This is a genomic window from Rhodococcus sp. 14-2470-1b, assembly GCF_002259415.1.
GTDB lineage: Bacteria > Actinomycetota > Actinomycetes > Mycobacteriales > Mycobacteriaceae > Rhodococcoides.
Genome location: NZ_NPFY01000013.1, coordinates 1 through 57403, shown reverse-complemented (window position 1 = coordinate 57403; position 57403 = coordinate 1). Strand labels below are relative to the sequence as shown.

Sequence of the window (57403 nt, the reverse complement as noted above, 5' to 3'; positions counted from 1 at the left end):
TCGCTGCGGCGTCCTCGGTCGGCGAGTTCTTAGGCTTGGCCCTGGATACCGCAGTAGCCCTTGGACGTCGAGACTTTCAGTGGCGAGAATTCGTGGACCAGAGCTGGTTCATCGCTCGGGTGTCACTACTGCCCACGATCCTGATGTCCATCCCGTTCACGGTCCTGGTCGTGTTCACCCTCAACTCGTTGCTCTCCGAACTCGGGGCAAGTGACCTCAGCGGTGCGGGAGCCGGATTGGGCGCGGTGACCCAGATCGGACCCCTGGTGACCGTCCTGGTCGTCGCGGGCGCTGCGGCAACCGCGATCGCCGCCGACCTCGGTTCACGCACCATCCGTGAGGAAGTCGCGGCGATGGAAGTTCTCGGTATCGACCCCGTTCATCGGCTCGTGGTCCCCCGCGTCGTTGCCTGCACTCTGATCGCAACACTGCTGAACGGTGCCGTCTGCACCATCGGCCTCGTCGGCGGCTTCTTCTTCTCCGTGTACCTGCAGGACGTCACGCCTGGTGCATACGTATCCGGCATAACCCTGCTCGTCGGTCTACCGGAACTGGTTCTGTCCGAGATCAAGGCAGCCCTGTTCGGATTGTTGGCAGCACTGATCGCCTGCTACCGCGGGTTGTCGGTCGTCGGCGGACCGAAAAGCGTCGGCGAGGCGGTCAACGAAACCGTCGTGTTCTCCTTCGTCGCACTGTTTCTCGTCAATCTCGCGCTGACATCCGTCGGCCTCGCTCTGAGTGACCGGTGACAAGCGATGGGCTTCGATATGTCGATCCGAGTGAGTAACCGTGTGCGCGGTGTCGTTCGCGGCATCGACGACGTCGGCGACTTGGCACTCTTCTTCGGACGCGCCCTCGCGTCGACGGGTAAGGCCGCGCGCGACTACCGCGCCGAGACACTCCGTGTACTTGCCGAGATCAGTCTCGGCACAGGGGCTCTCGCGGCAGTCGGAGGAAGCATCGTCGTGCTGGGGTTCCTCACCCTGTTCGCCGGTGCCACCGTTGCCGTCCAGGGATTCGATTCACTGGGAAACATCGGAGTCGACGCGCTCACCGGATTCCTCGCCGCGTACGTCAACGTGCGAGTCGTGGCTCCGATCACGGCAGGCGTCGGCCTCGCCGCGACGATCGGCGCAGGTACCACCGCCCAGTTGGGCGCGATGCGTATCAGCGAAGAGATCGACGCGCTCGAAGTCATGGCCATCAAATCGGTGCCGTACCTGGTCGGAACCCGCGTGCTCGCCGGCATGATCGCAGTCCTGCCCCTGTACTCCCTGTCTCTCATCACCTCGTTTCTGGCGAGCCGCATAGCCACCGTGGTCGTTCTCGGCCAATCTGGTGGCGTCTACGACCACTACTTCTCCACGTTCCTCGTCCCCTCGGACGTGCTGTGGTCCTTCCTGCAAGTGTTCATGATGGCCACCGCGGTGATGCTGATTCACACCTACTACGGCTACACCGCATCGGGTGGGCCGGCGGGAGTAGGGACCGCAACCGGTCGCGCTGTTCGACTCTCGCTCATCACCGTCGTCATGGTCACGTTGATGATTTCACTTGCCCTCTACGGCAATTCCCGATCAGTGCACCTGGCGGGATGAGATGTCCGACGTGAACAGCACCGGATCCGGCGCAACCCGCCTGGCGGCTGTGGTTCTGGCGGCCACGGTCGCCGTCGCAGTCGCCGCCACCTACCTCGCCTTCACCGGCGCCGCGCAGGACGCCGTCGATCCACCTACGCGGGTGACACTGAGATCCGACCGTAGCGGTCTCGTCATGCAAGCAGGTGCCCTGGTGAAGATGCACGGGGTGGAAGTGGGGACCGTCGACGTCGTCGATCGGGACGCAGGCGGTGCCGTCGTCCAGCTGCGATTGAACAGCGATGCAGCACAATCGATACCCGAGAACGTGGAAGCGAACATCGCCGCCACCACCATCTTCGGTTCGAAGTTCGTCACACTCACCGAACCGGCCGATCCGTCGACGACGCCGATCGCCTCCGGCGCTGTCATCGACTCGTCCTCGGTGACAGTGGAGGTCAACACCGTTTTCGAATCGCTCACCCAGGTTCTGTCGGCAGTGGAACCGGACAAGCTCAACGCCACCCTCACGACGTTGGCCACGGCACTCGGTGGGCGCGGCAGCGACCTGGGACGGAGCCTGGACGACACGAACGCACTCCTCGCTGCCGTCGAACCTCGGATTCCGACCCTGCAACGCGATATCGACTCCGGATCGACCGTGAGCGACACCGCCGCAGACGCGGCACCGGATGTACTGACCGATCTGAGTAACCTGACGACCACCGGGCGCACTCTCGTCGACGAAGCCAATGCTCTCGACACCGTGCTGCTCGGTGTCATCGGGATGGCCGATGTGGGCAACGGAGTCCTGACGGACAATGCCGGAGGAATCTCGAGCACCGTGCACGAGCTGAAGCCGACAACCGAACTGCTGGAAGAATATTCACCCCAGTTCACCTGCTTCCTGCAGGGTGCGGACCGCGCCCGGGTGGGGGCAGAGGAGGTGTCCGGCGGAAACGGACGCACCATGCTGCTCAACAGCACCGTATTGTTCGGAATCCCGCCCTACAGGCCCGAGTCGGATCTCCCCCGCGTTGCCGCGTCGGGCGGCCCGCGATGCGGCGCACTGCCCATCGTGCCCGACGACGCCGTGCCGACCCCGTACGTGGTTGCCGATACCGGATCGAACCCGTTCCGTGCGGGCAACACGGGCCCGGTTGTGTCGCCGGGTTCGATACTGGATTTTCTGCCCGGCGGACTCGCTGCACCGGGTGGCACCCGATGAACCGCACATCGAGCACGATCAAGCTGGTCGTCTTCGTGGTGGTGATGACTGCAGTCCTCGCGTGCCTGGTCGTGGTGTTCGGACAGGTCCGGTTCGAGTCGACCACTTCCTTCCGCGCCGTCTTCACCAGCGCGTCGGGTCTGCGCAGCGGTGACTTCGTACGGGTGGCAGGGGTGGAAGTCGGAAAGGTCTCGGAAGTAGACATCGTGGACAACCACCACGCGGAGGTCGGCATCGACGTGGGGCCCGGTTACGTGGTCACCTCGTCGACCACTGCCACCGTCCGGTACCAGAATCTCGTCGGCGACCGCTATCTCGAACTGGCCGACGGCGCCGGTGAGGCCGAACCTCTGAGCGACAACTCGACGATCCCCCTCGAAAGGACCTCACCCGCCCTGGATCTGGACCAACTCGTCGGAAGCTTCGAGCCCCTGTTCGAGTCCGTCGATCCATCCAAGGTCAACGACCTGACCGCCGAACTCGTCGCTGCTCTCCAGGGACAGGGCGGTTCGATCGCATCCCTGCTCGCCCACACCGCCACGTTGACCACCACACTCGCCGATCGAGACGAGGTGATCGGGCGGGTGATCACCAACCTGGACACCACGCTGACAACGTTGACCGACCAGAAGGATGTCGTGTCGACCGCACTCGATCGGGCACAGAACTTGGCAACCGGCCTCGCTGCCGACAGCGCGGCATGGGGTACCGCCCTGACGGAGATCGATTCGTCTGCGACAACCGTGGCCGACTTGCTGACCGTGGCCAGACCGCCCTTGCAGTCGACACTCCACGAACTCGATCGAACTGCTGTGCAACTGGATTCGCAGAAGGACAGCATCGGGAGCATCGTCTCGCGCCTCCCCGACACCTACGCCGCGCTCAGCCGACTCGGTGCCTACGGCAACTTCTTCAACTACTACCTCTGCGGCATCAAGCTGAAGATCGACACTCCCGACGGCGGCGGCCTCACCACGCCGCTGATCGGACAGGAGACGGGAAGGTGCGCACCACGATGAATCAGCGTGTACGCGAGCGCAACACCGTGCGGCTCGGCATAGTCGGCACCGTCCTCGCGGTACTGGTGACAGTGGTGGCGACGAACGTGTCATCCTTACCGATTCTGTCGGCGAGCGCTGCCTACAGCGGCGTGTTCCGAGACACCGGCGGACTCGTGACCGGAGCCGATGTCGAAGTGGCAGGAATCGTCGTCGGCGAGGTCACCGATATCGAGATCGATGCGGACACAGTGGTCATCGCATTCACCGTAGGCGGCGGGGTCGAACTCCACGACGATGCGCGCCTGGCCATACCGACACAGACTGTGCTGGGCACGAAGAATCTGAGTGTCGATCCCGGCACCGGTGGACGGCTGACCCCAGGCTCTCGGATCGGACTGGATCACACATCCAGTCCTTACCAGTTGACCGATGCGCTGGGTGACCTGACCGACGACGTCACCGAACTCGACACCGACGGACTGACCGACGCCATGCGCGTGAGCACCGAGGTGCTCGAGCAGACCCCCGCGGATCTCGCTGCGGCAGTCGACGGAGTGGGCCGACTCTCCCAGAGCATCGCCTCGCGCGACGACTCTCTGCGGTCCTTGCTGTCAGCGGCGGAACAGGTCACCGGAGTACTCGCCACCCGGAGTGAACAGATCGGCATCCTCGTCACCGACGCGAACACCATTCTGAGCGAACTCGACCGTCGACGAGCCGTCGTGGATCGATTGTTCGACAGCGTCACCGAGCTCGCCCGGCATCTCAGTGGGCTGGTCGCGGACAACGAGGCGCAACTGGGATCGACTCTGGCATCACTGGATTCGGTACTCGAGGTGTTGGAGCAGAACAGAGCCGATATCGGCACGGCCATCGAGAATCTGGGCCCGTACATCACTCAACTCGGCGAGGCGGTGTCGAGCGGACCGTTCTTCAATTCGTACATTCAGAACCTGATCCCTGGCCAGATCATTTCACCGTTCATCCGTGCCGCCCTCGGACTCGGCCCCGCCCCCGGTGAATCTGCCAGTGTCAACCCACTGTCCGCCATCGACGGAGCACCTCGATGACGGCCAGGCGATGGCAACTCGCGGCCATCGGGATCGGCCTGGCGATTCTGGCCGCGGTGTCCTACACCGTCGTCCCTGCACTGAACACCACGACCATCGTCGCCCAGTTCCCCGGTACCACTGGACTGTACGTCGGCGACGACGTGAAAGTCATGGGTGTCGACGTCGGAACCGTCGGCTCGATCGAGCCACGAGGTGACCACTCCGACGTCGAGTTACAGATCGACTCGTCCTACTCGGTACCGACCGACGCCCTGGCGGTCATCGTCTCGCACAGTCTGGTCGCCAGCCGCTTCGTACAGCTCACTCCGCCCTACACCGGGGGCTCGACGATGGTCGATGGGCAGCACATCCCGATGTCGCGCACCGCGGTACCGGTCGAGTGGGACCAGATCAAAGCTCAACTGTCTCGATTGGCGGACGCGGTGGGAACCGCTGCGCCCGACGGCCGAGCACCTCTCGGAGCCCTCGTCGACGCCGCCGATGCCAACCTCAGGGGGCAGGGGCAGAACCTCGGAGCGACCGTCGCTCAACTCTCGGACGCGTTGAAGACGTTGTCCGACGGTCGAACCGACTTGTTCGCCGTCGTGCGCAACCTGCAGGTGTTCGTGTCCGGACTGTCCGCAAGCGGGCAACAGATCGTGAACTTCAACGACTCGATGGCATCGATCACCGCTGTCCTGGACGACAACTCCGAGCAGATCGGCACCGCGTTGACGTCTCTGGACGTCGCCGTCGGCGATGTGCAGAGGTTCGTCGCCGACAATCGCGACGGTCTGGACGACACACTCCGCAGCCTGCAGACCGTCGTGGGCGAACTCGCCTCGCAGCGTGACGGAATCGCCCAGATCCTCCATGTGGCCCCGACCGCGTTGTCGAATCTGAACAACATCTACCAGCCTGCACACAACGCGATAGTTTCCGCGCTCGCGCCCAACAACTTCGCGAATCCGATGGACTTCATCTGCTCGGCCATCGCCGCAGCCGAGGATGTCGGTGCTCAGGAAGGAGCGAACCTGTGCGTGCAGTACCTCGGTCCCCTGCTGAAGACGCTGGCGTTCGACTATCTTCCTCTGTCCACCAACCCGATTCACGGCGTCGGCGCACTGCCGGATCAGCTGGTCTACAGCGAACCCGACCTGGAACCGGCCACCCCCGCGCCGACGCCGGCACCGTCGCTGACGGATCTGTTACTTCCCGGAGGTGATCGATGACGACACGACGAATCGGGACTCGGCCGGCAGTGGTGCTCGCACTCGCGCTGCTGACGTCCGGCTGCGGCTGGCAGGGCCTCAATTCACTGCCGCTCCCCGGCACCGCAGGAGAAGGGGAGGGAGCGTATTCGGTGACCATCGAGATGCCGGACGTGTCCACCGTCGATCGCAATTCACGAGTGCTCGCGTCCGATGTCACCGTGGGCCGCGTCGCGGACATCGAGCTCGACGACGGCCACGCCGTCGTCACCGTTCACCTGGACCAGAGCGTCGACCTGCCGGCGAACGCCGTCGCAGCGGTCGGTCAGACCAGCCTTCTCGGATCGACGCACATCGAACTGTTGCCACCCGTTGCCGAAGCACCGACCGGCCGGCTCGCCGACGGCGATGTCATCCCACTGGATCGCGCCGGTGCGTATCCCACCACCGAGCAGACCCTGTCGTCGCTGTCGCTCGTACTGAACGGCGGTGGACTCCCCCAACTCGGCGACATCGTGAACGAACTGGATGCCGCGATCGGCGGACGACCGGAATCGGTGCGGTCCGTGATCGATCGGCTGAACGCTCTCCTCGGCGGGCTCGTCGAACAGCAGGCGAACATCGAGCGGACGATCGACAACCTCGATCGATTCGCCGTCGACGTCGCCGATCAGAACCAGGTGCTCGCCGACGCCGTGACCACACTCGGCCCCGCGCTGACCGTACTGTCGAACAGCCGGCAGGACTTGACCGCCGCACTCACCTCGTTGGGCCGTTTGGGTACCACGGCCGAGAAGATCGTCGACGACACCGGAGGCGATCTGGTGGCCGAGCTGCAGGAGTTGCGTCCTGTGCTTGCCTCACTGGCAGATTCCGGGACGTCCCTGACGGATGCCTTCCGTTACCTGCTCACCTACCCGTTCCCGATCGACACTTATCAGAACGCGGTACGCGGTGACTACGCCAACGGCGAGGTGACTCTGGATCTTCGGCTCGACACTCTCGACAACGCCTTGTTTCTCGGCACACCGCTCGAAGGCGCACTCGGATCGTTCGCACCCACTCCGTCGCCGACGATTCCGTCGACCACCGACCTTCTCATCCCACCGGCAGGCAACCCATGACGTCGAAGACAACGCTCCATCGCAAGCTCTGGATCATCCTGGCCGTCGGCATCGTCTCCACCGCAACCACGGGAATCTATTTCGCCCGTGTGCCGGAGCAGGTCGGTATCGGCCGCTACCGAGTCGCTGTCGAGCTCGCCGACGGCGCAGGCCTCTACACCGGTGCGAACGTCACCTATCGCGGTTCCGAGATAGGACGGGTCGTCGAGCTCACAACCCTCGGTACCGGCGCGCGAGCGGTGGTGTCCCTGGAATCCGATGTCGATGTTCCCGCAGACACGACGGCCGAGGTGCACTCGATGTCCGCGATCGGAGAGCAATACATCGACATGGTGCCGAGCTCCGACGAGGGCCCGTACCTGTCCGAGGGCGCGGTGATCGCGAAGGGCCGAACCTCCGTTCCCGAACCGGTAGGCCCCACGATCGATCTCCTGCAGTCGGCGCTGGCATCCATCGGCTCGGACAACCTACGCAGCGTGCTCGACGAAAGCGCTGCCGCACTGGGAAACAACGGCGCGAACGTATCCCAGCTACTCGATTCGCTTCGAACTCTCACCGCCGACGCGAACGCCGACACATCGTCGATCATCGCGCTCGTCGACGAAGCCGACCCCGTCCTGGCAGCGACCGCCGCGAGCAGCGAGTCGATCAAGGCCTGGGCAGCGTCACTGACCGGAGTCACGGGGACGCTTCGCGACCACGATGCGTCGGTGCGCGCCCTCGTGGACAAGGGCACGCCGATGGCAACGGAGGTGACCGCCCTGTTTCAACAGTTGCAGCCGACTCTGCCTCTTCTCCTGGAGGACCTGACGACCGTGGAACAGGTTGCGGCGGTGTACAACCCTTCGATCGAGCAGATTCTGGTGCTGTACCCGCCGCTCATCGCAGCGACCCAGGGAACGGGGATGCTGAATTCCCAGTCGGGAGAGCCCGGCCAGAACACCTTCTTCGCCGCCCAGGTGAACGACCCGCCTCCGTGCACCACCGGATTCCTGCCTGCGTCCGAACGCCGATCACCCACCGAGGTGGATACGATTCCGACCCCGAAGGGCCTGTACTGCAGGATCGATCCAGCCGACCCCACCGCGGTCCGCGGCGCGCGAAACCTCCCGTGCATGGAGTTCCCGGGACGACGCGCAGCCACGGTGGAACTGTGTCGAGACCCGGTGGCGTCCACCGGAGACTACGACCCGACCGACGGTTCCTACATCGCCGGGGACGGACGCCGGTATGTCGACGGTGGACTCGACGCCCTGCCCGAGACACTGGACGGGCTGCTCGTCCCGGACGGAGAATGACCGCCCGTCAGATCGGATCCAACTTCGAGATCAACCATCGGCCGTCGACCTGATCGAGTTCGATCCGAAGGCTGCTCGACGCCGCCTTCGGATCGGGGGCGTCGGTCGAGGTGATGTTCTGGTTCACGAAGACCAGTGCAACGGCGGAATCCTCCGACGAGGACACGATCGAACTCGCCGAGACCGTTGCGCTGGAGATGATTCCGCGTTCCTTGGCCGCAGGAGCGATCGATTCTGCACCGAACGCACTGTAATAACTCAGGAAATCTCCGGTGAGGAACGACGCTGCATGCTCGATATCGGCGTCCACCGAATCCGCCCTGTAGGACAGCACGGCGACCGCACCGTCGTCGGCCGCGTCACCGATCGCCGAGCGTGACTGGGACAGTTGCTCGTCCGTACGGGTCTGCGCGTACAGGAAGGCGGTCGACGCTCCCGCACCGACGAGCACCAGCGACAGGCCCACTGCGAATGCTCGACGACCGATCATGGCACGAACTCCACATCGGAGACCAGAATCGTCCCGTCCTCGTTGTCGAGCGTGATTCGAAGCCGCCACACTCGCGGTTCTTCCTGCGCCCCGGAAGAATTGGTGACGCTGGAGGTCGCCGCCACGAGGACACTCGCGGCACTGTCGTCGGAGTTCTCGATACCCGCTTCGGTGATCGATCCCGTCGCCCGGACGTCGGCCTGCTCTACCACCGAGACGAAATCGTCCGAGCGTTCGGCGAACTGGTCACGAAACGCTCCCGTCGACCGCTCGAGTACCCGCGCGACGTCGTCGTCGACAGTGGCTGCCGAGATGGTCGTCAAGTCGAGCACACTCTGTCGTGCGGTTTGCAGATAGCGCTGCTCGAGGTCGTGCGCGGACTCGAACGTGCGATGCTGGTGAAGCAGCACTCCCGCCGTTGCGCCGAGCGCCACCACGGCGAGCACCGCAGCCCCCACCGCCCCGCGACGCACCTGCCTCGCCGGCTTCGACGAGGCAGATTCGAGCTCGCTCGGTTCCCGTTCCGGACTGTCCTCGTCCTCCTCGGATGCACTGTCCAGCAGAGTTTCTCGCTGACTCACGTCGTCACCTTCCCGGTCCGCAGAAATTCGACCGTACTACACAGTATGGATACTCCGCAGCCGAATGCCCGAGAAAAAGCGCCCTTGTCCATACCTCGAAGTATGGTACGTTTCTGTGACTCGGATCGCATTCGTCCTAGGAGGCGGACCCAGACGTGATCGTCGACAATTTCCAGAGAATTCAGTACGAACCAGCTCGGGACGGCCGAGTGGAGATGCACTCAGGTCTATCGCGGCATTACCCCACCCTGCATGCCAATTTCGTTGCGCCGCACAGCCACGATCTCGGCGTAGGGATCCTGCTCGCACATCCCACCTCTGACTTCCTGTCACACTTTCTTCTTCGTGGCTTCGCCGAGGCCGGCATGCCCATCATGGGGCTCAACACGCGATACACCTCCAACGAGCCGGCACTACTGATGGAACGCGCCATCGCCGACCTCGGATCCGGCGTCCGGTGGATGAAGAACGAACTCGGATTCGACAAGGTGATCCTTCTCGGCTTCAGCGGCGGTGGTTCGCTGTCCACCTACTACCAAGAGCAGGCGGAGACGCAGACCGTCGAGGTCGACGGTCCCCCTCTCGTCCCGGCAGATGGCCTGATGCTCGTCGGGGCCCATTCCGGACGTGCGAGGGTCCTCAGGCACTGGATCGACGCCTCGGTCACCGACGAATCGGATCCGTTCTCCACCGACCCCGCACTCGACCTGTACGACCCTTCTCGCACTGTCCCCCTGGATCGGGACTGGGTCGAGCAGTATCGCGCGGCTCAGCTCGAGCGCATCAGAAGGATCGACGACTGGGCGATTCGTGAGCTCGACACACTGTCCGCACGAGGCGCTTCGGATCACGCGTTCGTGGTGCACCGCACCGTCGCCGATCCTCGGTTCGTCGACCTGACGCTCGATCCCAGCGACAGGGAGCTGGGAAGCATGTACGGAGATCCACAACGTGCCAACACCGCCGCAGGCGGACTTGCCCGATTCGTGTCGGTGCGGAGTTGGCTCAGCACATGGAGTTCGGATCACACCGGGGCGGACGCGTTGAAGAATCTACCGAGGATCCACGCACCGACCCTCATCGTCTCGCTGCTCGGCGACCAAGCTGCCTTCGCCGACGATGCTCGAGCGATGCACGATGCCAGTCCTGATTCCACCTTGGTCGAACTGCCCGAACTCAATCACTATCTCGTCGATCAGCCGCACGGAATCGGCACCGTCACCGGCGAGTGCGGCGCCTGGATGGAGAAGAACATATGACGCTCACCCAGAACGCGATGCGAGTTCCGACTGCCTTCACGTATTGGGAACACCGCCGCAACCCTCGAATCGCTCGACTCGAGGCGGCCGCGCGCCACGTGTTCGGGACGTCGATCTTTCCGAGTGACGATGTTGCCGCCGAGTTCTGCGACAGCCTGTTTCGCGGAGACACGGTCGCCGAGAACTTCGTCGACGACGTGTTCGCAGCCGATCCGAAGGGTGGGCGAGCACTACTCGAACGCGCTCTGACGGAAGGTATCGACGCGCTCGACGACGTGCCGGCCAGCATGCGGGTGCTCTTCGACGAGTTCGAGACGCTGCCGGACTGGGTGCGGCCCGATCTCGTCGAGCAGGGCGCTGCCATCTGGCGCCGCTGGGGAACGATGTTGTTCGCCGTCGCAGGCGGAATCACCCTGGAGATGTACACCGAAGCCGCCGTCGCGACACCGCTGTCTCTCGCCGGCGGGTACGCGGGCGACAACGCCCTGCGGCGCTTTCTGGAAACGTGCCAGTTCTGGGTCGATACCTCGGAGCCAGGAGCGTTGCTGCGCATCGGCTCGACCGGCCGCGCCACCGCGATGAAGGTACGGGTGATGCACGTTGCTGTCCGACGGCGCATCGACGGCCACCCGGAGTGGGACACCGAGAAATGGGGGTACCCGATCAGCCAGGGATATCAGATGTTGACGTTACTGGGTGGCAGTACCGTGCCTGCGTTGGCGCTCCGACTGGTAGGACTGCAGACCACACCGACCGAGATTCGCGCGCTGCTGCACTTCCAGAAGTTCATGGGCCATCTGCTGGGTGTCGACGTGCGCAACTTCCCGACGACCATCGCGGACTCCCTCCGCATGACTGTCATGGTCTCGGCAGCACGAAGCTACGACGCGGGGGTGCACGGCAAGGAACTCATCGAGTCCTTTCCTGCCAGCTTCGCACCCAGACCGCACCAGAAAGGACTGGCCCGCATGCGCGCTCGATACAACTACGGAATCTACGGCGCCTACACCACACTGTTCATGGGCCCGGCGACGCGTGCGAAGTACGACATGCCCTCTACGTTTCCGTGGATTCTGATCGTGATCGCCCGGTTCCCCCTCATCACTGTCCTCGAGCTCGTCCGGCGGACTGTTCCGAGGGCCGGACGTCGGATGGAGCGCATCGCCGATCGACATCGGCGCAGTTGGCTCCGCGCCCAGATGGACGGCCGGGAGGCCGAGTTCGACGCACAGGGAGCGTTGCGACGATGACCGAGAACCTGGAATACAGCACTGGATTCGGAAACGAACATCAGTCCGAGGCAATCCCCGGCGCTTTACCCTGGGGGCAGAATTCTCCGCAGCGAGCACCCTACGGCCTCTACGCCGAGCAACTCTCCGGTACGGCGTTCACCGAACCGCGGGAGCTCAACAGGCGCACGTGGGTGTACCGAATCCACCCGTCCGCGCGTCATCCGAGATTCGAGCGCATCGACAACGGCCTCTTCCGTTCGGCTCCGCTCGCCGACGGGATACTCGATGTCAATCGATTGCGGTGGAATCCGCTCGGCACTCCGTGGCCCGACGCTGATTTCCTCGACGGTGTCCACACCATCGCCGCGAACGGCAATGTTCTGGAGCGCAACGGTATCGCGGTACACATGTATCACGCGACGAGGTCGATGACCGACAGGTACTTCGCCGACCTCGACGGTGAGCTACTCGTGGTTCCGCAGTCGGGTGGCCTCCGGCTGCACACCGAACTCGGGCTCCTCGACGTCGCACCCGGCGAGATCGCCGTGATCGCCCGCGCGGTGAAGTTTCGGGTGTCGTTGCACGATGATTCCGCCGCCGGATACATCTGCGAGAACTACGGCGCCTATTTCGCGTTACCCGAACTCGGCCCGATCGGGTCGAACGGACTTGCCCACGCACGGGACTTCTCGTACCCCGTTGCTGCCTACGAAGATCGCACTGACGAGGTGCAGGTGATCCAGAAGTTCGGTGGGCAGCTCTGGGCAGCAGAATACGATCACTCACCCTTGGATGTGGTGGCGTGGCACGGTACGCACAGCGCGTACAAGTACGACACGAACCGTTTCAACACGATGGGCACCGTCGGGTGGGACCATCCCGACCCGTCCATCTTCACCGTGCTCACCTCTCCATCGGAGCGACCCGGCCAAGCCAATGTCGACTTCGCTATTTTCCCGCCACGGTGGAACGTTGCCGAGCATTCGTTCCGACCACCCCACTTCCACCGCAACATCATGACCGAGTTCATGGGCCTTGTTCGCGGACAACATGATTCCAAGGCGGAAGGATTCATCCCCGGCGGGGCGAGTCTGCACAACATGTGGGGCGCCCACGGTCCCGATCTCGAGACCTTCGACACCGCATCGAGTGCAGATTTGGTGCCGCAGAAGTTAGAGAACTCGTTGGCGTTCATGTTCGAGACACGACTCCCGTTGATCACGACGGACTTCGCCTACAACGCGAAACACCGACAGCCGGACTACGACTCCTCGTGGAGCGGCTTGCAACGACATTTCGATTCGCAGGATTCCGCAGCCACAGGAGAGTCACGATGACCACGGCCGACATCACACGACCCGTATTCGATCTACCGGAGCCGCTGCTTCGCATCGGTGGAGCCCGTGTCGGGGCCGCCGACGGTGCGACGTACACCTCGACCGATCCTGCTACCGGCGAGGTGGTCGCAGAGATCGCCGCGGCCGGCCAGGAGGACGTCGACGCGGCCGTTCGCTCTGCGCGCCATCAATTCGAGCACGGCGAGTGGTCCCGAACCAGTGGCCCCGAACGAGGAAAAGCCCTCACCCGGTTGGCAGCACTGATCGAAGCCGATGCCGAGACTCTCGCGGCACTCGAAGCCGTCGAGATGGGCAAGCTGTACCGCGACTCCGTCGGCGGCGACATTCCCTGTGCGGCCGAAGCGTTCCGGCACTTCGCCGGGTGGGCCGACAAGATCTCCGGTTCGGCGATGTCCTTGCCGAACTTCGGCCCGCAGCAACGATTCGGCTACACGGTACGGCAACCTCTCGGTGTCGTCGCGGCGATCACCCCGTGGAACAACCCGGCTCTCATCGCAGCCTGGAAGCTTGCCCCCGCCCTCGCCGCAGGGAACACCGCCGTCGTCAAGCCTGCCGAGGACGCGTCGCTGTCGACGCTGCGACTGGCCGAGCTCGCCTCCGAAGCCGGTATTCCCGACGGGGTGCTCAACGTGGTCACCGGCCTCGGTCCGGTTGCGGGGGCTGCCCTGGCAGGCCATGGCGGCGTCGACAAGGTCTCCTTCACCGGAAGTCCCACTGTCGGCCAGTCGATTCGGAGCTTTGCGGGCGAGAGCTTCCGCAAACTCGTTCTCGAGCTCGGCGGAAAAGCACCGCAGTTGATCTTCGAGGACGCGGATCTGGAGGCTGCGATGCCCTGGATCTCGATGGGGAATTTTTACCACCAGGGACAGGTATGTGCCGCTGGGACGCGAGTCCTGGCGCACGAGTCGGTCATCGACCAGGTCGTCGACGGACTCGTTGCCGCGGCCGAGAGCGCTGTCGTCGGAGATCCGTTCGACGACAGGTCCACGATGGGGACCATCGTCAACGCGAAGCAACTCGACCGCATCGACGGCTACATCGATTCCGGAATATCCGAGGGCGCACAGTTGATCTGCGGCGGCAAACGTGAGCGCGGCGCCGGTTTCTACGCGCAACCCACGGTGTTCCGCGGTACCAACGACCTCACCATCGCCCGCGACGAGATCTTCGGACCCGTCGCCACGGTGATCGGATTCCGCACCACCGAGGAAGCCGTTCGAATCGCCAACGACACGCGCTACGGACTCAATGCGATGGTGTACTCGCAGAACATCTCTCGCGTCCACTCCGTCGTCGAGAAGCTTCGTGTGGGCACGGTGTGGGTCAACGGGTGGGGAGTTCCCGACCCAGCGCTGCCCTGGGGAGGCCGCGCAGGAAGCGGTATCGGACGTGAACTGGGCCGATCCGGACTCGACGGGGACACCGAGGAAAAGACCGTCCACATCGGCTTCGACAGCATGTGATGCCGAACTTCACCGCACGAAACGGAGATCCACAGATGACAGCTCCCGAGATCGTCGAAACCTGGAACGGGCCGGGCAGAGCCGACGCCGCCCTCACCACAGTTCAACCGCGGCACAACGGCGCGCACCCGGTGCCGGGCAGTCGCACAGGTTTCGAACACTGGTACTTCGACGCGCACCTCGACGACGGACACACCATCATCGGCTTCCTCAACCTCCGGCGGCCCGAGGAACCGGCATTGGTGGCCAAACCCAGTGTCGAGATCTTGATCTACGCGCCCGACGGAACCCGCCGTCAGATCTTCACGCGATACTCCAAGAAACACGCCTCGGCATCGATCGCTCGATGCGATGTGAGAGTGGGACCCAATCACGCCTGGGCCGAGTTCCCGCAGGAAGGTCTTCCGATTCATCATCTGTCGCTCTCGGAAGAGGACGTGACGTTCGACCTACGGTTCCACAACGAGCTGCCCAGCTGGATGCCGGGCGAAGGCGAGACCCTGTTCGGGGGGACCGATGTATTCGGTTGGGTAGTCGCTGCTCCCCGTGCACGTGTCGAGGGGTCGATCACGATCGGAGCAGAGACGAAGACCGTCACCGGACGGGGGTACGCCGACCACAATTGGGGTGCAGGCGACATGAAGAGCGTCATCGACCGGTGGCACTGGGGGCGCCTGTACGACGACGACTACTCCTTGCTCTACGCACTGGTCAAAACGAAGGAGCGACTCGGAGCGCACGAGAGCCGACCGCTGATGCTGGCGTACAAGGGCGAGGTGATTCTCAGCTCCGGCGAAGCGGAAGTCTCGGAAGGGCCGATGAAGTACAACGCCGTCGCCAATCGCGCATACCCGGAGTGGCTTCGGATCGAGATCCCCGGCGTGGTGAAGCTGATACTGACCGTCGGTACGGTAGTTCATGCACACGATCTGCTGAGCGACGTACCCGTGGCCGGCCACAAAGCTGTCCGGCCGCTGCTGTATCGACTCGTCGGACACCCCGGATACTTCCGGTTCGATTCGACCTTCGAGCTCACCGTCACCCGGAACGGTAGAACCGAAGTCCGGACGGGGAGGACATTGCACGAACTCGTGGCGCTCAACTGACCGATTCACATCACGTTGGACCGGCCGCTAAATCACCGGAGATCGAATCGATGATGTCCGGCAGGGACATCGGCCGTCCGAGGTGGTAGCCCTGAGCCAACTCGGCTCCGGATGCCACCGCGACAGCCGACAACCTCGCATCCCCTACCCCCTCGATGACTGCAGTGGTCTCGAGGGCGTGTGCGAGCCCTACCGCTGCTTCGAGTATGCGTTCCCCCCGCGAGTCCTCGGCCGCGCGTTCGGTCAGCGATCGGTCGATCTTGATGATCCCCGGTTTGAGTTGGCCGAGCAACTCCAAATTGGAGTAGCCGGTACCGAAGTCGTCGATACTGATCGTTGCGCCCAGTCTCTGTAGAAGAGTGAGAACACCGAACGCTCGGTCACCGGGTGTGAGGGTGATCTGCTCGGTGACTTCGATGACGATCTTCTCGAACCCCGCTGCCGGGCGCCATCCTAGGAGTCTGTCCATCAGGTCGCGCTCACGTAGTTCAGTGGCTGACATGTTGACCGCCACGCGTGGATGGTCGGTTCCGAACCGTTCGTGCAGTGTACCGACGTCCTCGATGAGGCAGTCCAGTACGAGATGGCCGAGGGCGCGGAGTTGGCCGGTGTCGGCCGCGATATCGATGAATTCGCCCGCACTGACCAGCTCACCGTCTCGCCTCCACCGAACGAGAGCCTCGATCATCGCTATGTCACCGGTCGCGATCGAACGAATTGGTTGGTAATGCAGCTCGAAATCGCGGGATCTCACCGCCGCTGAGAGCTGGTGGCGCACAGTTGCACGCGCGTCGGCATCGCGGTCCATCTCAGTAGTGAAGTAGACGTGTTGGTCGCGGCCGTTCTGCTTTGCCGAATACATTGCGACGTCTGCGTTGTGGAGCAACTCGTCAGCTGTGTTGCCGTCGGTCGGTTGTACGGCTATTCCGATGGACGCCGACACGAAGGCGTGGGACTCGTCGACGACGATCGGCTCGCGTACGACATTCAATATTCGGTGAACCAGACTGTCGAGAGCATCCAGATCGTCTGCGCGACTGACCAGTATTGCGAACTCGTCACCTCCGAACCTTCCGATCAGGTTGTCCTTGCGCACTGCGCCTTTCAGACGATGGGCGACGACACCGAGAACCAGATCACCGTTCCGATGGCCCAACCTGTCGTTGACTTCCTTGAAGCCGTCGAGGTCGATCCACAGCACCGCGGACGGGTCGTTGCTCGCAGCGACCACATCGGTGGCACGGGCACGAAAGAACGTGCGCGTGAGCAGGCCGGTCTGCTGATCGAACTGCTCATGCGCGGCCAGCTCTGCACTCAGACGGCGCAACCGCGAACTGTCCTGTACGACGACAACGGATCGACCCACCCCGGCACCGTCGACGAACTCGACAGAAGCCGGAACAGTGTGTCCGTCAGCGCGAACCAGCGCGCGATTCGTCGGTGCCCGGCTGTCGTTGTCGTGCCGAATCGACGGTATGAGACTGGACAGGATGCGTCCTTCGATCGCGTCGGCGGTGTATCCGGTCATGGCTTCGATCACGGGGCTAACCCGCTCGATCCGCCCCCGACCGTCGACCAGGAGCAGACCCAGGGACGAGTTGAGAAACAGCGACTCGATGAGCTTGGCTTGGCCGTCGATACGCACCGCGAGCTCTTTCTGCTCCGAAATATCGAATGCGCTGCCCACTCGCACCGGCGGCGACCCGTCGGGTGGTTGCATGTAGGTGGCCGACTCGTCGATCCATCGGATCGTGCCGTCCGGTCGGATGATTCGGTACTGAATTTGCCAACTCTGGTCCGTCGACGCGGAGACCGCAGCTACACGCTCGCGATCGTCGGGGTGCACTGCAGCCAGGAGAAGCGACGGGTCGGCCAGGACACGGGTGCGGTCCAGACCGTACAGCGCCTCTACTCGGCGGGTCAGGAGGGTCAACACTCCGGACGTGTCGCGTTGCCAGACGAGTTCTCGAATGGACTCGGTCACTATTTCGAGGTTGGTCAAGGCCCGTTCGCGCGCCCGCCGCTCGGCTGTGATGTCGCTGACGTCGATGACCACGACGATGACGCCGAGGATCTCGCTGTTGTCTCCGCGATAGGGCTGCGTCTGCATCAGCAAGTCACGCTGGTCGCTTTCGAGCTCGATGAGTATCGAATCCCCGCCCAATGTTCTCTGCAGCGCGTCGTCGAGTCCGGGAACGGTGATGGCCGTCGGGACCGCACTGAGAGTCCGACCGATGTCCGACGGTATGAGCGAGAACAGACGTACCGCCAGGGGCGTGAACCGAGTGACGCGGAGGTCTCTGTCGAGCAGGACCAGTCCATTCGTGAGGGAACTCTGAATATTCTCCAGATCGATGTTCGCACGCGTCAATTCGGTTCCGCGCGTTGTGAGCTCTTGGTTCAGCGTCGTCAGTTCTTCGTTGGTCGCTTCGAGTTCTTCGTTGGACGCCTGCACTTCCTCGGACGACGCCTGCAGTTCCTCCGACGATGCCTGCAGTTCCTCGTTCAGGGCTTGCAGTTCCTCGTTGGCTGTGCTGAGGTCCTCGACTGTCGCCTGGAGTGCGTCGTAGACGGTCTCGAGTTCGTCGCTGAAATCTACTGCAGTACCGACTGTTTCCGGATCCAGGCCGACGTGAAGGACCGGTTCGGAGTCGAAGGCAACAATCGCGCCATCGCCGCTGCCGTCGGCAAGGGAGGAGCCGATCCGGGTGACCGATATCCGGGTAGTTGCCTCGTCGGATCGAATCGTTCGGGTCGTCGCTTTCGGGGCACTGTGCTGAACTTGGCTGAGCATGGCACGAACCGTCGCGCGGTATTGCTCCTTCAGAAGGTCGACGACACTGCCACTGTGTACGCCTTCGCTTATCGTGCACCACTTCCCGACATCACCGACCACCTCGATGAGGATCGACCTGTCGTCGACGATAAGCGCCGCGGGCACCACGGATCTGACGATGTCGCGGTAGAACTCTCGATCGGCGACGGAAGTGTGCGTCGAAACATCCACCTGCTCAGCTTGTTTCGGTGAACGGGTGAGCGGAAAGACTCCGCGGAGTGGAAGCCCGAGCACACGGAGATGCTGGCGCCTGCGATACAGGCGGCGATCGGGATCGACGACCGTGAACGCCTCATCGGTACGTGGAACGCGTTCGCTCTGACCGAGCAGCAGCAACCCTTTCGGATTCAGGGCGAACTGGCACAGATGTAGAACTTGCTCCTGCAGTCGCGGTTGAAAGTAGATCAGCGTGTTGCGCAGGGAGATCAGATCGAGGTTGGGAAACGGCGGGTCGAACGCCACATTGTGACGAGCGAACACGATGCTTTCACGCAGCGCGGGAAGCATTTCCACTGTGCCGTCGACTATGCGCGTCCACTGGCGGCGATAATTCTCAGGAATCTCATCGGCCTCGCTCGATGGGTACTTACCGGCTCGCGCGACATTCAAGGCGTGCTCGTCGAGGTCCGTGGCGAAGATCTTCACACGACTGGACAGTTCGTCGGCTTCGACACCGAGTACGTCCGCAGCCAGCATTGCTATTGTGTAGGACTCTTGACCACTTGCGCAGCCGGGCACCCAAATTCGGACCTGATCGGATCCCGATGCTTCGACGGCTGTGCGTAGATGCTCGCGGATACCGTCCCAGACATCCCGGTCACGAAAGAACGCCGTCACGGTCACGAGAAGCGCCCTCGACAGTGCCGATGCCTCGGTGGGAGCATCACGCAGAAGCGTGGCATACGAGCTCGCGCTTCCGATGTTCAGAAGTCTTTGTCGCCGGGCGATTTGACGTTCCAGTGTCGAGGTCTTGTATCCCGAGAAGTCGAGTCCGGTCTCTGCGTGCAATGCCTCGAGAATGTCGTCGAGGTGCGCCGGACCGAGATGGACGGTATCGGCGAGGTCATCTGTGAGTGAACCGCCGTAGTCCATCAGTGTGTTGTTGTCGAGGTAGCGCTTCAGTTCACGGGGGATGTCCTGCGCCGGTGCCTCGATATCCACCGATCCAGTTGCAAATGTGGCCGCCGGCATCGGCTCGAAGGCCGCTGTTGCCAGTTCTTGTACCGCAACGAGACCGCCGGCTGACTCGACGGCCTCGACTCCCGACGCTCCGTCGTTTCCGGTACCGGACAGGACGACGGCGACAGACCTGTCCTCGAACGCCCGCGCCGCGGAGATGAACAGACGATCGATACTGGGCCACGGCCGAATGTTCGCACTGGGGGCTTCGATTGCGATGCGATGACCATCGACCAAGATGTCGTGGCCCGGTGGCGCGATGAAAACGGTGTCCGCGCGAAGTGGAGCCCCGTCGACAGCTTCGACGACCTGCAGGTCTGTCGTACGATCGAGAATGTGGGCAAGCTCGCTGGCCTCTGTCGGCGCCATGTGTTGGGCTACCACTACGCACCAGCCAAGGCCCACCTCGACTACTCCGAGCATCGACGTCAGAGCGTCGAGCCCACCAGCTGAACTACCGACAACGATCACCCGCAATGTCGGCACGGTTTCATCCGAATCCTCGCGCACAAGGCTCCCCTTCGAACGACCCACCCGACGGCCTAGAAGGGCCTCGAGCACCTCACTCTGCCATACTGGCGCACCGCGCAGTGTGTCGCACGGACAATGACCGGGGCAACATTCGAGGCGAGTTTTCCAACAGTGTTCGAACGCCGCCGCGTTCGACCTACTTCGTGAGCACTGCGTCCAGAACGTCCCTCGCCCGTGACCGCAGCCACGCGTGCGGCGGGTCGCTGTCGTTGCGTCGGTGCCACAGAATGTGGACGGGACTGCCTGGCAACTCGAACGGGAGACTTCTGGCGACGATCCCGAACCGCCGCATTGGGGCGGCGCACATGCCTTCCGCTACTACGGCAACGAGATCCGAGTCCGATACAAGTTCCAACGCCGAGGAGCTCGTCGGAACAACCGCGCACACGCGTCGATCGAGGCCTATTCCCCCCAGGACCTCGTCGACGCGGTCTCGATCACGCCCTCTCCTCGACACGATGACATGTCGAGCGGAGGCGAACGACGCCGCCGTGACAACGTCCGACGCGAGTGGATTCCCGGGCCGCATCGCAGCTACCACCCTGTCTGTTCCCACGAATGTCGACGAGATGTCCGGAGCAGAAGCGCTGGTGGCTCCGATATCGAGATCGACACGCCCACGCTGCACATCGAGGTCGTCGTTCGCGGCCTCTGCCACGAACCGTACGGAAACCTGAGGCATTGCATCGGCCACCATATCGAGCAAACGCGGCGCGAGCGTGCCGAGAAGCGCATCGTGACACCGGACGACGAACGTCCTGTCGACTCGAGCGAGGTCCACCTCGCGCCGGGGAGTCAGTAGAGCACTCGCGCGGCGTACGAGATCACCGGCCTCGTCTCTTATCTCCAGAGCACGGGGGGTCGGCGCCATCGTTCGGCCCGATCTCACGAGAATGTCGTCACCCGTCGCACGTCTGATTCGCCCCAGGGCACGACTCATTGCCGGGGCTGAGAGCCGCATCCGATCGGCCGCACCCTGGACGCTGTTCTCTTCGAGCAAAGCATCCAGGGCCAGTAGCAAGTTCAGATCCACATGCACGAGAGTAAACTAATAGATTCCAATATTGCACTGGAGTTAACTGTTCCCGGAGCCTAACTTGGCGACATGGACATCTCCAGCACACTTCTCTCTCAGGTCGAGGAGGTCGCACACGCCGCAGGCGAGACGCTCCTGACCTTGTTCGATCCCGACAGCCGCCCCACCGACCGGACCCAATTGTTCGACGCCATGCGCCGGAACGAGGACGCGGTCTCCGGCCTACGGGACGAACTCGCCTCGCTTCGACCGAATGCCCAGTGGCTGCCGGACACTCTGTCGTCCACCTCGCTACCGGACGGCGAGTGGTGGGTTGTCGACGCGGTGGAAGGAAACGTCAATCACGTCCACGGATCCGGCGAGTGGTGCGTGACGGTCACACTCGTCGTCGACGGCGCTCCCACACTCACGGTGGTTCGGCAACCGATCGGAGACAGGACCTACACCGCGGTCACCGGCGGCGGCGCGTACCTGGGCACTACCGAACTTCACGTGGCTCGCAAGCGCGACCTCGCCGACGCCGTTGCTCTCACCGGTCAGGCAGAGCACGGACAGACTGACACTCACCAGGCGATATCTCGGTCGGTCGAGGCACTGCTGGGCCAGAGCTTGTTGGTGCGCGCAACCGTGCCGTCGACCTTCCCACTTCTGTCCGTGGCGGCGGGCCACGCCGACATCTTCTGGCAATATCGCCCCACGCTCCCCGGCGTGGCAGCCGGACTACTTCTCGCCACCGAAGCCGGCGGAATCGCAACGCGAATCGACGGGACCCCGTGGCACCCGGGAAGCGCCGACATTCTCGTGTCCAATAGATCGCTCGCGCAACAGGCTTCGGCCACCCTCTCCTCCATCTGATCGATCGAAAAGGTAGCAAGTCATGCACATCACCATCCTCGGCGCGTCGGGCGCTACCGGACACCAGCTGACCGGGCAAGCACTCGAACGCGGACATACCGTTGTCGCCATAGCGCGCGATCCCGGCCGAATCGCCCTTCCTGACGCCCCGCACCTGACGAAGGTGTCGGCCGACGTGTTCGACGCCGAATCCATCGAGCGTGTCATCGACCCCGGCACCATCGTGATCTCAGGTCTCGGGGTCACCACAGGTGGTGTCGGAACCCTCGACGCAGGCGCGCGAAGCATCATCGCCGCCCGACCATCCCGAATCATCTGGCTCGGCGCCTTCGGAACGGGTACCTCAGGCGAGGCCGCCGGCGTGTTCACCCGCTGGCTACTGCGTCGCGTCATGGGAAAAGAACTGCCCGACAAAGTAAGTGCAGACGCTGCGGTCCTCGGTGCGGGAGGAACCGTCTTCCATGCTGGACCGCTGACCGACAAACTGCGTGCAGACACATGGAAGACAGTTGCGCTCGAAGATGCCCCCCGAAGGATCTTCCCCGCGACAATCAGCCGCGCAACCGTTGCCGCGGCGATGCTCGACGAAGCCGAGAGCTGCGTCTTCCCCGGAGTGACAGTGATCCCTGTGCGCGGGTGAAACCCTGCGGGAGCCTTCGACACTTTCAGCCGCACCGCAGGCTGCGTCGAGTGACTGTCGAGTCGGGCCGGAAACGAAAATGCCCCGAACTGCATCGCTGCAGCTCGGGGCATTTTCTTCTGTGCGCCCGAAGGGATTCGAACCCCTAACCTCTTGATCCGTAGTCAAGTGCTCTATCCGTTGAGCTACGGGCGCGTGCTATTCAATTGGTCTTGCTGGCCGGTAGAACTCTACCAACCGTGGCGGAGGCGAGAGGATTTGAACCTCCGGACCCGGTGAAGGGTCAAGTCATTAGCAGTGACTCCCATTCGGCCGCTCTGGCACGCCTCCTAGGCTGCCGGCCCTCTCGGACCGCCGAGGAAGAAGATTACACATGCCTACACGGTTAACGCAAAACGGCTGGTCAGCGAAGGAATGAGTCGAACCAGTCGAAGATTCGGGTCTGCGCTTCGACGAGGGCAGCCGCCGTCGGATCCCCGTCCTCGGCGCTGCCGGGTGACGGCGGGGCATCAGCTCGGTGACCGAGTCCGCCGTAACTGACCACATTGGTTGCCACGGACGCTTTCGTCGCCGCCTCCCGAAGGCTCTCGATGTGCTCGGGTGGGGTCTTGGGGTCGTTCTCGCCGTACAGGCCGAGCCACGGCGCCTGAAGCGACGGCGCGGCTTCGACGAGCGCGACGGCGTCGTCGTTCAACGGCTCGAGAATCCCGGCTGCGGCGACGCTGACAGCTGCACCGATGGGACGATTGGTGGCGACGATCAGCGCGGCGGTCCCAGCGTCGTCGAACCCGATGACGCCGACGCAGTCCGGATAGACGCCTCGAGTGGTGAGCCAGTCGAACGTGGCGTCGAAGTCGGCGAAGAGGTTCTCGCCGAAGACCTCGTCGCCGTCGGTGTCGGCGTCGCGATGGAAAAGGTCAGGAGCGACGGCCAACCAACCCTCCAGCGCGAGGGCGCGCAACAGATCCAGCAGCGACGCCGGGATCTCGCGGGACTCGTGCAGGACGACGATGCCGCCGCGCACACTGCCGTCGGGCTCGATGGCGGTGAGGGGGACTTTCTGCTGCACCGCAGGTGGTTGCTCGGTGTCGGCTTCCACCACACCGGGGTCGACATCGATTCGGAGCACTGCCACATCCGTGAAGATTCCCGACATGAACCCAAACTAGTGCGCTCGTGCGGTGCTCGCATCAATACCGGCGGACACACAGAAAAAGCACATGAACGCCAGGCGCATAATGTGAGCCGTGACCGCTCGCATACGCACCGACCTCGACGCCATCCCCGCCTATGTACCCGGCCGCAACTTTCCCGGGGCGATCAAGCTGGCCAGCAACGAGACCACCCAGGGGCCGCTGCCGAGCGTTCAGGCGAAGATTCTCGAAGCCGCGGCAGGCGTCAACCGCTACCCGGACATCCTCGCCACCGAATTGGTCGCAGCCCTCGCCTCGGAATTGAAAGTCGCACCCGAGAACGTCGCGGCAGGCAACGGCTCCGTCGCACTCTGCCAGGAGGTCGTCCAAATCACCTGTGGACCGGGTGACGAAGTGGTGTTCGCGTGGCGCTCGTTCGAGGCGTATCCGATCATCACCCGTGTCGCCGGAGCAACCCCCGTGCAGGTACCGCTCGACGCGAACCACGTCCACGACCTGGACGCGATGCTCGCGGCGATCACCGACCGCACCCGTGTGGTGTTCGTCTGCAACCCCAACAACCCGAGCGGCACGGTGGTCCGTCGTTCGAAGCTCGAGCACTTCCTCGACGCCGTCCCTGCGCATGTACTCGTCGTGCTCGACGAGGCCTACTTCGAGTACGCCCGCGAGAACCCCGAAGGCGATTACACCGACGGAGTCGAGTTGGCCCGTGGTCGTCGTAACGTGCTGGTCCTGCGTACCTTCTCCAAGGCGTACGGACTCGCCGGGTTGCGCGTGGGCTATGCCGTCGGCGATCCGTCGATCATCACCGCCCTCGGCAAGGTGCGCATCGCATTCGCCGTCAACTCCATTGCACAGCAAGCCGCATTGGCATCGCTGGCGTCCAAGGACGAGCTTCTTGCCCGCACCGATGCGCTGGTGGCGGAACGTGAGCGCGTACGAAACGCGCTGATCGGATACGGCTACGACGTAGCACATTCCGACGCGAACTTCGTGTTCCTTCCGCTCGGCGACCGCTCCGGCGCCTTCGCGGAAGGGTCGGCCGAGGCCGGAGTCCTGTTGCGTGCCTACGGAAACGACGGCGTGCGGATCACCATCGGTGACCCGCACGAGAACGACGCATTTTTGAACTACGCGGCGACCGCGGCCCTCTAGAGGCCCAGAGCCCGCTCGAGCGTCGGCCAGGACTCGCGTAGATCGTCCTGCCAGTACACCCACTGATGAATGCCGTAGGGGCGATAGACGACGGTCGCGTCGATGTCGAGTGAGCGCAGCCGCGTATCGAACAGAGTGGTGCAGTAGAGCGCAGCAGCCTCGAGCGGGCCACCCTGCGCTGCCACCTCGAGTCCGCTTCCACCGGGGCCGAGCTCGTACGGACCGGGCAGTCCGGTACCGACGGAGATGTAGACATCCTTGCCGCGCAACGCTTCTGCATTACGCGATGGATCGTGCTCGACCCAGCGGAGGTCGGCGTTCTCGCCCCACATGTTGGTTGCGTTGCCGCCGTTCATCGCGACCGTTGCGCGCACTGCGTCCTTCAAGTTGTTCTGCGAGTTGTCGTAGCACCCGCTCAGCCCCGCGACGCCGGTGTAGAGATCCGGGTGACGGGTGATGAGATCCATCGCGGCCTGTGCGCCCATGGACACACCGGCGATAGCGTTGGTGCCGTTGCCGGAGAACCGCGCGTCGATCAGCGGTGGGAGCTCCTGCGTCAGGAACGTCTCCCACATGTTCACACCGAGGATGGGGTCCGGAACGTTCCAGTCGGTGTAGTAGCTACTCGAACCACCCACCGGCAGAACAACGTTGGCGTTCTTGTTGGCGAAGAAGTCGACGATGTCGGTCTTCTGCGTCCACGTGCTCTCCGCGTAGTTGGATTCCTTGCCTGCGCTGACGCCGTCGAGCACGTACAGCGTGGGGCGGGAGACAGCTTGCGCGGCGGGAAGCAGAACCTGAACCTGGACGATCTTGCCCATTGCAGGCGAGTCCACGAAAACCGCTGCACGACGATCGGTCAACATCTCGACCTTGTCGATACGCGCAGATGTGGCGGGCGAAGACTGCGAGAACGGTGCCGGGGCCCCCTCCGAGCTACCGGTCCCGGGGAGCGGTTGGGCAGACACCACACCGGACCCGAATATCGACAGCGCGATACCGGTTCCGAGCGCTGCCAGAACACGACGGTGCATTACTGATCCATCCTCCCCCGTCACCCCGTCTCCGGCGCAACACGAACAACATCTGTTCCACAAGGTAACTCACCGGTAGGCAGCCGTGCCGCGAGCTGTGGTTCCGCTCACAATAGTCGTAAGGAGGGTCGTACAAAAGTTCTACGAGTTGTTTGGGACTCGTCCCAAAGGCCGCATGAGCAGGGCCGCAACGAGAAAACACAGTGCACCGACGAGCGTCCCCAGATTCGCCATCGACGCGTTCGCCGGATCCCCGGTCGCAGGCCTGATGAATGCCCCCACCGCCGAGAATCCGAACGCGATCGAACCAATCATGTTCAACCACGTGCTCCGCCAGTTACGAGCATGCGGATCCCACAATTTGTCCGTTTCGGTGGTCGCTACGACAGCGAGCGCGCTCGCAACGAGAAAAGCCGCCGAGCCGAACACATCGGGACGCCACACCCACTTGTCCGCCTGGGCCGCCGTCAACCCGGCCACCAGGGCGACACCTGTGCTCACGTTGAACAGAACGGTACCCACGAACTGCACCGCAGCCGCCCACCAGTCGAAGTGCTCTACCCTCGCCGACTCCGAACCGGGTACCGGGCGCCCACTGAGCCTCAACGCGATGAAACCCGACGCGGTGAAGAACAACGAACCCACGAAGTAGGTGACGTTGTCGACGTCGACGCCTACCCAATGCGCATAACCAGGCACCGCGGCCATCCCGAACAGCAGCGAACCGACGACGAACCCCCACGACTCCCGCCGCAGCCCCTGCACATTCACCGGCCGATTGTCGCGGGCTCCGCCCAGGCCGTCCTCACCCGTCGGGGATGGTTATCCGCGACCCGTCTCGCCTTGCAGTTTGTCGATCATTTCCGACGCCTGGGCTTTGGTCAGATCGGCCGGCACGTCCTCGCCTGCTTCCTGCGCCAGCGTGTTCAAGTAGCTTTCCTGCGGACCGGTGATCGGCTCGTCGCCGGTCACCCACTGGTCGGGATCCTTCTCGGGGTTCTGGTTGACCTGCTCGTTTTCGCTCATACGTTCGTATACGCACGAGCGTCGGATTCCAAACTCATTCGCGCAGATGATTGACCGTTTGATCACACCTGCTCGACGATTGAAACCCCCTCAGCTCAGGAGCCACACCTATGACCAGCAAGACCTCCATGCTCGCCCGTCTCGGATTGGGCGGTATCGCCCTCGCTGCCACGATGGCCATCAGTCCATCCGTTGCAAGCGCCGATCCCGTCGCAGACTTCCTCTGCAACTCCGGTTCGTCGCAGTTCTGCCCCGCGTTCGTGCAGCCGGCTCCCGCACCACGTGTCGCGCCTCAGGCAGCACCCCGGCCACAGTCCACGTTCCAGTACAAGAACTGCACCGAGGCTCGCGACGCAGGGGCCGCCCCCGTCTACCGCGACGAATACGGCTACGGCCCACACCTCGACCGCGACAACGACGGCATCGGCTGCGAGTAATTCCTCGAGTTCGCACTTGTGCAGCTTTCGGGCTGCGTTTTGCCTGCACAAGTGCGAACTCGGTACCGTCGGTCGGTGAGACGACGGCAGCAACCCCCGTTGCCGAAAAGGCACGGCCTGGATCCAGCCCGGGTGCGAATGCCGGAAGACGGCCGGTGGGTCACCGTGCGTGAATTTCTCGTCGCGACCGAACCACGGATGTCACCGGACCGCATCGACGAGATGTTCGACGCCGACGCCATCGTCGACATGCAAGGTCCTGTCAGCCGCGACACCGCGTACGCCCCGGGCGGGGCCGTCTGGTTCCATCGCGATCTCCCCGTCGAAACCGTGGTCCCGTTCGACATCCCCATCGTCTACCGCGACGACACGATCCTGGTGATCGACAAACCCCACTTCCTGCCGACCATCCCGCGCGGCGGACACATTCTGCAGACAGCATTGGTGCGCCTACGCCAGGAATTGGCTCTGCCGCATCTGATTCCGGCGCACCGACTGGATCGAGTCACTGCAGGTCTCGTGCTGTTCGTGATCGATCCGACCGTACGCGGCGCTTACCAGACCCTGTTCCAGGACCGAAAAGTACGCAAGGTCTACGAGGCCGTGGCCGGTTACGATCCTGCACTCCACTTTCCGCGCGAAGTATCGAGTCGCATCGTCAAGGAAAAATACGACTTCGCCGCCCGAGAAGTCGCGGGCGAGCCGAATGCGCACACCACCGTCGAACTCCTTGACCACCGAAATACGCTGGGACACTATCGACTTCACCCGACAACAGGACGTACCCATCAGCTACGCCTCCACATGAACTCGATGGGGACCCCCATCGTCGGCGACGATCTTTATCCGCATCCCACCGACCGAGCCGTCGACGACTTCACGGAGCCCTTGCAACTCTTGGCCTCGACGATGGAATTCACCGACCCGCTGACCGGCAGATCCAGACAGTTTCAGACTTCCCGACGCCTGGATCACGCCCTGACATGACGAACGAAACGACGACGGCCCCGGTGAGCACCGGGGCCGTCGTCGTGCTGCGGAAGCGGAGGGATTTGAACTCTTCTGCGCCCTGCTGGTCGATGCGCTTTACCCGGTCCCACCAGGCATTTGACGCCTCGTACAACCCACCTGAATCGACCTTAATCGTGGCCATGTGTGGCCAAATTGTGGCCAGACGAGTTTCACGGCTTGCCGCCGTAGCGCATCATCTGCCGAGTCTGTAGCGCGTTCATCTGGCGCATGACCTCTCTGGTGTCGTGGCCGGTGATCGTCACGTTGTTGATCGAGAAGTCCGGTCCTGACCCTCCGATGCCTTCGGCTGGCATGGCTTCGAGCAACCCGGTGACGTTCGCCAGGGCTTCGTGGGCGCCGGTCTTGTTGTTGATGAGGTTGATGCCGGGTGCCACGACGCCGCCCTGATCGAACACTGGGATGCTCGCGGGTCGACGTAGTGCCTTGACCCAGTCCTCCAGCCAGTTGCCATGCCCCGGGGTCACTGGGAGCTGGTTAGCGATGTCTTCCTTCGGGAAGGCGTCCGGAGCGGCCGGGATGAGCGGTGTCGTCAGGAAGCGGGACTCGCCGAGGCCGAACGGGATCTGTTCGAGCATCGCATCGACGGCAACGCTGCTGAGATCCGAGCCGAGTTTCTTGAGTCGGTCGCTGACGGAGAACAGCTCGGGCTGGGTCGCCGCTGCGGTCTCGGGGATCGTGCTCGACGTCGTGGTGCTGTCCGTAATCGTCGAGTCGAGTGCTGTCGTCGCCGGGTCGGTGGCCTCGACTGGCGCTGCCGGTGGTGTGGGCTGTGGATTGAGCAGAGCGTTCGGCAGGTGGAACTTGTACGGGAATTGGCTGTCTGCAGCTCCTGCTGCCCCGCTGTCGATGGCGGACGCGCCGAGCGACCCTCCCGACTCGGCGTTGTGCCCTTCGAGAGTCGCTGCCATGTGCTCGTCGGAGACGCCGACCTGGAACAGAGTGCCCGCAGGTCCGAGGCCCGGTTCGAGACCGGCCAACGATCCAGCAATGAGCGAGTAGGTCGTATAGGGGCGCTTGGTCGATCCGACGATGCCCATCGCGATCTGTTGCAGCCATCCGACGAATCCCGAGCAGTCGAAGTTCGTCGGGCCTGTTCCGCCCCAGAGGTAGCGGTTGCCGGTGACGCCCCGTCCTGCCTCGATGGCGTTCTGGATTCCTCCGTCCGCGAAAGCGCGCACTGGCTGGTTCGGGTCGACGAGGATCAGTCCGCGGCGCCGAGCCCACTCCGCACCGATACTGACGTGCTGAGGTTGGTCGGTGTCGGGGATGAAGAACTCATCGTTGACCGGTCGGTCGCCGACGACGCGCCACGTATTCGGTGGCACGACCTGAGCCCTTCGGCTGGACATGGGCGAAAGCCCACCGCCAGCGAAGAATTCGAGCAGGTTGCCGTTCGCGTTGAAGACCGGAGCGACCGGACCCTGCATCGGCATGTCGCCGCCGAGTGCCCGGAAGTCTCGCTCTGCCTGCGCCGTTCGGACGGTATCGATCGTCACCGTCATCTTGCGCGGTGTGTTGATCAGTTGATCGATGACGGTCTGTCCGGCCGTCGTGTCGGCGTAGACCTCGACATTGCCGTCAGGTAGATCGCGCACCTTCACGCCCAGCGCTTCGAGTCGCTTCTTCGCCTCCTCGTCGAGGGTGTCGACGGTGATCGACTTGTCGTCCGGAACAAGGTCGACCTTGTTCTTCAGGATGTCCATCGCGAGCTGAGTCTCGACATCGCCCGGTGCCTCGATGAGCGTCGAGACGACGCTGGGGATCCCGATGTACTTGTCGGCGAGACGCTGCGCTTCGTCTCCGACGATGCCGAGAGTGCCGATCTGCTCGACGAACTTCTGCCTCGACTGTTCGACAACTGCCGTTGCCGCGGCCTGTGAGCCCTCCAGGTCACCGTTCGCGACTGCTGCGTCTCTCGCTGCCCGCGCGGCGTCGAGCGTGGCGTCTCGCTGAGCTACGGTCACGTCGAGCAGTCGTCGGCCCGCCTCGGTGGCGACGTCGATGGTGTTGGTGTCCAGATTGACGGTGGGTGCCGCTTCGCCTTCCTTCGGCTTGACCGCCTCGGCCGTGCTGTCGAAAGCCTCGTTGAGCGAGGCGTTCGCTTCCTCGAGATCGAGCGGGTTTCCGTTGAGAGCGTCGAGTGCGGCCTTGAGCGCTGACGTTCGATCCTCGGCGGTGGCCGCGGAATCGTTGTACTTGTCCATCGCCTCGGTGAACGCGTTCGCTGTTTCCGCGCCCTTCGTCTGGGCTGCAGCCGCGTCCTCGGTGACCTGACGACTATCGGCGAGCTGACCGTTCGTCGTCGTAACCGACTCGCCGAGATCGATGGCGCCGATGCCCGCCTGATCGAGGCTCGTCTTCAGTCGATCGAGGGACGCCGCCTTCTCCGTCTCGTTCGCGCCCGCCGCCGACATTCGCGTGTTGTACGAGTCGATCTTGCCTTCGACTTCGCTGTATTTGTCGCTGTTGCCGCCTAATGCTGCAGTCAAGTCATCGAGCGAAACTCCCGCTGCTGCATAGGTTTCCGCGTTCGATTTGTAGACGTTCGACGCCTCGGTCGACTTCCGTATGTTCTCCTCGATGACCGGGTTGACCTTCGCGAGAGCGTCGGCGTCGTCGAGGTGTGCGTTGACGAGATCGGCCGCTGCGATGCCGTAGTTCTTCGCGCTGTCGATCATCCTGTTGTCGGCGAGGATCTTCGCCTGGGCCGCGATCGTGTTCTGAGTGACCGCTCCGGTTTGCGCATCCAGAGTGTCGGAAATTGCTTGTATCGCAGCCTCGTTCGCCTCGGCTGCAGCCTTCGCCTCCTGATTCTTCTTGACCCAGAAGAACAGCGCCGCACCGGCAGCGAGGACAGCGATGCCGAACGGGCCACCGAGAGCGCCCACGATGCCGCTGCCAGCGATCTGCATGGCGCGACCTGACGCCGCCGCAAGACCGGCCGTCGTCGCGAAGCGAGACGCCTGAGTCGACGCGTTGGTGAACGCCGTTCCGATGCGGCCGATGTTGCCGCCCTGCTGGCCGAGGACCTGCATGGTGGCAGTCAGACGGCCGACGTCGGCCTGCGAGCGGCCTGCTGCGGTCCGCATGTACGTCGTCGCGGTATTGAACGCACCCACTCGCGCTGCAGCAGAGCCGACGCTGCTGCTCATCTGGGCCATCAGGGGCGGGATGAACTTCCACGCCACGAACGCCCCGGCGATCAGCAGAACCTCGTCCGAGTGCTCAGCGAGTCCGTTGAACGCGGCAGCGGTTGCAGTGCCGATAGCAGCCAGCGGAGGCAACACCTGCGCCGTGACGGCCTCACCGAAGGTACCGAGGGCGTGCTTGGCCAGCTCGATCTTGCCCTCGGTGGTCTGCGCGTACGCCTCCGCAGATCCACCGAACTGAGACTCCAGCTCGCCGAGAACGATCTTCTGAGCCGACAGGATGTCGTTCGTCTCGACGAAGCCTTCGATCTGCTTCTTCTGCTCGGCCGAGAACGTGATGCCGACGCGGGCAAGAGCCGAGATGCCCTTGATCGGATCGTTGAGGGCCTTACCGAGCTGCAGCGATGCGGCCTTCATGTCGGTGCCGGTGGCCCGAGACAGGTCGGTCATGACGCCGACCGTCTGGTTGAAGATGTCGTTGCCGTCGCCGACTTCGTTGCGGATGTTCTTGAACGTCAACAGGAAGTTCGCGCCCTGCTGGATCGTCTCGGCCTCGGTCGCCGTCAGATTCTCGAGTTCGCCAGCAAGCCCCTCGACCTCTTCGGCAGAGACCTTTGCCGCGTTGCCCGTCGAGCGAATGACGGTCTCGGTCTGAGTGTTGATCCGCTCGATCCGCTGTAGCGACTTGATCGACTCGTTCGCGAACGCGACGATGGCCGCGCCCGCGACGAGCCCCGAAGCAGCACCGATGAGCTTGCCCGCAGCGCCCGAGAAGGCATTGCCGTAGCGCTGGCCTTGCTCGCGTCCGGAGCGCTCGAGACCCGGTCCAACCTGACGGTTGAACTCGGGAACGAGCCGCGAGGTCTCTGGAACGATCGACACATACGCGACAGCGAGTTCGGTTGCCACTGTTGCCCTTTCAGCGAGCGTTCGCAGCGGACCCTGAAAGTGGGGGGGTGACTCACTCCGGCTCGGCTGCTGGGACGAGCCGGAGTGAGTCAAGGGTCGGCAGCCCCAGTGCCCGAGGAGGCGACCAGCTGGGGCTGTCGAGGATTACGGCGCCTGAGTAGCGATCTTGACCGTGCCGAGCGGCTGCTGAACCTCCAGCTCGAACCGACCCTCGCAACGAGCGCGGAGCTGGTTCTTGGCGAAGTCGTCGGCGTAGTTCTCCGACCACTTCACCTCGACGCCCTGCGTGTCGGTGACGACCCGGAGCGTCGACGTGTCGAGCAGGACACCGGCCTTCGCGGCGAGCGCCGTCGAGAGTGACACCGGGACGCCCCAGAGCTTCTGCGCTGCACGGTCCACCGGCAGGCCGCGGTAGTCGACCGCGTCGTCGGTCGCTGCGGTCAGTTCCAGGGCCTCCCAGTCGGTGGGTGAGAGCACGAACACCGAGGGCGACTTACCGATCACTTCGAGCTTGGTGATGGCCCGCCGCGCCGTCGTCAGCAGGTTCGAGGCGAAGGCCTGCGACTGCACACCTGAGGTGCTGTTCAGGCCCAATATTGCACGGTCGGTCGTGCTGCCTGAGAGCAGTTGCCCATCACCGTTGAGCACCTGGTTCTCGACCGCGATACGCAGTCCGAAGAGCAGCTCGTTCTCGATCCACGCCGACAGCGCGTTCACGTCTTCGAGCAGGTACTTGTCGATCGGCTCGGACATGTGCGCGATGACGTGCAGTGCGGCGTTTGCCGAGTCCCAGGTGTACACCGAGGTCGGCTTGGTTGCGCCCACGGCGACAGGTGCGGCGTTGTTCGTCCGCACCGTTTGCTTGAGGTATTTCCACGACGGCGAGGACTCGACGCCGCTCGGGATGACTTCGAGGAACGTCTGCAGAGCGCGCGGTAGCTCGATCGGGCTCTGTGGCAGGAGAGGAATCGCGGTCAGGCTGGTGCCTGCAGGCGCGACCGCCTTGCGGCCGTTCTCCTCGCGGAGCATGGTTCCAGCGATACTGCGGGCGAGACTCTTCACCGATGTGCCTGCGATGCCGAGGAACTTCGATGCTCCGGTGTGGTCGTCGGTGCCGGGTGCGCCGCCGACCGCCTTCGCGAGAGACTCGGCCTCGTCGACCACGAGCTGGTCCGCCTTCGCGGCCTTGAGCTTTTCCAGCAGCTCGCGGCCCGCGGCCATCTCGATGTCGAACTGCTTGCGCTCATCCGAGTCCATGTCTCGGTCCTCGGCCGTGGCCTTTTCGGCGATGTCGCGGGCCCTCTTGATGGCGCTGGTCGCAGAGTCCTGAAGCTGCTTGATTCGGTACATGGGATGCCTCCGAGGCATGGTGAGGGTGCGTCGAGGCACCACGAAAGTAGGGGAGGTCGGAAGCCACGGTGACGGACGGGTTGACGCGGATCTCAGCTGCCTTGAACCCGAAGGGAACCTCGGCGCGGATCACACTTGACCGCTGGTCGAACCTTGCGCTTCTTCGTGAGTCTCGATCCTCGATGACTTGGCCCGCTAGGGCTCCTCGTCACTTGTCTCGACTTCGAAAGCGACCATACCCGAACTTTCAGTGCCAGATCCGCTCGTCCCAATCGTCGGCGTTTTCGGCCGGCACTTCGACCATCTGCGGGCGCTCCGGAGGCCAGCCCCGCTCGCGAGTGATCGGGACCGACTTCATGGGAACAGCGGGCTCGTCCGGCTCGTCGATCTCCGGTTCGTCGCTCACGGCTGGAATCCGATCTGCTCGCCGAGAATGACGCGATCCATCAACTGCCGGGTGGCGTCCTCACCGATCGACTGCACGAGCGTCTCGCCCAGGCCCTCGGCGAGCGCGGCGATCAGCAGATCGACCTCGTGAGCTTCGTTCGCCTCCATCAGCGATCGGTTGAGCTGGCCGAGGTCGTTGGTCAGGAACGCGAGTACGGCTCGTGCGGCCCTCGATCGGTCGATGGGTCTCACTGCTCGGTGTTCGGTCATGTGTTCGCTCCTCTGTTCGAGTGGTTGTACATGTACAGGGCCACAATGTGGCATTCCGCAGGTCAAGGCTGGTCATGTGTCCACATGCGGACGCGCACATGTGGACACTGAGCCTCGGTGAGATTTTCAAACCTGCCACGGAGGTCGTCTGGGGTGAGGAGGCTCCAGCGATGCCGACGCCCTACCGCCTGCTGCAGTCGTTGACGTCGGCTGTCTGGCGCAGGTGCGGCCGACACTGCAGGCACGGGACTGGACGACCGTCGAGGTCATCACCGAGCCAGCCGTTGCGGCATCGCGGGTCGTGCCACCGAGGCGCCTCGGGCGCGTCGATTTGGTCTCCGGTTCGATCCAACATTCGAGTGCTTCCTTTCGCCGTTGCAGCGGGCCCGGAAGTGAGGTGGCTGATTGACGCAACCACACGGGATCTTCTTTACGGGGTCCATTTCCAGGGTTACCTACGGGATGGGGTGACACTGGTGTCAGGTGGACCCGGCTCATTTGTCACCTGGACTTGCGGAGATGTCACCTAGACATTGCTCAGATGTCACCTGGACATTCGATGCGCTGCCTTGTCCAGGTGACACCAGTGTCAGTTGGACTTCCGAAGTCTGAGTGACACTGGTGTCAGGTGGAACGCTCGAATATGGATGGCTGTACGGGTCCAGCCACATCACATCGAGGACGTTCTCGGGGACGTTCAGTCGGTACTCGTCAGCGTGACTGCGCCACCTGTTGCCCTGCTTCTCTCGCACGATCCAGCCGTTGTCTCGGAGCCACTTCATTCCACGCATCACGGTCCGCTCGGTGACTTCCATTTCTCGCGCAAGCCTCGCCACACTCGGGTGAATGTTCTTCCCTGTCTTCGACGAGCCGAACGTAGCGAGGGTGAGCGCGAGGAACTTGGCGCTGCCAGGCATTCGAGTGCGCTTGACGCAGCTCTCCCACTCGAATCGGAATGGTGGTGGTGACTCCCTGGTCATTGCTTCTCGGCTACCTCACCGAGCACCGTCGCAACAGCGTCCACCAGGTCTACCGCTTCGCTGATGTCCAGCGACAACGTCGCGCCCCGGCCATACCGAATCCGCACACGCTCACCTTCGAGGGTTACGGTGACCGGCTCGTCGGACAGCTCGTCGATGGTCGCGAACATCACGCACCGTCCATGTCGTCAGCGAGTTTGTCGATCGAGTCTGCAGCTCGGCGACTGTTCGCGGCGAGATAAAGTGTTGTGGTGCTGAGGCTCTCGTGCCCAAGGGACGCCTGAATGTCGCGTACGTCGGTGCCGAGGTCAGCGAGCCTGTTCGCGAAGCGGTGTCGGAGCTTGTGGAGTGTGTACGTCATGCCGAGACCCTGGAAGAATCTCGATGCCCAGTGCGACACCTGATCTGCGGTGATGGGTTTGCCGACCCCATTCATGAACATCGGCCCGGTGCGCCGATTCAGGACGTCGAGTTCGGCCATGATCGGCACTGGAACCCGCACCACTCGATCCTTCGAACCTTTCCCGTGGACAGTCAGGAACGCTCCGCCAGTGGAGTCACCGCGCCGGAAGTCCTCGACGGTACACGCGGCCACCTCCGCTGCCCTCAGCCCGCAGTACGCGGCAAGCAGGAGGATGCAGTGGAGGGTCTGGTCGTACCTCGATGCGAGCAAGGCGTCTTTCAGATCGGGCTCGGTGATCGGTCGCGACATGCGCCGACCGATCTTCGGGACCACCATGTGCCGCGCCGGGTCGACGGTGACGAGTCCTTGCTGCTCGGCCCACTTGTAGAAGCTCCGGACGTGCACGGTGTAGGTGCCGATCGCGGACGCGGACACGTTGAGACTGTCCTGCCAATCTTCGAGAATGGTCAGCGTCACCAGGAGAAGGTGAGTGTCGCCGAGCCATTCAGCCAGGCGTGTCAGTGCGCCCTTGCGGGACTCGATGGTGTGCGGTGAGGCATTGCGTCGCTTCAGCATGCGCAAGTGCTTCTCGAGCAGCTCTTCCCTACTCGGCAGGGTCGAGTCGCTGTCGGCGGTGACGAGTTGGAGGTTCACTGGAGTCCCTCCACCAGATCGGCTGCAGCCTCGGCGTCCTTCGCGAGTGCGCGCAGACGATTCGCCCAGTTGCCATCCTCGGGCTCCCGGTCCTCGACGTACACGTCCACCTCCTCGGAGCCGTCGGAGTATTCGGTGACCGTGACCAGCACGCTCGGGTTCTCGATGACGGACGTTGTTCGGTAGGCACGCAAGTCGGACGTGATGCCGTCCCATTGATCGGGAGTGAGCCCGAGAGCGCGCAGTGCTTTGTCGACGTTGACGGTGGCAGGGTTTATGCTCATGTCTGAATCGCCTTCCTGGTCGTTGGCTGGTTCGTTGCCCTCGGTGCCATGCCCGGCATCGGGGGCGTTTTCGTAGGGATCGGGGTAGTGCATCAGGCGCTCACTGGCCGGTCATCGGTGCGCTGGAACGTGTTGGCCTCGACGTATGCGGTCAGATCGGCCCAGCGGTAGAGCACGCGACGCCCGTGCTTGACGAACCTCGGGCCTGTGCCGCGGTATCGACTCTCCGCGAGCTTCTGCTTCGTGGTGCGTAGGAACTCGGCTGCCTCGTCGGCGGTTGCAAGAGGGGAAGCTGGCATCTTCTCTTTCCTTTGCTTGGATTATCCCAATCTTGTTTGGGTTGTCTTCATTCGTACACCACCGCTTCCATGCTGGCAAGGTTGGATATAAGTTTGGATAATGGCAGCAAGTAAGATCGTCCTTGGACCTACAGGCGAAACCGTGCGCGAGAACATCGCGCGAGTGAGACGTGAGCGGAACCTGACACTCAGGGCGCTCTCCGAGCGGCTCACGCAGGTGGGTCGGCCGATCAGCAACTCTTCTATCAGTCAGGTGGAAACAGGAGCGCGCCGAGTGGACGTGGACGACTTGCTGGCGTTCTCGATCGCCCTCGATGTCTCCCCCAACACCCTGCTCATGCCCGCGCATTACGACGGCGAGCGTTACGTGAATATAACTGGGGCAGAACGAGTTTCGACTCGTTCGGCGTGGCACTTCCTCGACGGAATGCGTTCACTCACCGAGCAATCGCTCGACTTCGTCGTTCGGTCGCAACCGCCCTTCATGAGCCACCGTCAATCCGTCGATTCTGCGCGCCCCGCACCTGCCGGTGAGCCCCTACGGATTGCCCGACGCACTCAATCGGACGGCGAGACGGTCGACTTGATCGTGTCGGTTGGCTACGGCGACTTGATTCGCGACAACGACGAGGATGACTGATGGCAACCATCGAGAGCTACGAGACTGCGGCCGGTAAGCGCTGGCGGGTCCGCTACCGCACGCCCGAACGACGCCAGACCCAGAAGCGCGGCTTCACGTCTAGGCGACTAGCGCAAGACTTCGCGGCCACAGTCGAGGTCGAGATGATGACGGGCCAGTACGTGCCGCCGAAACTGGGGAAGATCACCGTCGCAGAGTTTGGCCCAGATTGGTTGCAGCGCAAGGAGTCCGACCTCAAACCTTCGGCTTACAAGTCGATCGAGACCGCGTGGCGCATTCACGTGATGCCGCGCTGGGGACGCGTCCAGCTCGCAGACATCACGCTCGATTCGGTCGAGCGGTGGATCGCCGACATGACGCGTGCAGGCAAGGGCGCGACGGTCGTCATCCGCGCCTACGGTGTGCTGGCCGGTGTCCTCGATTCGGCCGTGAAGGCGAAGCGTCTCGCGAAGAACCCAGCGCGCGGCGTCGAGAACCTGCCACGGAAGCAGCGCAAGACGCACGTGTACCTCTCGCACGCCGAGGTCGCCGAGCTGGCGTCAGCGTCCGGTCAGCATCGGGTGCTCGTCCTCCTGCTTGCGTACTGCGGTGTGCGCTGGGGCGAGGCGATCGGGCTACGCGTGCGTCATCTCGATCTGCTCCGGAAGCGCCTCAACGTCGTCGACAACGCCGTGCAGGTGCAACAGCAGATCCACGTCGGCACTCCGAAATCGCACAAGTCGCGCGCGGTTCCGGTGCCGGCCTTTCTCGTCGACGAGCTCGCGCGAGCGTGCGAGAGCAAGGGTCGCGACGATTTGGTGTTCGCCGGCCGAGGTGGCGAGTACCTCAGACGGTCCGTGTCGTCCACGGGATGGTTCACGCGTGCCGTCGAGAAGTCCGGAGTACCTCGGCTCACTCCGCACGATCTGCGGCACACTGCGGCGTCCCTGGCGATCAGCGCCGGGGTAAACGTGAAGGCGCTACAACGGATGCTCGGGCACGCGTCGGCCGCGATGACACTCGATGTCTACGCCGACCTGTTCGACGACGATCTGGACGCCGTCGCGGACGCGCTCGATCGTGCAGTTTCGGCGAAGAGTGTGGCCAAAGTGTGGCCAGACGGTTCGCCGGTCGTCGTCATCTCGGCAGAGAAAAAGCCCTGACCTGCACCGGAGTGCAAGATCAGGGCCTCTTCACACTGCGGAAGCGGAGGGATTTGAACCCCCGGACGCTTTTGGACGTCTCTCGCTTTCAAGGCGAGTGCATTGGGCCGCTCTGCCACGCTTCCATCGTCTACCGACGAAAGACGATCCTAAACGGTTCTGCCGGTCAGGGGCCAATCACCCCCGGCCCGTCGGGCTCCCCATCGCTGCGTCGACCTTTTCGAAGATGTCGCCGAGAACCGCGAGTTCACGGGCCGTCAACAGATCGACGAGATGCTTCCTGACGCTGGTGACATGAGTCGGTGCCGCTTCCTCCAGTCGGCGGCGACCCATGGCAGTGATGACGGCAAGGACACCCCGCCCGTCGTCGACGCACGTGCTGCGTTCGACCATGCCGTCGGACTCCATGCGCCTGATCTGATGCGTCAGGCGAGACCTCGACGACAGCACACCGTCGGCCAGGTCGCTCATCCGCAGCGAGCCATCGGATGATTCCGACAGCATCACGAGGATGCGGTATTCCGCCATCGTCAGGTTGTGCGCGTCCTGCAAATCTTTGTTGAGTACCCCCTGCAATCGTTGGCCGCCGTCGATATAGGCGCGCCACGCTCTCATTTCCGCAGCATCTAACCACTGCGGGTCCCCCCCTGGACCAAAGGATCGTTCGGCCGTCACCCGACCATATTAGGCACCAGAGCTACCGATGAGTAGCTCAGCGGTCCTTTCCAGTCACTCCCTGGGCGACGCTCCCGCTCGATGTCCGTTACGGGCGGTCGGAATAGGCTCGGTGCATGTCCGAACCTCATATCGATCCCCCGTACGTCGCGGCTGCAGATCGCTACGACTCGATGCAGTATCGGCGAACCGGCACCAGTGGCCTGAAGCTCCCCGCGATCTCGCTGGGCCTGTGGCACAACTTCGGCGACGATGCCCCGCTGCAGACCCAGCGCGCAGTGCTCCGCAGAGCCTTCGACCTGGGGATAACCCATTTCGACCTCGCCAACAACTACGGACCGCCGTACGGCAGTGCCGAGAAGAACTTCGGACGCATTCTGCGGGAGGACTTCGCCGGCTACCGCGACGAACTGGTCATCTCCAGCAAGGCCGGGTGGGACATGTGGCCGGGGCCGTACGGCTTCGGCGGGTCGCGGAAGTACCTTCTGTCGTCGCTGGACCAATCGCTGCATCGAATGGGCCTGGACTACGTCGACATCTTCTACAGCCACCGACCCGACCACGAGACACCCCTCGAGGAGACGGCAGGGGCGTTGATCAGCGCCGTGCATCAGGGCAAGGCTCTGTACGTCGGGATCAGCTCCTACACGCCCGAGAACACGACGAAGATGGCCGAACTCCTGTCCGCGGCCGGTGTGCCCCTGCTGATCCACCAGCCGTCGTACTCCATGGTCAACAGATGGATCGAGGACGGGTTGCTCGACGCCCTCGCCTCGGTCGGCGCAGGCACCATCGCGTTCTCTCCCCTCGCGCAAGGCATGCTGACCGACAAATACCTGAACGGGATTCCCGACGGCTCACGCGCAACACAGGGCAAGTCGCTGAACCCTGACTGGTTCACCGACGAACACGTCGCCCACCTCCGCGGACTGAACGACATCGCTACCTCACGTGGACAGACACTCGCGCAACTCGCGCTGAGCTGGGCCCTGCGCGACCCTCGCGTGACATCGGTACTCATCGGAGCATCGAGTGTCGAGCAGCTCGAGAACAACGTGGGTGCACTGGAGAACCTCGACTTCTCCGCCGACGAACTGAGCCGAATCGACGAGCACGCACGGGACTTCGGCATCAATCTCTGGGATATCGGGTAAGGGGCAGGCATGCATGCGATAACGCTGAAAGAGTTCGGGGCTCCCGACGTGATGCAGTGGACCGAAGTAGCGGACCCACGTCCCGAGCGCGGGCAGGTCATCGTCGACGTCGCAGCCACCGCGGTCAACCGCGCCGACCTAATGCAGCGTCAAGGCTTCTACCCGCCACCGCCCGGGGCGAGCGACACGTTGGGGCTCGAATGCTCGGGGATCATCTCCGAACTCGGTGAAGGAGTGCACGACTGGAAGGTCGGCGACAAAGTCTGCGCCCTCCTCGCCGGCGGCGGGTACGCAGAGCAGGTCGCCGTCCCGTCGACCCAGCTGTTTCCCATCCCCGGCAAGCTCGATCTCCATGCGGCAGCGGCACTTCCAGAGGTCGCGTCGACGGTCTGGTCCAATCTCGTGATGTTCGGCGGCCTCCGCTCCGGTCATGTGGTTCTCCTCCACGGAGGCGGAAGCGGCATCGGAACGCACGCGATCCAGGTCGCCAAAGCATTCGGCGCCACCGTCGCCGTGACGGCCGGATCACGCGAGAAGCTCGACTTCTGCGCATCCCTCGGCGCGGACATCCTCATCGACTACAAGAACGAGGACTTCGTCGAGAAACTACCCGACGGAGCCGACCTCATCCTCGACAACATGGGCGCGAAGTACTTGGGGCGCAATGTAAATGCGCTTGCCAAGGACGGGAAGCTCATCACCATCGGGATGCAGGGCGGACTGAAGGGTGAGCTCGACTTCGGTGCACTCCTGGCCAAGCGCGGCACCGTTCACGCCGCGGGTCTGCGTGGCCGACCGGAAACCGGAGCGTCGAGCAAGGCGGACATCGTCGCAGACATGACTGCACGGTTGTGGCCGCTGATCGAGGAAGGCGCCGTCGCCCCGATCATTCACGCCGAACTACCGATCACCGAAGCGGCAGAGGGGCATCGACTGCTCGACGCCGACGCGATCGGAAAGGTCCTGCTCCGCGTCTCGTGAGTGGAAATGTGGGCCCTGGGCCCTGGGCCCTGACCCGAGGACACATTTCCACTCACATACGGAGCTTGGACAACGCCTTGGAAAGCTGATCGATCTCGTACCGCGTCGTGTACGGCGCGAGCCCGATGGTCACCGCGCCACCCTCGTCGTTGACGCCTAGAGCATCCAGAAGCCTACTGCCGCTGTGGATTCCACTGACGGTGCCGATTCGGTTCTGCGCCAAGTGCTCGGCGACCTTCTCGGCGGACGTGTCCGCGACGGTGAAACTCAACGTCGGGATACGGCTGGGAGCGTCGCCGAGCACCATGACGTGCTCCAGCTTCTCCAACGATCGCAGCAGATAATCGAACAACCGGTCGTGGTAGTCCTGCAGCGAACCGATGGACAACTGCAAGCGCTCACGACGGGTACCCGTAGCCGCGTCGTCGAGGTTGGCCAGATAGTCCACCGAGGAGACGACACCGGCGAGCAACGCGTACTGATGACCCGACACCTCGAGCCGCTCGACGCCCTTCGCGAACGGATTGAGCGACATCGACGGAATTCGATCCAACAGACCCGGATCACGGAAGACGAGCGCGCCCACCTGCGGACCACCCCAAGCCGACGCTTGAACAGCGACGACGTCGGCGCCCAGTTCCTCGATGTCGACGTGCGCGTACGGAGCCGCGCCTGCGGCGTCCACGACGATCAGCCCGCCGACGGCATGGACACGATCGGCCGCAACACGCACGTTCGGGGCCGACCCGACGATGGGCGAGGCCGCGGTCATCGCCACCAGGCGAGTGGTCGTCGTGATGAGTTCTTCGAATTGCCAGCTGGGGAGTTCGCACGTGTCGATCTCGACCTCGGCCCACCGGACCTGAGCCCCGTAGCGGTTGGCGATGCGCAGCCAGGGCGCGACGTTCGCTTCCTCGTCGAGGCGCGACAGCACAAGGCCCGTCCCGAGTCCGAGGCGCGACGACATGGACTCGGCGAGCCACGCGAGCATCGTCGCTCGATCCGGACCGAGAACGACACCTGCGGGATCGCCGCCGACCAGATCCGCTATCGCCTGACGCGCGGCGTCGAGCAAACCAGCGCTGCGACGAGACGACAGGTGGCCGGAAGTGTGAGTTGGCGCACTTCCGCGAAACGCTGTGGACACCGCGGTCGACACACGGTCGGGGATCTGCATACCGTTCTGCGGATCGAGGTGGATCCAGCCGTCGCCCAACGAGGGAATGGATCCCCTGACTCGCGCGACGTCGTACCCCATGCCGGACACTCTAAGCGCCGATTTCGTGAGCGTGTGTTCCACATCCCTTTTTCGGATCGACCGCCTGGCTGTCTTGCACGCTTGTCTTCCCTCCTCAACGACCCGAAACAACAATAATCGGCCCCGCTCATCGCGCAATCCCACCGAAACCGGAAGGATGGCGAACATGACGCACTCGGACTCGCACTCGAATCCAGAAGCCGGCGACCACGTCGTCGTGATCGGTCCAGACGGACAGCCTCTCGCACTCAGCCGGGAAGAGGCAACCGCCGCCGCGGCCCGCGCCGCAGGCACCGACAACGTGGAGAACGGCGAAACGCCCTTGTCGGACATGGTCGAGCAACCGGCGAAGGTCATGCGCATCGGCACGATGATCAAGCAGCTCCTCGAAGAGGTGCGGGCAGCTCCCCTCGACGACGCCAGCCGCACACGACTCAAAGGCATCCACCAGTCCTCGATCCGCGAACTCGAACAGGGCCTGGCCCCCGAACTCCGCGAAGAACTGGAACGTCTCGCCCTCCCCTTCGGCGAGGACGCCATACCGTCGGACGCCGAACTGCGCATCGCGCAGGCCCAGCTGGTCGGCTGGTTGGAAGGGGTGTTCCACGGAATTCAAACCGCCCTGTTCGCCCAGCAGATGGCAGCACGCGCCCAACTCGAACAAATGCGCCAAGGCGCCCTGCCTCCCGGCGTCGCCATCAACCCCAGTGGCCCAGGCCACACCGGCGGCGGAACGGGCCAGTACCTGTAAGGGGGGGCAGGAGTGGAGCCTGCGGAATGACCCGGGGAGGGGCAGGAGTGGAGCCTGCGGAATGACCGGGGCTGGGCAGGAGTGCAGCCTGCGGAACGACCGTCGGGAGCGGGTAAGGTCGACCGTCGTGTCAGCTCCAGCGAAGGAACCCGAGAACGAGACAGGAGAGCGTGTGACCGTCCCTGTTTCGGATTCGCAGACGTACAAGCGCGCATTTCGCGATCTGAAGACCGGGTTCAGTCAGCGTGAGCTGTGGCTCCACCTCGGCTGGCAGGACATCAAGCAGCGGTACCGACGCTCGGTCATCGGCCCGTTCTGGATCACCATCGCCACCGCAGTCCAGGCCACCGCCATGGGCCTGCTGTACTCGGTGCTGCTCGACATGGATCTGAGGACGTTCCTGCCGCACGTGGCCGTCGGTTTGATCATCTGGAACTTCATCAGTGCAGCGATTCTCGAGGGCGGTGACGTCTTCGTCGCCAACGAAGGCCTGATCAAGCAGTTGCCGTCGGCGCTGTCGGTGCACGTGTACCGGCTGGTGTGGCGTCAGATCCTGCTGTTCGCGCACAACCTGATCGTCTATGTGATCATCATCGCGATCTTCCGGCCGACGTTCCATTGGACCGACCTTGCGGCGTTCCCGGCCTTCGCGCTCATCGCCGTCAATGCCGTCTGGGTGGCGCTGCTGTTCGGCATCGTCGCAACGCGCTACCGCGACATCGCGCCGATTCTGCAGTCCATGGTCACGCTGCTGTTCTTCATGACGCCGATCGTGTGGACGACGCAAGGGCTGCTCAACCAGGGCGGACAGGCCGCCGAGCGCGCCCGCCTCGTCGAGATCAACCCGCTCTTCCACTACCTGGACATCCTCCGAGCCCCGATGATCGGTGAGCCCCAGGAGGCCTACCACTGGTACATCGTGATCGCCTGCACCATCGTCGGCTGGCTCCTGACCATTTTCGCTCTCAAGAAGTTCCGGGCCCGAGTGCCCTACTGGGTTTAGGGGTCTCCGCCATGTCAGTCAGCATCTCCACGCACGACGCCTGCGTCGACTTCCCCATCTTCGACGCCAAAACTCGTTCCCTGAAGAAGGCGTTCCTCGGCAAAGCCGGCGGTGCCATCGACCGGAACAGCTCCGACGTCGTCGTCGTCGAAGCCCTCAAGAACATCACGATGAACCTGAAGGAAGGCGACCGCGTCGGCCTCGTCGGACACAACGGTGCAGGCAAGTCGACGCTCCTGCGCCTGCTGTCCGGCATCTACGAGCCCACCCGCGGTACAGCCTCGGTGCGCGGCCGCGTCGCCCCCGTCTTCGACCTGGGTGTCGGAATGGACCCGGAGATCTCCGGCTACGAGAACATCATCATCCGAGGCCTGTTCCTCGGCCAGACGCGTAAGCAGATGCTTGCGAAGATGGACGAAATCGCCGACTTCACCGAACTCGGCGACTACCTCGACATGCCGCTGCGGACCTACTCCACCGGCATGCGGGTGCGCGTCGCGATGGGTGTCGTCACCAGCATCGATCCCGAAATCCTTCTGCTCGACGAGGGCATCGGCGCCGTCGACGCAGAATTCATGAAGAAGGCACGCATCCGGCTCCAGGAACTGGTGCAACGCTCCGGCATCCTCGTCTTCGCAAGCCACTCCAACGAGTTCCTCGCGCAACTCTGCGACCGCGCGATGTGGATCGACCACGGCCAGATCCGTCAAGACGGTGGCATCGAAGAAGTCGTACGAGCGTACGAAGGCAACGACGCGGGCGACCACGTGGCGACGATCTTGAAAGAGCTCGCTCGAGACGAAGCGGGAGTGGAGCCTGCGGAACGACCTCGAGACGAAGCGGGAGTGGAGCCTGCGGAACGACCTCGAGATGAGACCAGTGGCTGAGACGATCATCGGAGTCATCGTGACGCACAAGCGTCGCGAGCTCCTCGCGAAGTCACTCGATGTCATCACGCGCCAGACCCGCCCGCTGGACCATCTCGTCGTTGTCGACAACGCGCACGAGAACGAGGTCCGCGAGCTCGTCGAGTCTGCGTCGATTCCGACTACTTATCTTGGGTCGCATCACAATCTGGGCGGTGCGGGCGGATTCGCGCTCGGCATTCTCTACGCCCTGTCGCTCGGCGCGGATTGGGTGTTCCTCGCCGACGACGACGGGCGTCCCGAGGGTCCGGACGTGTTGAAGACGCTGCACGAGTGCGCACTGAAGCACGGCCTCGACGAGGTCTCCCCCGTCGTCTGCGACATCGACGACCCCGATCGTCTCGCGTTCCCGCTGCGGCGCGGAGTGGAATGGCGTCGACTACGGTCCGAGCTGATCGACCCCCGTAACCCCGACGACGACCTGCTCGAAGGAATCGCGTCACTGTTCAACGGAGCCCTGTTCAAGGCGTCGACGATCGACGCCGTCGGGGTGCCCGATCTGCGACTGTTCGTCCGCGGTGACGAGGTGGAGGTGCATCGCAGACTGCAGCGATCGGGCCTGAAGTTCGGCACCTGCCTGACGACGGCCTACGTCCACCCCAACGGCGCCGAGGAGTTCAAACCGATCCTCGGCGGGCGGATGCACACGCAGTACCCGGACGACGCCACCAAGCGCTATTTCACCTATCGCAACCGTGGGTACCTCATGTCGCAGCCCGGTATGCGGAAACTGCTGCCGCAGGAGTGGATTCGCTTCGGGTGGTTCTTCCTTGTGACCACTCACAATCCCAAGGGCCTGTTGGAATGGCTTCGTCTCCGTCGACTCGGGCGTCGGGAGCATTTCCGGAGGTGACCACCGAGGTGAGTGGAATCTGGTCGCTCCGCAGGCTCCGCTCCTGCCCCAGGGCCTACATTTCCACTCACAACGGCCGTGGGCGTCTGCGTCCGCTACCGTGTGCGCATGACGGAATCTCGGAAGCTGACGGATCGAATTCGGCATTCGGCGCGAGAGAAGTTACAGCGCGCGATCGGCGAGGTTCTGGACAAGCAGACGGCCCAGCTGGCCGAGCAGACGAGCGATCAGCAGACCAAGTTGCTGGACATTCTCGAGCGTCAGCGCCGCGAGATCGATGATCTGCACGCCTTCATCCGTGGACTCGAAATGCGCATGCGCCGCGATATTCCGTACGCGTCCGACGTCGAGGCCGCCGCTCAGAGCGCCGAGTTCGCCGAGGAGGTCATGCCGAAGGCACCCACGTTCCTGCGTCCCCACGCCACGCTGAGGTTCGCGCTCGGCGAGGTATCGGTACCGGGGATGGCGCTCGAGTTCGGTGTCGCCAGCGGTACGACGCTGGAGATCATCGCCGAGGAGATGGCGAAGCGACACGACATTTCCATCGTCGCCGGATTCGACGTCTTCTCCGGTCTACCCGAGACGTGGAGGACGGGCTTTCCGAAGGGACTGTTCGAGCAGGAAACCGAACCGACGGTGCCTGGCGCGGAGATCGTCCCCGGCATGTTCGAGGAATCGCTACCCGAGTTCCTGAAGAGCCACAAGGACACGCTCGCGTTCCTGCACCTCGACGCGGACCTGTACTCGTCGACCGTGACCGTCCTCGACCTCGTCGCCGACCGCCTGGCCGTGGGAACCGTCATCGTCTTCGACGAGTACTTCAACTTCCCCGGCTGGCGCAATCACGAATACCGCGCGTGGACCGAGTTCGTCGGCCGCACCGGCACGGAATTCGACTACCTCGGCTACACCGCGGACAACGAACAGGTCGTCGTTCGAATCCGTACCGCTCCGTCGTTGTGAGTGAAACTGCAGTGCGTTCTGGTCACTCCGCAGGGCCTACATTTCCGCTCACCTAGGAGTAGAGCCGCGTCCAGTTCTCTCGGCTGGTGAGCTCAGGAACAGCCTGCCGGTAGGACTCGGCCACGCTGTCGGTCTCGACACGCAGACGACGCAGCGCCGTCAGCCCTCGCTTCAGTAGCTCCGTGGCGGCCGCCTTGTCGCGCTTACGAACTCGCACACCCTCCTGCGAACGATCGGTGACGACGGCATGCGCGAACAGCGAGACGTGCCACCAGTGCGCATCATCGGCCGAGATCGCGACCGGGCCCGGGTGAACGCGGCCACGCGACTGGTTGAGCACACGCTTCGCCAGAACGGCCCACTCCAGGCTCTTCTTGGGGTGAGGCCCAGCCGGGGTGATGAACATGTCCGCAGGGCGGACGTCAGGAACCGAGTTCGCGTTGTAGCGCTTCGTCTCGTTGTACGCGGCTCGATCACGACGGATCGCCGCCGCGGCATCCATGCCGCCGTCGGTGAGCTTGCTCGGTCCGACGAGGAAGTCCTCGATGGCCTTGATCAACGTGAACGCCATGCCGTACTGCATGGAAACGAGATAGCGGAACAGATCGGTCGTCAACTGACGCGCGAGCTTCTTACCGTCGAGCCCCGCGTGCAGCGACGCCGTGATCATGCCGTTGCGCAGGTTGAAGTAGCGGTGCCACTCGTCCCAGTCCTTCCACGCGAAATCGGCGTGCCACACGGCCGCACCCGGAAGCGTGACCGTCGCGAATCCATTGGCACGGGCCCGGTAGCCGTACTCGATGTCGTCCCACTGGAAGAACAGCGGAAGTGGGTAACCGATCTGCGAGACGATCTCCGACGGGATCAGACACGACCACCAGCCGTTGTAGCCGGCGTCGACGCGGATCTCCTGCTTCTTCTTCAGCGCACTCTTGTCCGAGATCGCGTTCTTCACGTGCAAACCGGCTTCGAGCTTCTGAAGGTTCGCGACCTCGGCACCGACATGCACCCGATCGGGATGCAGCAGGTAAAGCATCTGCGCACCGATGATCGCGGGCTCGATGGTCTTGTTCGCGAACGCGTTCATGCGCACGATCGCCTCGGGCTCGCACAGCACGTCGTCGTCCATGAACACGACGTTGGCCGGGTCGCCGCCCTTGCCCTGCACCTCGTACAGCCCGCGGGTGAAACCACCCGCACCGCCGAGGTTGGGCTGAGTGATGTAGACCAGCTTGTCGCCGAGTTCGGCCGCGACACGCTGGAACAAGGGCCGCGTCTGCACCTGGTCGGTTCCCTGGTCCACGACGTACACGTTGTCGACGCCGAGCAGTGCAATCGGATCATCGGCCATGGCTGCCACGGTGTTGGCGCAGTCGTCGGCCCGGTTGAACGTGCAGATGACCACGGACGTCGGACGCAGTTTCTCCGGCGCGTCGACGGTCCACTCGGCGTCCTCGACCGTCAGCTCACCGGACGTGGTGGTGAATCGGGCGAACAAGGCTCCGCCGTCGAGGAACTGCTTGACGGGAACAGCGAAGTCCAGCCGCCTGGCCCGCCCGTCGGTGGTCAGAGTCTCGCTGGCCATCGTTCGCTTACGACCCTTGTAATCGGTGGCGACGATGTCGATGCGCCCCGAACCGGCAACGGAAGCCGAGAAACGCACCTCGGTCACATCGGTCCAGCGCTGCCAATAACTCGCCGGGAACCGCCCGAAGTAACTGTTCGTCTCGAGAACCGTGCGCTTCGCCAGCTTCGCCGCATACCGAGAGCGCTCGACATTGCCCTTGGCCACAGTCGTGTACATATCCGCACTCACCAGCGGCGACGGCCCGTCGAAGAGGAGACGCTGCGCGCGCAACTCCGTCGACGACGGCAGGTCGACGGATTCTGCCTCGGTCGTGGTGGTGGAATCAGCGTGACTCACAGCAACGGTCCCTTTTCTCCTTGGCTCTTGTGCTGCCCGTATTGCGAGACACAACGCCGGGCGAGGGCTCGCGGTGCAGCGTACGAGCCCTGTTGTCTGCCATTCTGGTGACCATGGTTGCACAGTCCGCTGCCGCCGACGCGGAGGCGTACTCGCCTGGAACCCGGTTGTCGCGCGCAGGACGCTCGTCATGGATACTCGTCGCGCTCGGCGCGGCCCTGGGCGCCGTCGGGTACTGGGTTGCTGCACCCAGCCTCACCGATGACGCGTACATCAGCCTGTCCGCGGCCCGAAATCTCGCCGAGCACGGTCAGTGGGCCATCGTCACCGACCTGACCGCGAATACGTCGACCTCACCCCTCAACGTTCTGCTCCTCGGCCTCATCGTGTGGGTCACGTCGTTCTTCGGCGCGCCCGCGCCGTTGTTCGCTCTGTTCGTCGCCAACGTTCTGGCCGGGGGAATCGTCGGTGCAGCGTGCGCGTCGATCTCACGGTCGATCGGTCGAGGCATGTGGCTCGGTGGGATCGCGGTCGTTCTGGTCATGAGCAACCCATTTTTGTTGTCGTCCATCGGACTCGAAGTTCTCCTCATTCCCGCAGCGGTCCTCACGCTGACCGCTGCGGCTCTGCGGGGCAGCCCCGTAGTCTTCGGCATCGCGAGCGGGCTGGCCGTCCTGGTCAGACTCGATCTCGTTCTGTTCGTGCTACTTCTCGCTGCTTTCGCGCCGACGCTGTATCGCCGCTGGCCTCGGGCTCTTCTAGCCGCGGCCGCGGTCTCCCTGCCCTGGTACGTCTTCAGCTGGATCGTGCTCGGATCACTGGTGCCGGACACGCTCGTCCTGAAAGAAGGCCAGGCCATCGAGGGTTTCAACTACTTCGACGGGCCATCCCTCTACTACGACGGCGACTGGTGGGGCACACTCGCGAGTTTCGGTCCTGCCGTCGTCGGCCTTGTCGTCACCATCGGTTGGCTCGCTGCGTGCCTGTCCAGACGCGCGCGCGACCAAGCGTCGTGGCCCCTCATCGGCCTCGGACTCGGTGGGGTCGCCTACTACCTCGCCTACACAGTTCTCGACACCGTTCCCTACCACTGGTACTACGTCACCCCGATGATCGCGGGTGGATCGGCGGCAATCTTCCTGGCCGGCATATCGCCGCGCCCGGTGGCCGCCGTCTCGCTTCTCCTCGTCATCGTAGGGATTGTGGGCTCCATCGCGTTCGACACCGTCCGACCCATGCCGTGGGCGTCACCGCCTATCTTCGGCAACTTCGCCTCGGCCGCGGACTACCAGCGCGTCGGCGAGGAGATCGGAGAAATCGTCGGCGACGACGCCGTCAAGTCCCCCGGAGAGATCGGAACGTTGGCCTACGCCTGCGAGTGCACGATCGTCGACGAGTTCTCCGACCGAGGCGTCATCATCAACGAGCGGATCATCCCGCGCCTGGAGGAATCCGGGCCTGTCGGCGACCTGCTGCTTCGCGCGAACTACGCCAACCTCGACTACTCCCGTAAGCCTGTCGTGCCGGTCTACCGCATCGAGTACCGTCCTGGCCCGAGCGACGGCTCACCCTGGACATGGACAGTGGATTCCGCAGCCCGAGGCGTCGCACACTTTGCTCTAGTTCGGAATTGACGCATCCGGTTTCGTCAGGTGCAGCTCGCCTGCTCCGGTCCAGGGCGAGGTGATCGGCCAGTCCACGAACGACGGAGGACTCTCCTGCATCCAGTTCACCCGCAGGAGGCGGTAGTCCAGCGGAATCGGGCCTGTCTGTTCGAGGGCGTCGAAATCCAGGAAATGGAAGTTCTTGCGCCACAACCAGCCGGCGACTCCTGGTTCAGCAGTCTTTTTCCGCAGATCCGCTTCGAGTGCGCCGCGATCCGAGAACTTGTCGACGACGAGGCACTCGCAGTAATAGGACAGCGCGCCGATCTCACCGCCAGACCGGACAGCCTTGTCGCCTGCGTAGGCAGGCAGCTGGGCGCCGATGTCCTCGTACTGATTCGCCGTCGCATGATTGGTCGTGATGGGAACGACCCGATCGGTGGCCGCCGTCCAACTCCACAGGGCCGCGCCCGCCAGCCCTGCGGCTGCCGCGGCGGCAAGACCGACAGACTTCACGACGGTGGGAGCCGCGAACATCGCGCCGACGAACATCACCGTCCCCGCCACCGCGGGAACCCCGTAGTACCAGTGGTAGGGAGGGACCTCGAGCAGGGTGTACGCGGCGTAGTAGGTGACGCCGCCGATCGCCCATGCCCACAAGACCGTTGCTCGACGCCATCGCCGCACCGCCGGCACTGCCAGCAGGCACAGCGCTCCGAGAATCGGCACGACAGCGGTCAGGACAGCCGCGGCGGGATAGATGTCGAGGTACATCAGCAAACCGTTGCCGAAACCCCATTCCCCCCAGGCCCCTTGGCCGGTCTTGATGACGACGGTATCCGGGACCACCGAACCGAGAAAAACCCAACTGACGAAGAACCATGGCAACGCCGTTGCTGCCGCGGCTAGCGCAGACAGCCACAGTCGATGCAGCGGCGCACTCCTGATCAGCACCAACGCGGCCGCAACGACGACCAGGTCCACACGAGCGACCACGGCGAGGCCCGAGGCCACACCGAGAGCAATCGGCGAGTGCTCCATGGCGAACACTGCTACCCAAGCCAGAATCGCCGTTCCCAGAATCACTTCCAATCCCAGAGACGACGAGACCACCGGATTCACGACGATGAGCGCTAGCGTAACCGGAGCGAAAGCCGTCGAAAATCCTTGGTGGAGAGCAATTCTTCGGAATGCGACCACCGTTGCCACGCAGGACAGGACGAACACGATCCCACATGCCAGCACGGCGTCGCGCACCACGAACGTTCCGGCAGCAAGCGCCAGAACGTTCAGCGGCGACGTCGCGGTGTTCGACGGATGACCACCGACAAGCGCCCACTCGCCATGGAATGCCAGGTTTCTCGCATACGACAGTGTGATGAAGGTGTCGTCGATCAGAAACCGCGACGCAACCGCGAACACCACAGCGGCGACAACCGCCGTCGTCGCGGGAAGAAGATAGGGCCGGACGCGTTCAGACAGTGCGTTCACCCGCGGTTGCGTAGGCGGCCTCGGTGGTGTCCTTCTGTGGACGCCACCAGTCCTCGTTGTCTCGGTACCAGTCGACGGTTGCTTTCAGACCGCTGCGAAAATCGACGTACTGGGGGGTCCATCCCAGTTCGGTGCGCAGTTTGGTCGAGTCGATTGCGTAGCGCAGATCATGGCCGGGGCGGTCGGTGACGAAATCGAAGGCGTCGGCGGCTTGTCCTGTTTCCTCGAGAATCGTCTCGAGGACGGCGCGGTTGTTCTTCTCCCCGTCGGCGCCGATCAGGTAGGTCTCGCCGAGCACACCGTTGTCGATGATCGTCCAGACGGCGCTGTTGTGGTCGTCGACATGGATCCAGTCGCGGACGTTCCTGCCTTCGCCGTACAGCTTGGGGCGCAGACCGGACAGGATGTTGGTGATCTGACGCGGAATGAACTTCTCCACGTGCTGGTAGGGGCCGTAGTTGTTGGAGCAGTTGGAAATCGTGGCGCGGACCCCGAAGCTCCGCGCCCACGCTCGGACCAGCAGGTCGCTGGAGGCTTTCGTCGAGGAGTACGGGCTCGACGGGTTGTACGGAGTGTTCTCGGTGAACCGTGCGGGGTCGTCGAGTTCGAGGTCTCCGTAGACCTCGTCGGTGGAGATGTGGTGATAGCGCACGTCGTGTTCGCGGACGGCCTGCAGCAAGGTGGTGGTGCCGATGACATTGGTGTGCACGAACGGCCAGGGGTTCGCGAGGGAATTGTCGTTGTGGGATTCCGCGGCGAAATGGACCACCAGATCGGTGTCCTTGATCAGGTTCGACACCAGGTTCGAGTCTGCGACGTCGCCTTCGACGAACTCGATCCGGTCCGCGACCGGGTCGAGCGATGCTCGGTTGCCGGCGTAGGTCAGCTTGTCCAGGACCGTGATCTCCACATCGGGCCGCTGCGCGACGGTCAGATGGACGAAGTTCGCGCCGATGAACCCGGCACCCCCGGTCACGAGCAGTTTCATACCCGCGACCATACCGGTGTGCCCGGTTTCGGGCCGAACTTGTCCGACCCCCGTGTTACCTTTTCGCAGACTTCGGGGGGAGCGTTCGTGGGATTACGTAAACGGCTACTGCTGCTGGCAGGGAGCTTGGTTGTCTTCAACCTAGTGCTGTGGGGAATACCAAAACTGGCACCTGAAGCGCCCGGCCGGTACGAAGGGGTCGCGGTCGCCGAACCGTCCAAGACGAGCCCACAAGCTCCGACAACAACACCAGCCCCTCTGCCGTCGGGGTTTCCGACGATGGAGTTTCCGCCTCCCAAAATCATCGTTCCTGACGGGGAGTCCCAGCCCATCGCAACGAAATTCGGATTGACATATGACATCCCCAGCGGTTGGGACAACTGGTACGACGGTGTGTCCGGATGGAACTTCGACGACGGCACATCCCTGGTGTTCGGTGCCCTCGGATTCTACGAAAGAGAAAAGTGCGGCGGCGAGCACAGACAACTTGCGATGACTGGCATGACCGGTCGGCCTGATGCAGACATTGCCGAAGTAGCGCGCGCGGAGATCGGTAAAATTTCCAAGATCTTCAGCGACGATGCCCAAACGTCCGTGACCGTTGACCTTCCTACACAATTCACTGTCGATGGACGTCCAGCAATAAGATACCGCGCGGACGTTTCGAACATCGTTTCCACAGATTCGTGTACACCGAGCGAGGCTCGCTTCGACATCATTGCGACCCCCTCCTACGCCACCGCAGCAACAGCACTGTTCGTGTTGAACGCAGCTCGCGGGGTAGAACGAGCTCTTACGGACGATCAAATCGAACAGATCGTCTCGACGATAAGGAGGACCTGACAGGGAAGGGCGCCGTACGCGGTTACCGCCCGCATCCTCTTCGACTGCACGCCGACCACACAGCCATTCGCGCGAAACACGGCGCCATTGTCGTCGACGATGTTGCTCGATCGCCATTCTTCCGAGCCGACCGTGTCCGACCCCTGTGTTACCTTTTCGCAGACTTCGGGGGGAGCGTTCGTGGGATTACGTAAACGGCTACTGCTGCTGGCAGGAAGCTTGGCCGTATTCAACCTAGTGCTGTGGGGAATACCAAAACTGGCACCTGAAGCACCCGGCCAGTACGAGGGGGTCTCGGTCGCCGAACCGTCTAAGACGAGCCCACTTGCTCCGACGACAACACCAGCTTCTCTGCCGTCGGGGTTTCCGTCCATGTCGAGGCCGCCGCGGATCATCGTCGGCGACGGCGAACCACAACCGATCGCAACAAAGTACGGACTGACCTATGACGTTGCCCCAGATTGGGACAATTGGTCCGGCGGGGTGGCTAGATGGGATTTCGACGACGGAACCTCGGTGGTGTTCGGGTCACTAGTGTTCTACGAACGCACAAAGTGTTCTGACGGCGAACATTCCGAGCTCGCCATTACCGGAGTCATTGGACGCCGAACAACTAACCTCGACGCAACGGCACGCAGCGAAGTCGAACGAGCCGAACTGATCTTCTCCAGCTCTGATGAGTCGAGGAAACCGTCGATCCGTATCACCGGGCCGCAGACCTTCCGGATCGGCGATCGACCTGCGGTTAGGTACCGAGCGACGATCGACGACATACCCGACGCAGCTCAGCGCTGCTCGTCCAGCCAGGCAACGTTCGACGTCATCGCCACGCCCGGCTACGCATCAGCAGAATCAGTGGTTTTCATCGTCCGTTCCGCCCGCGGTGTCGAAGGCGCACTAGGCGACTCGGATATCGACGCCATAATCTCTACGATAAGGAAGAGCTGACATGGAAGAAATCTTCGGTGCTCGTCCATCAGAAGTCGCTGGGATGGGGAAACTGACGTCCGAGATAGGTCTACGAACGATGGCATGCCATCGCTATATCGGGGATCACGCGGGCTTGAGCGATACAATCCCCGGTCAGATTCTGCAGCGGCTTGCACCGTTCATTGCTCTTTACCAAGAGAATACGCGCAGCAGGCACGTCCACCTATCGGCCAACTGCACCTACATCGGAGACGAACTCCGAAAAGCAGCATGGCTCTATCACGATGCCGAGAAGGAAACATACGACCAACTGAACGCTCATACCGATCTTGTCCCTGTACCTGTTCCGCAGCTGGGTAATTCGAAGACCGCCGCGGTGGGAAATGTCGACGATTACGTCAATGCCGCCGACTACGGCCACCCCGACGGAATCGACTATCCGCCAGCAAATCCCGCCGTGGACGACACCCGTGAGGTCATTCAAGCGGCTGCAGGCTGGCTGGGCGACGTGGACGAGACGATCTTCGAACTCACCACTTGGAGCCCCCTGACTGAAGTCACCACACCGCTGAGCGGGAACTGGAACGAGATCAGACGAGCTGGAGAAGCATTCGACATCGCGGGCAGCGCATTGGAAGCTGCCGCCGCATCACTCGAGCGTGGCGTCCGGCGCGTCGACGACTACTGGGATGGCCAGGCCGCCCAAGCTTTCACCGAGTATTCCGGTCGACAGATTGCAGCCATGTACTGGGAAGGTTCGTGCGGTCGCACGATCCACGCCATCTCCGAAGCCATCGCCGAGGAAATTCGCGAGGGCGTCCAGACCGTCGTGAGGAAGTTCGCCGAGATGTTGGAGGCCGAGGTAGATCTCGGGTCCGGCTCCGCAGCAATGAAAGTGGCGCTCAAGAAAGTTCCTGTCCTCGGGACAGCCTGGCAGCTCGGAGCGATCGTCGACATCCTGAGACAGACGATGGACCTGACGATGGATCTCGTGCGCAGAATCGAAGAACTTGTCGACCAGTTCGGACTGTTCCTCGACGCGATCATCGACCCGGAAGGTCAGGTCAGCCGCACGATCGACAAGTACCTCCAGCCGTTCAACGAGGCTCTGGACAAGGGCAAAACTGCCGTCGACGCAGGCAGAACCGCCGACATAACCCCAGTCCTCGACACGCCTGACCAACAATTCTCCGTCGGCGAAGGCGACCAACCGTGGCAGGACGCGGTATGACCGATCCCAGGAACACTCCCGAGTACAGGAGAGTGCTCGACGCCGTCGACCGCCTGCGCGCAGCTCGACTCCGCGCCGATGCCACACCGATCCGTGTGGACCAGGGCCCTGTCGTCGTCGCCGAGGCATTGCTCGAACGCCTCTCACAGGCAAGGACAGCAAGCCCGGAACTCCAGACGTACGGCGTGAGGGTGGCGTCGGGCAGCACGACATGGGACCGGATCGAGTTCGATGCCGTACCGATCCCACCGGAAGTCGAACAGATGAAGGCCGACCCCAGAATCGTTTGGCCCCGTCACTGGCCGTTGCCGCAGGAGGACGAGCCGTACAGCATCCCCTGGCAGTGAGCGCGCACGACCAGGTCCCGTCTGGGAGACTTCCCGGTATGCGGGGAATCATTCTGGCGGGCGGCACGGGCTCGCGTCTACATCCGATCACGGTCGGCATCAGCAAGCAGCTTGTCCCG

At 63.4% G+C, this 57403-nt stretch carries 55 protein-coding genes and 3 tRNA genes (1 of these 58 cut by a window edge); 33 read left to right on the top strand and 25 right to left on the bottom strand.

Annotation, left to right across the window (positions count from 1 at the left end; genetic code table 11):
- The 8 genes in view from CH293_RS11685 to CH293_RS11650 are tightly spaced (at most 18 nt apart) and all read left to right on the top strand, a layout consistent with a single transcriptional unit that may run on beyond the window.
- A protein-coding gene (locus CH293_RS11685; protein ID WP_094720299.1) for an ABC transporter permease crosses the window boundary here: on the top strand, positions 1-749 show its 3' portion. It extends 37 nt beyond the left edge of the window; 749 of the gene's 786 nt are visible here — the last part of the coding sequence; the start codon falls outside the window, past its left edge; its stop codon occupies positions 747-749.
- Between the two features lie 18 nt (positions 750-767).
- Entirely contained in the window at positions 768-1598 is an 831-nt protein-coding gene (locus CH293_RS11680) for an ABC transporter permease (protein WP_094720298.1), read from the top strand.
- Position 1599: 1 nt separating this feature from the next.
- Complete coding sequence (locus CH293_RS11675; RefSeq protein WP_094720297.1) at positions 1600-2805, top strand: MCE family protein; 1206 nt, start codon at positions 1600-1602, stop codon at positions 2803-2805.
- Positions 2802-3824, top strand: a complete 1023-nt coding sequence (locus CH293_RS11670; RefSeq protein WP_094720296.1) for an MCE family protein — start codon at positions 2802-2804, stop codon at positions 3822-3824. Before CH293_RS11675 ends, CH293_RS11670 begins: the two co-directional genes overlap by 4 nt.
- Positions 3821-4876, top strand: coding sequence for an MCE family protein (locus tag CH293_RS11665; protein WP_241483581.1), 1056 nt, complete (start codon positions 3821-3823; stop codon positions 4874-4876). Before CH293_RS11670 ends, CH293_RS11665 begins: the two co-directional genes overlap by 4 nt.
- Positions 4873-6090: an MCE family protein gene (locus tag CH293_RS11660; RefSeq protein WP_094720295.1), complete on the top strand. Its 1218-nt coding sequence runs from the start codon at positions 4873-4875 to the stop codon at positions 6088-6090. Before CH293_RS11665 ends, CH293_RS11660 begins: the two co-directional genes overlap by 4 nt.
- Positions 6087-7193, top strand: a complete 1107-nt coding sequence (locus tag CH293_RS11655; RefSeq protein ID WP_255122822.1) for an MCE family protein — start codon at positions 6087-6089, stop codon at positions 7191-7193. The genes CH293_RS11660 and CH293_RS11655 overlap by 4 nt, the downstream gene beginning before the upstream one ends.
- Positions 7190-8491 (top strand): MCE family protein, encoded by a 1302-nt coding sequence (locus CH293_RS11650; protein WP_094720293.1) that lies wholly within the window; start codon positions 7190-7192, stop codon positions 8489-8491. Before CH293_RS11655 ends, CH293_RS11650 begins: the two co-directional genes overlap by 4 nt.
- A gap of 7 nt (positions 8492-8498) precedes the next feature.
- Here the strand turns inward: CH293_RS11650 and CH293_RS11645 are convergent, their stop codons facing one another.
- Complete coding sequence (locus CH293_RS11645) at positions 8499-8981, bottom strand: hypothetical protein (protein ID WP_037104169.1); 483 nt, start codon at positions 8979-8981, stop codon at positions 8499-8501.
- Positions 8978-9562, bottom strand: coding sequence for a hypothetical protein (locus CH293_RS11640; protein WP_255122821.1), 585 nt, complete (start codon positions 9560-9562; stop codon positions 8978-8980). Before CH293_RS11640 ends, CH293_RS11645 begins: the two co-directional genes overlap by 4 nt.
- 365 nt (positions 9563-9927) lie before the next feature.
- Between CH293_RS11640 and CH293_RS11635 the strand changes: the two genes are divergently transcribed.
- Genes CH293_RS11635 through CH293_RS11615 form a run of 5 tightly spaced genes read left to right on the top strand, consistent with a single transcriptional unit; the run spans position 9928 to position 15980 of the window.
- Complete coding sequence (locus tag CH293_RS11635; RefSeq protein ID WP_255122820.1) at positions 9928-10821, top strand: alpha/beta fold hydrolase; 894 nt, start codon at positions 9928-9930, stop codon at positions 10819-10821.
- Positions 10818-12071 (top strand): oxygenase MpaB family protein, encoded by a 1254-nt coding sequence (locus CH293_RS11630; protein WP_094720291.1) that lies wholly within the window; start codon positions 10818-10820, stop codon positions 12069-12071. Before CH293_RS11635 ends, CH293_RS11630 begins: the two co-directional genes overlap by 4 nt.
- Complete coding sequence (gene hmgA, locus CH293_RS11625) at positions 12068-13390, top strand: homogentisate 1,2-dioxygenase (protein WP_094720290.1); 1323 nt, start codon at positions 12068-12070, stop codon at positions 13388-13390. Before CH293_RS11630 ends, hmgA begins: the two co-directional genes overlap by 4 nt.
- A complete protein-coding gene (locus tag CH293_RS11620; RefSeq protein ID WP_094720289.1) occupies positions 13387-14874 on the top strand; it encodes an aldehyde dehydrogenase family protein in 1488 nt (495 codons plus the stop codon). The genes hmgA and CH293_RS11620 overlap by 4 nt, the downstream gene beginning before the upstream one ends.
- Before the next feature lie 35 nt (positions 14875-14909).
- Positions 14910-15980 (top strand): lipocalin-like domain-containing protein, encoded by a 1071-nt coding sequence (locus CH293_RS11615; RefSeq protein WP_369597562.1) that lies wholly within the window; start codon positions 14910-14912, stop codon positions 15978-15980.
- A gap of 10 nt (positions 15981-15990) precedes the next feature.
- Here the strand turns inward: CH293_RS11615 and CH293_RS11610 are convergent, their stop codons facing one another.
- Together CH293_RS11610 and CH293_RS11605 are read right to left on the bottom strand one after the other, a co-directional pair.
- A complete protein-coding gene (locus CH293_RS11610) occupies positions 15991-20481 on the bottom strand; it encodes an EAL domain-containing protein (protein ID WP_255122819.1) in 4491 nt (1496 codons plus the stop codon).
- A 181-nt stretch (positions 20482-20662) separates the two neighbouring features.
- The gene (locus CH293_RS11605) at positions 20663-21559 is read right to left on the bottom strand and encodes a LysR family transcriptional regulator (protein ID WP_217900757.1); all 897 of its coding nucleotides are present in this window, start codon (positions 21557-21559) and stop codon (positions 20663-20665) included.
- Positions 21560-21631: 72 nt separating this feature from the next.
- Here CH293_RS11605 and CH293_RS11600 point away from each other — a divergent pair, with 72 nt between their 5' ends.
- Entirely contained in the window at positions 21632-22417 is a 786-nt protein-coding gene (locus CH293_RS11600) for an inositol monophosphatase family protein (RefSeq protein ID WP_217900756.1), read from the top strand.
- A 22-nt stretch (positions 22418-22439) separates the two neighbouring features.
- Entirely contained in the window at positions 22440-23057 is a 618-nt protein-coding gene (locus CH293_RS11595; protein ID WP_094720285.1) for an NAD(P)-dependent oxidoreductase, read from the top strand.
- Between the two features lie 122 nt (positions 23058-23179).
- Here the strand turns inward: CH293_RS11595 and CH293_RS11590 are convergent.
- The 3 genes from CH293_RS11590 to CH293_RS11580 all read right to left on the bottom strand — a co-directional run bounded on the left by CH293_RS11590 (position 23180) and on the right by CH293_RS11580 (position 24213).
- Positions 23180-23252 (bottom strand) — tRNA-Arg (locus CH293_RS11590).
- A gap of 45 nt (positions 23253-23297) precedes the next feature.
- Positions 23298-23387: transfer RNA gene (locus CH293_RS11585), tRNA-Ser, on the bottom strand.
- A gap of 73 nt (positions 23388-23460) precedes the next feature.
- On the bottom strand, positions 23461-24213 hold the full coding sequence (locus CH293_RS11580) for a dienelactone hydrolase family protein (protein ID WP_037111628.1): 753 nt from the start codon (positions 24211-24213) through the stop codon (positions 23461-23463).
- 91 nt (positions 24214-24304) lie between these two features.
- Between CH293_RS11580 and hisC the strand changes: the two genes are divergently transcribed.
- Positions 24305-25366, top strand: coding sequence for a histidinol-phosphate transaminase (hisC, locus tag CH293_RS11575; protein WP_094720284.1), 1062 nt, complete (start codon positions 24305-24307; stop codon positions 25364-25366).
- Here the strand turns inward: hisC and CH293_RS11570 are convergent.
- From CH293_RS11570 to CH293_RS11560, 3 genes are all read right to left on the bottom strand, one after another.
- Positions 25363-26400 carry an alpha/beta hydrolase family protein gene (locus CH293_RS11570; protein ID WP_037111624.1) on the bottom strand — a complete coding sequence of 346 codons (1038 nt, stop codon included), beginning with the start codon at positions 26398-26400 and terminating at the stop codon, positions 25363-25365. The two genes, hisC and CH293_RS11570, sit on opposite strands and share 4 nt — an antisense overlap.
- A 141-nt stretch (positions 26401-26541) precedes the next feature.
- Positions 26542-27171: a YrhK family protein gene (locus CH293_RS11565; protein ID WP_094720283.1), complete on the bottom strand. Its 630-nt coding sequence runs from the start codon at positions 27169-27171 to the stop codon at positions 26542-26544.
- Positions 27172-27222: 51 nt separating this feature from the next.
- The gene (locus tag CH293_RS11560) at positions 27223-27426 is read right to left on the bottom strand and encodes a DUF3072 domain-containing protein (protein ID WP_037111620.1); all 204 of its coding nucleotides are present in this window, start codon (positions 27424-27426) and stop codon (positions 27223-27225) included.
- A 110-nt stretch (positions 27427-27536) separates the two neighbouring features.
- On the opposite strand from CH293_RS11560, the gene CH293_RS11555 reads away from it, so the two are divergent.
- Both CH293_RS11555 and CH293_RS11550 read left to right on the top strand, forming a co-directional pair.
- Positions 27537-27863, top strand: a complete 327-nt coding sequence (locus CH293_RS11555; protein ID WP_094720282.1) for an excalibur calcium-binding domain-containing protein — start codon at positions 27537-27539, stop codon at positions 27861-27863.
- A 75-nt stretch (positions 27864-27938) separates the two neighbouring features.
- Positions 27939-28850: a pseudouridine synthase gene (locus tag CH293_RS11550; protein WP_176459985.1), complete on the top strand. Its 912-nt coding sequence runs from the start codon at positions 27939-27941 to the stop codon at positions 28848-28850.
- A 194-nt stretch (positions 28851-29044) separates the two neighbouring features.
- Here the strand turns inward: CH293_RS11550 and CH293_RS11545 are convergent, their stop codons facing one another.
- The 9 genes from CH293_RS11545 to CH293_RS11515 form a co-directional block, all read right to left on the bottom strand.
- Positions 29045-32953, bottom strand: coding sequence for a hypothetical protein (locus tag CH293_RS11545; RefSeq protein ID WP_094720280.1), 3909 nt, complete (start codon positions 32951-32953; stop codon positions 29045-29047).
- A gap of 144 nt (positions 32954-33097) precedes the next feature.
- Positions 33098-34303: a phage major capsid protein gene (locus tag CH293_RS11540; RefSeq protein ID WP_176459984.1), complete on the bottom strand. Its 1206-nt coding sequence runs from the start codon at positions 34301-34303 to the stop codon at positions 33098-33100.
- 247 nt (positions 34304-34550) lie between these two features.
- Positions 34551-34709, bottom strand: coding sequence for a hypothetical protein (locus CH293_RS28200; RefSeq protein WP_176459983.1), 159 nt, complete (start codon positions 34707-34709; stop codon positions 34551-34553).
- Positions 34706-34960: a hypothetical protein gene (locus tag CH293_RS11535; protein ID WP_094720278.1), complete on the bottom strand. Its 255-nt coding sequence runs from the start codon at positions 34958-34960 to the stop codon at positions 34706-34708. Before CH293_RS11535 ends, CH293_RS28200 begins: the two co-directional genes overlap by 4 nt.
- A gap of 494 nt (positions 34961-35454) precedes the next feature.
- A complete protein-coding gene (locus CH293_RS28780) occupies positions 35455-35877 on the bottom strand; it encodes a helix-turn-helix domain-containing protein (protein WP_176459982.1) in 423 nt (140 codons plus the stop codon).
- A gap of 59 nt (positions 35878-35936) precedes the next feature.
- On the bottom strand, positions 35937-36113 hold the full coding sequence (locus CH293_RS28195) for a hypothetical protein (RefSeq protein WP_217900755.1): 177 nt from the start codon (positions 36111-36113) through the stop codon (positions 35937-35939).
- Complete coding sequence (locus CH293_RS11525; RefSeq protein ID WP_217900754.1) at positions 36110-36997, bottom strand: tyrosine-type recombinase/integrase; 888 nt, start codon at positions 36995-36997, stop codon at positions 36110-36112. The genes CH293_RS28195 and CH293_RS11525 overlap by 4 nt, the downstream gene beginning before the upstream one ends.
- Positions 36994-37281 carry a hypothetical protein gene (locus CH293_RS28190; RefSeq protein WP_176459980.1) on the bottom strand — a complete coding sequence of 96 codons (288 nt, stop codon included), beginning with the start codon at positions 37279-37281 and terminating at the stop codon, positions 36994-36996. The genes CH293_RS11525 and CH293_RS28190 overlap by 4 nt, the downstream gene beginning before the upstream one ends.
- A gap of 92 nt (positions 37282-37373) precedes the next feature.
- Positions 37374-37580: a helix-turn-helix domain-containing protein gene (locus tag CH293_RS11515; RefSeq protein WP_094720275.1), complete on the bottom strand. Its 207-nt coding sequence runs from the start codon at positions 37578-37580 to the stop codon at positions 37374-37376.
- Between the two features lie 100 nt (positions 37581-37680).
- On the opposite strand from CH293_RS11515, the gene CH293_RS11510 reads away from it, so the two are divergent.
- Together CH293_RS11510 and CH293_RS11505 are read left to right on the top strand one after the other, a co-directional pair.
- Positions 37681-38220, top strand: a complete 540-nt coding sequence (locus CH293_RS11510) for a helix-turn-helix domain-containing protein (protein WP_217900753.1) — start codon at positions 37681-37683, stop codon at positions 38218-38220.
- The gene (locus CH293_RS11505) at positions 38220-39362 is read left to right on the top strand and encodes a tyrosine-type recombinase/integrase (protein WP_094720274.1); all 1143 of its coding nucleotides are present in this window, start codon (positions 38220-38222) and stop codon (positions 39360-39362) included. The genes CH293_RS11510 and CH293_RS11505 overlap by 1 nt, the downstream gene beginning before the upstream one ends.
- 38 nt (positions 39363-39400) lie before the next feature.
- Here the strand turns inward: CH293_RS11505 and CH293_RS11500 are convergent.
- Together CH293_RS11500 and CH293_RS11495 are read right to left on the bottom strand one after the other, a co-directional pair.
- Positions 39401-39487: transfer RNA gene (locus tag CH293_RS11500), tRNA-Ser, on the bottom strand.
- Between the two features lie 52 nt (positions 39488-39539).
- Positions 39540-39977, bottom strand: a complete 438-nt coding sequence (locus CH293_RS11495) for a MarR family winged helix-turn-helix transcriptional regulator (protein ID WP_052059352.1) — start codon at positions 39975-39977, stop codon at positions 39540-39542.
- 176 nt (positions 39978-40153) lie between these two features.
- Between CH293_RS11495 and mgrA the strand changes: the two genes are divergently transcribed.
- Together mgrA and CH293_RS11485 are read left to right on the top strand one after the other, a co-directional pair.
- Positions 40154-41191 carry an L-glyceraldehyde 3-phosphate reductase gene (mgrA, locus tag CH293_RS11490; protein WP_094720273.1) on the top strand — a complete coding sequence of 346 codons (1038 nt, stop codon included), beginning with the start codon at positions 40154-40156 and terminating at the stop codon, positions 41189-41191.
- Between the two features lie 9 nt (positions 41192-41200).
- A complete protein-coding gene (locus CH293_RS11485) occupies positions 41201-42172 on the top strand; it encodes an NAD(P)H-quinone oxidoreductase (protein WP_094720272.1) in 972 nt (323 codons plus the stop codon).
- 52 nt (positions 42173-42224) lie between these two features.
- Here CH293_RS11485 and CH293_RS11480 read toward each other — a convergent pair whose 3' ends face one another.
- Positions 42225-43430: a cysteine desulfurase-like protein gene (locus tag CH293_RS11480; RefSeq protein ID WP_037111613.1), complete on the bottom strand. Its 1206-nt coding sequence runs from the start codon at positions 43428-43430 to the stop codon at positions 42225-42227.
- Between the two features lie 166 nt (positions 43431-43596).
- On the opposite strand from CH293_RS11480, the gene CH293_RS11475 reads away from it, so the two are divergent.
- From CH293_RS11475 to CH293_RS11455, 5 genes are all read left to right on the top strand, one after another.
- The gene (locus CH293_RS11475) at positions 43597-44181 is read left to right on the top strand and encodes a bacterial proteasome activator family protein (protein ID WP_176459979.1); all 585 of its coding nucleotides are present in this window, start codon (positions 43597-43599) and stop codon (positions 44179-44181) included.
- A 127-nt stretch (positions 44182-44308) separates the two neighbouring features.
- Entirely contained in the window at positions 44309-45184 is an 876-nt protein-coding gene (locus CH293_RS11470; RefSeq protein WP_094626830.1) for an ABC transporter permease, read from the top strand.
- Positions 45185-45195: 11 nt separating this feature from the next.
- A complete protein-coding gene (locus CH293_RS11465) occupies positions 45196-46071 on the top strand; it encodes an ABC transporter ATP-binding protein (protein WP_094720271.1) in 876 nt (291 codons plus the stop codon).
- On the top strand, positions 46055-46963 hold the full coding sequence (locus CH293_RS11460; protein WP_037111611.1) for a glycosyltransferase: 909 nt from the start codon (positions 46055-46057) through the stop codon (positions 46961-46963). Before CH293_RS11465 ends, CH293_RS11460 begins: the two co-directional genes overlap by 17 nt.
- A gap of 108 nt (positions 46964-47071) precedes the next feature.
- Entirely contained in the window at positions 47072-47926 is an 855-nt protein-coding gene (locus CH293_RS11455; protein ID WP_037111610.1) for a TylF/MycF/NovP-related O-methyltransferase, read from the top strand.
- A 52-nt stretch (positions 47927-47978) separates the two neighbouring features.
- Here CH293_RS11455 and CH293_RS11450 read toward each other — a convergent pair whose 3' ends face one another.
- A complete protein-coding gene (locus CH293_RS11450) occupies positions 47979-49850 on the bottom strand; it encodes a glycosyltransferase (protein ID WP_094720270.1) in 1872 nt (623 codons plus the stop codon).
- Positions 49851-49963: 113 nt separating this feature from the next.
- Between CH293_RS11450 and CH293_RS11445 the strand changes: the two genes are divergently transcribed.
- Complete coding sequence (locus tag CH293_RS11445) at positions 49964-51484, top strand: hypothetical protein (protein ID WP_094720269.1); 1521 nt, start codon at positions 49964-49966, stop codon at positions 51482-51484.
- Here the strand turns inward: CH293_RS11445 and CH293_RS11440 are convergent.
- The gene (locus tag CH293_RS11440; RefSeq protein WP_094720268.1) at positions 51470-52945 is read right to left on the bottom strand and encodes a hypothetical protein; all 1476 of its coding nucleotides are present in this window, start codon (positions 52943-52945) and stop codon (positions 51470-51472) included. The two genes, CH293_RS11445 and CH293_RS11440, sit on opposite strands and share 15 nt — an antisense overlap.
- Positions 52929-53933: a dTDP-glucose 4,6-dehydratase gene (gene rfbB / locus CH293_RS11435; RefSeq protein WP_094720321.1), complete on the bottom strand. Its 1005-nt coding sequence runs from the start codon at positions 53931-53933 to the stop codon at positions 52929-52931. The genes CH293_RS11440 and rfbB overlap by 17 nt, the downstream gene beginning before the upstream one ends.
- Before the next feature lie 87 nt (positions 53934-54020).
- On the opposite strand from rfbB, the gene CH293_RS11430 reads away from it, so the two are divergent.
- The 5 genes from CH293_RS11430 to CH293_RS27880 form a co-directional block, all read left to right on the top strand.
- Positions 54021-54776, top strand: coding sequence for a hypothetical protein (locus CH293_RS11430; RefSeq protein ID WP_255122818.1), 756 nt, complete (start codon positions 54021-54023; stop codon positions 54774-54776).
- Between the two features lie 180 nt (positions 54777-54956).
- The gene (locus CH293_RS11425) at positions 54957-55724 is read left to right on the top strand and encodes a hypothetical protein (RefSeq protein WP_255122817.1); all 768 of its coding nucleotides are present in this window, start codon (positions 54957-54959) and stop codon (positions 55722-55724) included.
- 115 nt (positions 55725-55839) lie between these two features.
- Positions 55840-56937 carry a hypothetical protein gene (locus CH293_RS11420; RefSeq protein ID WP_255122816.1) on the top strand — a complete coding sequence of 366 codons (1098 nt, stop codon included), beginning with the start codon at positions 55840-55842 and terminating at the stop codon, positions 56935-56937.
- The gene (locus CH293_RS11415) at positions 56934-57284 is read left to right on the top strand and encodes a hypothetical protein (RefSeq protein ID WP_255122815.1); all 351 of its coding nucleotides are present in this window, start codon (positions 56934-56936) and stop codon (positions 57282-57284) included. Before CH293_RS11420 ends, CH293_RS11415 begins: the two co-directional genes overlap by 4 nt.
- A 38-nt stretch (positions 57285-57322) precedes the next feature.
- Positions 57323-57403: sugar phosphate nucleotidyltransferase (locus CH293_RS27880; RefSeq protein WP_141217164.1), on the top strand; the 81-nt coding region annotated here is incomplete at its 3' end.

What these genes read in the sequence shown, in the direction of transcription:
- CH293_RS11475 (WP_176459979.1), top strand. Translation starts at nt 43,597, where the DNA reads ATGACGCACTCGGACTCGCACTCGAATCCAGAAGCCGGCGACCACGTC.
- CH293_RS11655 (WP_255122822.1), top strand. Translation starts at nt 6,087, where the DNA reads ATGACGACACGACGAATCGGGACTCGGCCGGCAGTGGTGCTCGCACTC.
- CH293_RS11615 (WP_369597562.1), top strand. Translation starts at nt 14,910, where the DNA reads ATGACAGCTCCCGAGATCGTCGAAACCTGGAACGGGCCGGGCAGAGCC.
- CH293_RS11455 (WP_037111610.1), top strand. Translation starts at nt 47,072, where the DNA reads ATGACGGAATCTCGGAAGCTGACGGATCGAATTCGGCATTCGGCGCGA.
- CH293_RS11620 (WP_094720289.1), top strand. Translation starts at nt 13,387, where the DNA reads ATGACCACGGCCGACATCACACGACCCGTATTCGATCTACCGGAGCCG.
- CH293_RS11670 (WP_094720296.1), top strand. Translation starts at nt 2,802, where the DNA reads ATGAACCGCACATCGAGCACGATCAAGCTGGTCGTCTTCGTGGTGGTG.
- CH293_RS11665 (WP_241483581.1), top strand. Translation starts at nt 3,821, where the DNA reads ATGAATCAGCGTGTACGCGAGCGCAACACCGTGCGGCTCGGCATAGTC.
- CH293_RS11675 (WP_094720297.1), top strand. Translation starts at nt 1,600, where the DNA reads ATGTCCGACGTGAACAGCACCGGATCCGGCGCAACCCGCCTGGCGGCT.
- CH293_RS11495 (WP_052059352.1), bottom strand. Translation starts at nt 39,977, where the DNA reads ATGAGAGCGTGGCGCGCCTATATCGACGGCGGCCAACGATTGCAGGGG.
- CH293_RS11515 (WP_094720275.1), bottom strand. Translation starts at nt 37,580, where the DNA reads ATGCCAGCTTCCCCTCTTGCAACCGCCGACGAGGCAGCCGAGTTCCTA.
- hmgA (WP_094720290.1), top strand. Translation starts at nt 12,068, where the DNA reads ATGACCGAGAACCTGGAATACAGCACTGGATTCGGAAACGAACATCAG.
- CH293_RS11480 (WP_037111613.1), bottom strand. Translation starts at nt 43,430, where the DNA reads ATGGGGTACGACGTCGCGCGAGTCAGGGGATCCATTCCCTCGTTGGGC.
- CH293_RS11415 (WP_255122815.1), top strand. Translation starts at nt 56,934, where the DNA reads ATGACCGATCCCAGGAACACTCCCGAGTACAGGAGAGTGCTCGACGCC.
- CH293_RS28190 (WP_176459980.1), bottom strand. Translation starts at nt 37,281, where the DNA reads ATGAGCATAAACCCTGCCACCGTCAACGTCGACAAAGCACTGCGCGCT.
- mgrA (WP_094720273.1), top strand. Translation starts at nt 40,154, where the DNA reads ATGTCCGAACCTCATATCGATCCCCCGTACGTCGCGGCTGCAGATCGC.
- CH293_RS11535 (WP_094720278.1), bottom strand. Translation starts at nt 34,960, where the DNA reads ATGACCGAACACCGAGCAGTGAGACCCATCGACCGATCGAGGGCCGCA.
- CH293_RS28780 (WP_176459982.1), bottom strand. Translation starts at nt 35,877, where the DNA reads ATGCCTGGCAGCGCCAAGTTCCTCGCGCTCACCCTCGCTACGTTCGGC.
- CH293_RS11645 (WP_037104169.1), bottom strand. Translation starts at nt 8,981, where the DNA reads ATGATCGGTCGTCGAGCATTCGCAGTGGGCCTGTCGCTGGTGCTCGTC.
- rfbB (WP_094720321.1), bottom strand. Translation starts at nt 53,933, where the DNA reads ATGAAACTGCTCGTGACCGGGGGTGCCGGGTTCATCGGCGCGAACTTC.
- CH293_RS11460 (WP_037111611.1), top strand. Translation starts at nt 46,055, where the DNA reads ATGAGACCAGTGGCTGAGACGATCATCGGAGTCATCGTGACGCACAAG.
- CH293_RS11650 (WP_094720293.1), top strand. Translation starts at nt 7,190, where the DNA reads ATGACGTCGAAGACAACGCTCCATCGCAAGCTCTGGATCATCCTGGCC.
- CH293_RS11485 (WP_094720272.1), top strand. Translation starts at nt 41,201, where the DNA reads ATGCATGCGATAACGCTGAAAGAGTTCGGGGCTCCCGACGTGATGCAG.
- CH293_RS11570 (WP_037111624.1), bottom strand. Translation starts at nt 26,400, where the DNA reads ATGCACCGTCGTGTTCTGGCAGCGCTCGGAACCGGTATCGCGCTGTCG.
- CH293_RS11580 (WP_037111628.1), bottom strand. Translation starts at nt 24,213, where the DNA reads ATGTCGGGAATCTTCACGGATGTGGCAGTGCTCCGAATCGATGTCGAC.
- CH293_RS11630 (WP_094720291.1), top strand. Translation starts at nt 10,818, where the DNA reads ATGACGCTCACCCAGAACGCGATGCGAGTTCCGACTGCCTTCACGTAT.
- CH293_RS11555 (WP_094720282.1), top strand. Translation starts at nt 27,537, where the DNA reads ATGACCAGCAAGACCTCCATGCTCGCCCGTCTCGGATTGGGCGGTATC.
- CH293_RS11660 (WP_094720295.1), top strand. Translation starts at nt 4,873, where the DNA reads ATGACGGCCAGGCGATGGCAACTCGCGGCCATCGGGATCGGCCTGGCG.
- CH293_RS11510 (WP_217900753.1), top strand. Translation starts at nt 37,681, where the DNA reads ATGGCAGCAAGTAAGATCGTCCTTGGACCTACAGGCGAAACCGTGCGC.
- CH293_RS11600 (WP_217900756.1), top strand. Translation starts at nt 21,632, where the DNA reads ATGGACATCTCCAGCACACTTCTCTCTCAGGTCGAGGAGGTCGCACAC.
- CH293_RS11560 (WP_037111620.1), bottom strand. Translation starts at nt 27,426, where the DNA reads ATGAGCGAAAACGAGCAGGTCAACCAGAACCCCGAGAAGGATCCCGAC.
- CH293_RS11465 (WP_094720271.1), top strand. Translation starts at nt 45,196, where the DNA reads ATGTCAGTCAGCATCTCCACGCACGACGCCTGCGTCGACTTCCCCATC.
- CH293_RS11680 (WP_094720298.1), top strand. Translation starts at nt 768, where the DNA reads ATGTCGATCCGAGTGAGTAACCGTGTGCGCGGTGTCGTTCGCGGCATC.
- CH293_RS11540 (WP_176459984.1), bottom strand. Translation starts at nt 34,303, where the DNA reads ATGTACCGAATCAAGCAGCTTCAGGACTCTGCGACCAGCGCCATCAAG.
- CH293_RS11505 (WP_094720274.1), top strand. Translation starts at nt 38,220, where the DNA reads ATGGCAACCATCGAGAGCTACGAGACTGCGGCCGGTAAGCGCTGGCGG.
- CH293_RS11635 (WP_255122820.1), top strand. Translation starts at nt 9,928, where the DNA reads ATGCCCATCATGGGGCTCAACACGCGATACACCTCCAACGAGCCGGCA.
- CH293_RS11595 (WP_094720285.1), top strand. Translation starts at nt 22,440, where the DNA reads ATGCACATCACCATCCTCGGCGCGTCGGGCGCTACCGGACACCAGCTG.
- CH293_RS11445 (WP_094720269.1), top strand. Translation starts at nt 49,964, where the DNA reads ATGGTTGCACAGTCCGCTGCCGCCGACGCGGAGGCGTACTCGCCTGGA.